Origin of the sequence: Streptomyces sp. ISL-12, assembly GCF_018614415.1 — a bacterium.
In the GTDB taxonomy this organism is placed as follows: domain Bacteria; phylum Actinomycetota; class Actinomycetes; order Streptomycetales; family Streptomycetaceae; genus Streptomyces.
On record NZ_JAGGOO010000023.1, the window covers coordinates 1 to 56523 of the forward strand.

General features: G+C 73.6%; 47 protein-coding genes, 1 tRNA gene and 1 pseudogene. 21 read left to right on the forward strand and 28 right to left on the reverse strand.

Translation table 11 applies throughout. From position 1 onward, the window contains the following. The 3 genes from J7I94_RS06665 to J7I94_RS06675 form a co-directional block, all read left to right on the forward strand. The coding region (locus J7I94_RS06665) for a PP2C family serine/threonine-protein phosphatase (protein WP_215165872.1) at positions 1-649 on the forward strand (649 nt) is incomplete at its 5' end. Positions 650-758: 109 nt separating this feature from the next. Further along, positions 759-2105 carry a VWA domain-containing protein gene (locus tag J7I94_RS06670; protein ID WP_215165874.1) on the forward strand — a complete coding sequence of 449 codons (1347 nt, stop codon included), beginning with the start codon at positions 759-761 and terminating at the stop codon, positions 2103-2105. Between the two features lie 119 nt (positions 2106-2224). Next, positions 2225-3727, forward strand: coding sequence for an FHA domain-containing protein (locus J7I94_RS06675; protein ID WP_215165876.1), 1503 nt, complete (start codon positions 2225-2227; stop codon positions 3725-3727). 12 nt (positions 3728-3739) lie between these two features. On the opposite strand, the gene J7I94_RS06680 is transcribed toward J7I94_RS06675, so the two are convergent. Next, the gene (locus tag J7I94_RS06680; RefSeq protein WP_215165878.1) at positions 3740-4717 is read right to left on the reverse strand and encodes a methyltransferase domain-containing protein; all 978 of its coding nucleotides are present in this window, start codon (positions 4715-4717) and stop codon (positions 3740-3742) included. Between the two features lie 97 nt (positions 4718-4814). Between J7I94_RS06680 and J7I94_RS06685 the strand changes: the two genes are divergently transcribed. Continuing rightward, on the forward strand, positions 4815-5228 hold the full coding sequence (locus J7I94_RS06685) for a globin (RefSeq protein ID WP_215165880.1): 414 nt from the start codon (positions 4815-4817) through the stop codon (positions 5226-5228). Here the strand turns inward: J7I94_RS06685 and J7I94_RS06690 are convergent. The 8 genes from J7I94_RS06690 to J7I94_RS06725 all read right to left on the reverse strand — a co-directional run bounded on the left by J7I94_RS06690 (position 5212) and on the right by J7I94_RS06725 (position 14720). Beyond that, positions 5212-5883: a hypothetical protein gene (locus tag J7I94_RS06690; protein ID WP_215165882.1), complete on the reverse strand. Its 672-nt coding sequence runs from the start codon at positions 5881-5883 to the stop codon at positions 5212-5214. The two genes, J7I94_RS06685 and J7I94_RS06690, sit on opposite strands and share 17 nt — an antisense overlap. Further along, positions 5880-6293: a thioesterase family protein gene (locus J7I94_RS06695; protein WP_215165883.1), complete on the reverse strand. Its 414-nt coding sequence runs from the start codon at positions 6291-6293 to the stop codon at positions 5880-5882. Before J7I94_RS06695 ends, J7I94_RS06690 begins: the two co-directional genes overlap by 4 nt. Before the next feature lie 6 nt (positions 6294-6299). After that, a complete protein-coding gene (ettA, locus tag J7I94_RS06700; RefSeq protein WP_215165884.1) occupies positions 6300-7964 on the reverse strand; it encodes an energy-dependent translational throttle protein EttA in 1665 nt (554 codons plus the stop codon). Between the two features lie 211 nt (positions 7965-8175). Next, positions 8176-8544 carry a hypothetical protein gene (locus tag J7I94_RS06705; RefSeq protein ID WP_215165885.1) on the reverse strand — a complete coding sequence of 123 codons (369 nt, stop codon included), beginning with the start codon at positions 8542-8544 and terminating at the stop codon, positions 8176-8178. Continuing rightward, positions 8541-9947 carry a TQXA domain-containing protein gene (locus J7I94_RS06710; RefSeq protein ID WP_308114506.1) on the reverse strand — a complete coding sequence of 469 codons (1407 nt, stop codon included), beginning with the start codon at positions 9945-9947 and terminating at the stop codon, positions 8541-8543. The genes J7I94_RS06705 and J7I94_RS06710 overlap by 4 nt, the downstream gene beginning before the upstream one ends. Before the next feature lie 248 nt (positions 9948-10195). Then, positions 10196-10663 (reverse strand): single-stranded DNA-binding protein, encoded by a 468-nt coding sequence (locus J7I94_RS06715; protein ID WP_215165886.1) that lies wholly within the window; start codon positions 10661-10663, stop codon positions 10196-10198. 190 nt (positions 10664-10853) lie between these two features. Next, entirely contained in the window at positions 10854-13109 is a 2256-nt protein-coding gene (locus tag J7I94_RS06720; RefSeq protein WP_215165887.1) for a YfjP family GTPase, read from the reverse strand. Between the two features lie 3 nt (positions 13110-13112). After that, a complete protein-coding gene (locus tag J7I94_RS06725) occupies positions 13113-14720 on the reverse strand; it encodes a dynamin family protein (RefSeq protein WP_215165888.1) in 1608 nt (535 codons plus the stop codon). Between the two features lie 323 nt (positions 14721-15043). Here J7I94_RS06725 and J7I94_RS06730 point away from each other — a divergent pair. Further along, positions 15044-15119, forward strand: a tRNA-Arg gene (locus tag J7I94_RS06730). Between the two features lie 304 nt (positions 15120-15423). Here the strand turns inward: J7I94_RS06730 and J7I94_RS06735 are convergent. Next, positions 15424-15717, reverse strand: a complete 294-nt coding sequence (locus J7I94_RS06735) for a hypothetical protein (protein WP_215165889.1) — start codon at positions 15715-15717, stop codon at positions 15424-15426. Positions 15718-16402: 685 nt separating this feature from the next. Here J7I94_RS06735 and J7I94_RS06740 point away from each other — a divergent pair. After that, a complete protein-coding gene (locus tag J7I94_RS06740) occupies positions 16403-16693 on the forward strand; it encodes a hypothetical protein (RefSeq protein WP_215165890.1) in 291 nt (96 codons plus the stop codon). 260 nt (positions 16694-16953) lie between these two features. Further along, positions 16954-17913 (forward strand): D-2-hydroxyacid dehydrogenase family protein, encoded by a 960-nt coding sequence (locus J7I94_RS06745; protein WP_215165892.1) that lies wholly within the window; start codon positions 16954-16956, stop codon positions 17911-17913. A 25-nt stretch (positions 17914-17938) separates the two neighbouring features. Here J7I94_RS06745 and J7I94_RS06750 read toward each other — a convergent pair whose 3' ends face one another. The 4 genes from J7I94_RS06750 to J7I94_RS06765 all read right to left on the reverse strand — a co-directional run bounded on the left by J7I94_RS06750 (position 17939) and on the right by J7I94_RS06765 (position 20761). Continuing rightward, complete coding sequence (locus J7I94_RS06750) at positions 17939-18805, reverse strand: tyrosinase family protein (RefSeq protein WP_215165894.1); 867 nt, start codon at positions 18803-18805, stop codon at positions 17939-17941. Further along, on the reverse strand, positions 18789-19352 hold the full coding sequence (locus tag J7I94_RS06755; RefSeq protein WP_215165895.1) for a tyrosinase cofactor: 564 nt from the start codon (positions 19350-19352) through the stop codon (positions 18789-18791). Before J7I94_RS06755 ends, J7I94_RS06750 begins: the two co-directional genes overlap by 17 nt. Positions 19353-19507: 155 nt before the next feature. After that, positions 19508-20200, reverse strand: a complete 693-nt coding sequence (locus J7I94_RS06760; protein ID WP_215165896.1) for a hypothetical protein — start codon at positions 20198-20200, stop codon at positions 19508-19510. Positions 20201-20521: 321 nt separating this feature from the next. After that, positions 20522-20761, reverse strand: a complete 240-nt coding sequence (locus J7I94_RS06765; protein ID WP_215165897.1) for a chaplin — start codon at positions 20759-20761, stop codon at positions 20522-20524. A gap of 347 nt (positions 20762-21108) precedes the next feature. On the opposite strand from J7I94_RS06765, the gene J7I94_RS06770 reads away from it, so the two are divergent. Genes J7I94_RS06770 through J7I94_RS06805 form a run of 8 tightly spaced genes read left to right on the forward strand, consistent with a single transcriptional unit; the run spans position 21109 to position 30636 of the window. Continuing rightward, positions 21109-22293, forward strand: coding sequence for a glycosyltransferase (locus J7I94_RS06770; protein ID WP_215165898.1), 1185 nt, complete (start codon positions 21109-21111; stop codon positions 22291-22293). After that, the gene (locus J7I94_RS06775) at positions 22290-23798 is read left to right on the forward strand and encodes a sugar transferase (RefSeq protein WP_215165899.1); all 1509 of its coding nucleotides are present in this window, start codon (positions 22290-22292) and stop codon (positions 23796-23798) included. Before J7I94_RS06770 ends, J7I94_RS06775 begins: the two co-directional genes overlap by 4 nt. 5 nt (positions 23799-23803) lie before the next feature. Next, the gene (locus J7I94_RS06780; protein WP_215165901.1) at positions 23804-25168 is read left to right on the forward strand and encodes an O-antigen ligase family protein; all 1365 of its coding nucleotides are present in this window, start codon (positions 23804-23806) and stop codon (positions 25166-25168) included. Continuing rightward, positions 25165-26856 (forward strand): lipid II flippase MurJ, encoded by a 1692-nt coding sequence (locus tag J7I94_RS06785; protein WP_215165902.1) that lies wholly within the window; start codon positions 25165-25167, stop codon positions 26854-26856. The genes J7I94_RS06780 and J7I94_RS06785 overlap by 4 nt, the downstream gene beginning before the upstream one ends. A gap of 49 nt (positions 26857-26905) precedes the next feature. Then, entirely contained in the window at positions 26906-27595 is a 690-nt protein-coding gene (locus J7I94_RS06790) for a polysaccharide deacetylase family protein (protein WP_306521868.1), read from the forward strand. 10 nt (positions 27596-27605) lie between these two features. Then, complete coding sequence (locus J7I94_RS06795) at positions 27606-28757, forward strand: glycosyltransferase (RefSeq protein ID WP_215165973.1); 1152 nt, start codon at positions 27606-27608, stop codon at positions 28755-28757. Then, positions 28754-29536 carry a lipopolysaccharide biosynthesis protein gene (locus J7I94_RS06800; RefSeq protein WP_251074773.1) on the forward strand — a complete coding sequence of 261 codons (783 nt, stop codon included), beginning with the start codon at positions 28754-28756 and terminating at the stop codon, positions 29534-29536. Before J7I94_RS06795 ends, J7I94_RS06800 begins: the two co-directional genes overlap by 4 nt. Further along, on the forward strand, positions 29533-30636 hold the full coding sequence (locus tag J7I94_RS06805) for a GNAT family N-acetyltransferase (protein ID WP_215165906.1): 1104 nt from the start codon (positions 29533-29535) through the stop codon (positions 30634-30636). Before J7I94_RS06800 ends, J7I94_RS06805 begins: the two co-directional genes overlap by 4 nt. Positions 30637-30661: 25 nt before the next feature. Here the strand turns inward: J7I94_RS06805 and J7I94_RS06810 are convergent, their stop codons facing one another. Further along, entirely contained in the window at positions 30662-31963 is a 1302-nt protein-coding gene (locus J7I94_RS06810) for a glycoside hydrolase family 26 protein (protein WP_215165908.1), read from the reverse strand. Positions 31964-32079: 116 nt separating this feature from the next. Here J7I94_RS06810 and J7I94_RS06815 point away from each other — a divergent pair, with 116 nt between their 5' ends. Continuing rightward, the gene (locus J7I94_RS06815) at positions 32080-33366 is read left to right on the forward strand and encodes an ATP-grasp domain-containing protein (protein ID WP_215165910.1); all 1287 of its coding nucleotides are present in this window, start codon (positions 32080-32082) and stop codon (positions 33364-33366) included. Between the two features lie 229 nt (positions 33367-33595). Here J7I94_RS06815 and J7I94_RS06820 read toward each other — a convergent pair whose 3' ends face one another. The 9 genes and pseudogenes from J7I94_RS06820 to iolC form a co-directional block, all read right to left on the reverse strand. Then, entirely contained in the window at positions 33596-34219 is a 624-nt protein-coding gene (locus tag J7I94_RS06820; protein WP_215165911.1) for an LPXTG cell wall anchor domain-containing protein, read from the reverse strand. A 268-nt stretch (positions 34220-34487) separates the two neighbouring features. Then, entirely contained in the window at positions 34488-34628 is a 141-nt protein-coding gene (locus J7I94_RS06825; RefSeq protein WP_215165912.1) for a hypothetical protein, read from the reverse strand. A gap of 126 nt (positions 34629-34754) precedes the next feature. Beyond that, a pseudogene (locus tag J7I94_RS38955) lies at positions 34755-36679 on the reverse strand (long-chain fatty acid--CoA ligase). Between the two features lie 72 nt (positions 36680-36751). Further along, positions 36752-38257 (reverse strand): von Willebrand factor type A domain-containing protein, encoded by a 1506-nt coding sequence (locus J7I94_RS06835; protein ID WP_215165913.1) that lies wholly within the window; start codon positions 38255-38257, stop codon positions 36752-36754. A gap of 45 nt (positions 38258-38302) precedes the next feature. Beyond that, complete coding sequence (locus J7I94_RS06840; protein WP_215165914.1) at positions 38303-39166, reverse strand: ABC transporter permease; 864 nt, start codon at positions 39164-39166, stop codon at positions 38303-38305. A gap of 3 nt (positions 39167-39169) precedes the next feature. Beyond that, positions 39170-41785, reverse strand: coding sequence for a CocE/NonD family hydrolase (locus tag J7I94_RS06845; RefSeq protein ID WP_215165916.1), 2616 nt, complete (start codon positions 41783-41785; stop codon positions 39170-39172). Between the two features lie 178 nt (positions 41786-41963). Then, the gene (locus tag J7I94_RS06850; RefSeq protein ID WP_215165918.1) at positions 41964-43379 is read right to left on the reverse strand and encodes an APC family permease; all 1416 of its coding nucleotides are present in this window, start codon (positions 43377-43379) and stop codon (positions 41964-41966) included. 295 nt (positions 43380-43674) lie between these two features. After that, the gene (gene mmsA, locus J7I94_RS06855; RefSeq protein ID WP_215165920.1) at positions 43675-45177 is read right to left on the reverse strand and encodes a CoA-acylating methylmalonate-semialdehyde dehydrogenase; all 1503 of its coding nucleotides are present in this window, start codon (positions 45175-45177) and stop codon (positions 43675-43677) included. 174 nt (positions 45178-45351) lie between these two features. Further along, a complete protein-coding gene (gene iolC / locus J7I94_RS06860) occupies positions 45352-46302 on the reverse strand; it encodes a 5-dehydro-2-deoxygluconokinase (protein ID WP_215165922.1) in 951 nt (316 codons plus the stop codon). Between the two features lie 299 nt (positions 46303-46601). On the opposite strand from iolC, the gene J7I94_RS06865 reads away from it, so the two are divergent. From J7I94_RS06865 to J7I94_RS06875, 3 genes are all read left to right on the forward strand, one after another. After that, a complete protein-coding gene (locus J7I94_RS06865; protein WP_215165924.1) occupies positions 46602-46802 on the forward strand; it encodes an AlpA family transcriptional regulator in 201 nt (66 codons plus the stop codon). A 117-nt stretch (positions 46803-46919) separates the two neighbouring features. Beyond that, positions 46920-47159: a heavy-metal-associated domain-containing protein gene (locus J7I94_RS06870; RefSeq protein ID WP_215165926.1), complete on the forward strand. Its 240-nt coding sequence runs from the start codon at positions 46920-46922 to the stop codon at positions 47157-47159. A gap of 127 nt (positions 47160-47286) precedes the next feature. After that, positions 47287-49590, forward strand: a complete 2304-nt coding sequence (locus J7I94_RS06875) for a cation-translocating P-type ATPase (RefSeq protein WP_215165927.1) — start codon at positions 47287-47289, stop codon at positions 49588-49590. 643 nt (positions 49591-50233) lie between these two features. On the opposite strand, the gene J7I94_RS06880 is transcribed toward J7I94_RS06875, so the two are convergent. Beyond that, positions 50234-51523 carry a citrate synthase gene (locus tag J7I94_RS06880; RefSeq protein WP_215165928.1) on the reverse strand — a complete coding sequence of 430 codons (1290 nt, stop codon included), beginning with the start codon at positions 51521-51523 and terminating at the stop codon, positions 50234-50236. A gap of 197 nt (positions 51524-51720) precedes the next feature. Then, positions 51721-53991, reverse strand: coding sequence for an ATP-dependent RecD-like DNA helicase (locus J7I94_RS06885; RefSeq protein WP_215165929.1), 2271 nt, complete (start codon positions 53989-53991; stop codon positions 51721-51723). Between the two features lie 68 nt (positions 53992-54059). On the opposite strand from J7I94_RS06885, the gene J7I94_RS06890 reads away from it, so the two are divergent. Beyond that, a complete protein-coding gene (locus J7I94_RS06890; RefSeq protein ID WP_215165930.1) occupies positions 54060-54638 on the forward strand; it encodes a Uma2 family endonuclease in 579 nt (192 codons plus the stop codon). 120 nt (positions 54639-54758) lie between these two features. Then, complete coding sequence (locus J7I94_RS06895) at positions 54759-55439, forward strand: hypothetical protein (RefSeq protein WP_215165931.1); 681 nt, start codon at positions 54759-54761, stop codon at positions 55437-55439. A 30-nt stretch (positions 55440-55469) separates the two neighbouring features. On the opposite strand, the gene J7I94_RS06900 is transcribed toward J7I94_RS06895, so the two are convergent. Both J7I94_RS06900 and J7I94_RS06905 read right to left on the reverse strand, forming a co-directional pair. Further along, a complete protein-coding gene (locus J7I94_RS06900) occupies positions 55470-55664 on the reverse strand; it encodes a DUF397 domain-containing protein (protein ID WP_215165932.1) in 195 nt (64 codons plus the stop codon). Between the two features lie 8 nt (positions 55665-55672). Continuing rightward, a complete protein-coding gene (locus tag J7I94_RS06905; RefSeq protein ID WP_215165933.1) occupies positions 55673-56476 on the reverse strand; it encodes a helix-turn-helix transcriptional regulator in 804 nt (267 codons plus the stop codon). Positions 56477-56523 lie beyond the last annotated feature (47 nt).

The following is a 56523-nucleotide window of genomic DNA, read 5'->3' on the forward strand; positions in this document are numbered from 1 at the left end:
CGCCGCGTCCCGCGCGGCCAGCGAGACGCTGCTCGCCGCCCTGCCGCGCGGCACCCACCCGCAGCAGGCGATGCACGACGCGATCGTCGCCGCCGCGCACGCGGTCGACTCCCTGGCCGGCGACCCCGCCGTCGCCCGGGAGCACTCCCCGCACCAGAACGCCCCGGCCTGCACCCTGGTCGGCACCGTCGTCACCGCCGGACTGCTGGTCGTCGGCTGGGTCGGCGACAGCCGCGTCTACTGGGTGCCGTCCGACCGTTCCGCGCCGGCCGCCCGGCTGACCGAGGACGACTCCTGGGCCGCCCAGATGGTCGCCGCGGGCCTGATGAGCGAGGCCGAGGCGTACGCCGACGAACGCGCCCACGCGATCACCGGCTGGCTCGGCGCGGACGCCTACGAACTGGAGCCGCACACCGCCTCGTTCAAGCCGGACCGCCCCGGCGTGGTCGTGGTCTGCACGGACGGCCTGTGGAACTACGCGGAGTCGGCCCAGGAGATGGCCGAGGTCGTCCCGCCGGACGCCGCCGCGCGCCCCCTGCACAGCGCCCGGGTTCTGGTCGGCCACGCCCTGGACGGCGGGGGCCACGACAACGTAACAGTGGCAGTGGTGCCGTTCCCCGCCCCGCCGCAGGGGGCAGGATCGGCCTGAGGCCGGACAAAGTACGCGCACGGGGGCCTCGCGGACCGCAGGGGGCGGTCCGCTCACCGTCACGTCCCCGCCCTCGGCGGGGGCGCTGTCGAGGGGGATGCGAACCGGCATGGCCAATTTCTCGAAGTCGAACGCACCGCGTTTCTCGGTGGACGTGTACCAGAACGAGTACCTGCCCGAGGGCGGACGCGAGGTCGACGCGATCGTCACGGTGACCGCGACCGGCGGCGGCACCGTCGGCGGCGCGGTCGCGGCGCCCCACCTGTACGCGCCCGGCCAGGGCCCGTCCGCGGCCGTGGCGGTCATGGTGGACTGCTCGGGTTCGATGGACTACCCGCCCACCAAGATGCGCAACGCCCGGGACGCCACGTCCGCCGCGATCGACACCCTGCGCGACGGCGTGCACTTCTGCGTGATCGGCGGCACGCACGTGGCCAAGGAGGTCTACCCGGGCGGCGGGCGCCTCGCGGTCGCCGACGCCACCACCCGGGAGCAGGCGAAGCTCGCCCTGCGCAAGCTCAGCGCGGGCGGCGGCACCGCCATCGGCACCTGGCTGCGACTGGCCGACCGGCTGCTGTCCTCGGCGGACGTCGCCATCCGGCACGGCATCCTGCTCACCGACGGACGCAACGAGCACGAGTCGCCCGAGGACCTGAAGGCGACGCTGGACGCCTGCGCCGGGCGGTTCACCTGCGACGCCCGGGGCGTGGGCACCGACTGGGAAGTGAAAGAACTCACAGCGGTCTCCTCCGCGCTGCTCGGCACCGCCGACATCGTCGCCGACCCGGCCGGTCTCGCCGCCGACTTCACGCGCATGATGGAGACGGCCATGGGCAAGGAGGTCGCGGACGTCGCCCTGCGGCTGTGGACCCCGGCCGGTTCCACGGTGAAGTTCGTCAAGCAGGTCGCCCCGGCCGTCGAGGACCTGACCGGCCGGCGCACCGAGGCGACCGCGCGGGCGGGCGACTATCCCACGGGTTCCTGGGGCGACGAGTCCCGCGACTACCACGTCTGCGTGGAGGTCTCCCCCGCCGGCCTGGGCCAGGAGATGCTGGCCGCCCGGGTGTCCCTGGTCGTCCCCCGGCCCGACGGCGGCGTCCGCGACCTGGGCGCCCAGGGTCTCGTACGGGCCGTGTGGACGGACGACCTGACCGCCTCCACCTCGATCAACCCCCAGGTCGCCCACTACACCGGGCAGGCGGAACTGGCCCAGGCCATCCAACAGGGGTTGGAACTGCGCAAAGCGGGAGATGTAGACGGAGCGACGGCCAAACTGGGCCGCGCGGTTCAGCTCGCGGGCTCCTCCGGGAACGCGGATACTGCGAAACTGCTTGCGAAGGTGGTGGACGTGGTCGACGCCGCGGCAGGTACTGTGCGACTGAAGGCGAAGGTCGAGGAGGCCGACGAGATGACTCTCGAGACCCGGTCCACAAAGACTGTTCGTGTAAAGAAGTGAAGAAGTAAGAAGTACCGAAGAAGTACCGAAGAAGCACTGAAGAAGTGCCGAAGAAGCACAGACACAGTGCCGTACGTACCGCTGTAGCGGGACCTGCGAGGAGAGGGGGACGCGCCGACATGCCGACCTGCCCGAACGGACACCAGTCGGGTTCCGACGACTGGTGCGAGGTCTGCGGTCACCGCATGGCCGGTGCCGTGCCGCCGCCTCCCCCGCCGCCGCCGGCGGGCGGCTACGGATTCCCGCCGGCGGCGCCCGGCGGCCCCGGAGCCGGCCCCGATTTGTGCCCGCAGTGCCGTACGCCCCGGGAGGGCGGCGCTCCGTTCTGCGAGGAGTGCCGGTGGAACTTCCTCACCAACACGGCCACCTCGTACACCCCGGCCGCCCCGCGCCCCTCCTCCGGCCCGCCGCCCCACTTCCAGCAGCAGCCGGGCCCGCCCCCTCCGCCCCCGTCCTACGGTGGCGGAGGCGACTCCTATCCGGGTGCGCGTCCGCCGGAGTACCACGGCTCCCGCCCGTCGCAGATCAACCGCCCCGCCGAGCCGATCCCGCAGAGCCCGCCCGGCTCCGACCCGTCCCGCCCGGTCCCGCCCCCACCGGGCCCGCCGCCCGGCGCGCCTGGAGGGCCGGGCGGCCCCGGCGGTGCGAGCGGGTCCGGCGGACCTGACGCTTCCGGCGGCCCTCGCGGCACGAACGACTTCGGCGGACCGGGCGGTACGAACAACGGCCCAGGCGGACCGAACGGCCCCGGCGGCCCCGGCCCCCAGGGCCCTGGCTCGCAGGGCCGGCCCGGCGCGGGCCCGCACGGCACCGGCCCCGGCGCCACGACCCCGGGCGGCCCCCCGGCCCCGTGGCAGCAGCAGGCCGGGCCGTCCGCCCCGCCCCCTCCCCCGCCGCCTGCTCCCGCGTTCCCGCAGGAGAGCAACCGGCAGCAGCCGAGCGGCCCGCCCCAGCAGGGCGGCCCGTCCTTCGGCGGCGGTGACGACGACTGGCGCATCGCCCCACCCGGCGGCGGCCAGAACGGCCCGGGCACCCAGGCAGGCCCTGGTGGCCCCGGCGGCCAGAACGGCTACGGCTACCCGCAGCCCGGCGGCCACCAGGCCCCGCCCCCACCGCCGCCCGGCTACGGCTACCCGCAGCAGCCGCAACAGGCTCAACAACCGCAGCAGACCCAACAGCCGCAACCGCCCCAGGCACCCCAGCCGCCCCAGTCACAGGGCCCCTGGACGGCGACCATCGGCCCGGACCGCGACTACTTCATGGCGATGATGCAGCGCTCCGGCCCCGAGGCCGCCGGCCTGAACCTGCCCGCGTACTCGCCCGAGCAGCAGCGCCCGCTGACCGGCAACCAGCTGACGATCGGCCGCCGCCGGCACTCCACCGGCGACACCCCCGACATCGACCTGTCGGTGCCGCCGGAGGACCCGGGCGTCTCGCACCAGCACGCGATCCTGGTGCAGCAGCCGGACGGCGGCTGGGCGGTGGTCGACCAGAACTCGACCAACGGCACGACGGTCAACGGCGGCGAGGAGCCCATCCAGCCGTACGTGCCGGTGCCGCTCCAGGACGGCGACCGGGTGCACGTGGGCGCCTGGACGACGATCACCATCCGCCGGGGCTGACGGGGGCCCGGATCAGGCCGGGAGGGGCCAGACGTACGGCCCCTCCGGATCGTCCAGCCACGCCCAGGAGTTGTCGCTGCCCACGGTGACGCCGTAGCGCTCCCGGGGCGGTGCGTCCTCCCGCTCCCACAGCGCGTACGCCTCCTGCGGGTCGAGGCCGCCCCGGGTCAGCGCCAGCAGGAAGCGGAACCGGTCGTCGTCCCGGGCCCGGCGCGGTATGCCGCTCAGGCCCGGCGCCGGCAGCTCCGCGGCCCGCTCGCCGCCGCGCAGCGGCACGAAGTAGGCGGGCGTGCTCAGGAACCGCCCCTCGGCGTGCCCGGCGTCCCGCACGGTGAGCGCCACCAGCCCGGTGGCCAGCGGCGTCAGGATGCGCCCCCCGGGCCGGCACTGCGCGACCCAGGCCCGCGGTACGGCGGGCAGCGCGCAGGTCGCGATGATCCGGTCGTAGGGAGCGCGCTCGGGCACGCCGCGCGCCCCGTCGCCGGTGACGACGGCCGGGTGGTACCCGGCGGTGTCCAGGTGCCGGCGGGCGGACTCGGTGATCTCCGGGTCCAGGTCGACGGTGGTGACCAGACTGTCGTCGCCGAGCCGGTGGCAGAGCAGGGCGGCGTTGTAACCGGTCCCGGCGCCGATCTCCAGCACCCGGTCGCCGTCCGCCACCCGCAGCTCGGCCAGCATCAGCGCCATCAGCGACGGCTGGCTGCTGGAGGACAGCAGCTCGCCGTCGCGCAGCCGGGTGGCCAGCGGGGTGTCGACGTAGGCACCGCGCAGCCAGCGCTCGCGCGCCGCCGGGTCGGGGTGCCCGTCCCAGCGGCGCTCGTAGCCGCCGACGGCGCCGACGTAGTAGTACGGCACGAAGAGATGGCGCGGTACCGCCTCGAAGGCCGCCCGCCACACCGGGTCGCCGGCCCAGGCGCCGCTCAGCTCGATCTCCCGCACCAGCGCGGCCCGCGCCGAGGCGGCGAGCTCGTCCATGCCGCCGCTGCCCATGTCTCCACAGTAGGTCTCTTCCCAGCAGGTCTCTCCACAGCAGGTCTCTCCACAGCAGGTCGTAGGACCCGAGTCCTGGTTCCGGCCGTCTGAGACCATGGGGGACGTGAATGAGATTCGGCGCGGCACGCTTCAGGAGCAGACCTTCTACGAGCAGGTCGGCGGGGAGGAGACCTTCCGCCGGCTGGTCCACCGCTTCTACGAGGGGGTGGCCGGCGACCCGCTGCTGCGGCCGATGTACCCCGAGGAGGACCTCGGCCCGGCCGAGGAGCGGCTGGCGCTGTTCCTGATGCAGTACTGGGGCGGCCCGACGACGTACAGCGACAACCGGGGCCACCCCCGGCTGCGGATGCGCCACGCCCCCTTCACCGTGGACCGCGCGGCGCACGACGCCTGGCTGAAGCACATGCGGGACGCCGTGGACGAGCTGGGCCTGTCGGAGGAGCACGAGCAGACCCTGTGGAAGTACCTGACGTACGCGGCGGCGTCGATGGTCAACGCGCCGGGCTGATCCCCAGGGTGCCGCTGCCCGCCCGCCGGACGGCGACGGATCCGTAGGGCGTGCGCAGCCGCAGCCACGCCCCCGAGGAGACCAGCGCGAGGCCGCCCTCGCCCCGCAGGAAGCCCAGCGACTGGGCGGCGTGCACGGCCCGGACCGGCAGCCGGGTGCCCGCGACCGTGCGGGACCAGATGTCCCCGCCGATCCGGTCGAACTCGGCCCGGGTACGCCGCTCCGCGCCGAGTTCGCCGGTCCGCGCCCGGAACTCCGCGATCCCGGCGGCGACGAGGGCCCGCAGGGCGTCCAGGGCCGGCAGCCCCGGCTCGGCCCGCCAGCCCCCGCGCGGCGGCAGCACCCCGGCCCACGGCGGCCCGGTCACCGCACGCGGCACGGCGGCCGTGGCGGCCTTGTCCTCCACCGCCTCCAGCAGCTCACCGGCCGAGACGGTCACGTCCAGCGCGTCGTCGAGCCCGTCCTCGTACGGCTTGGCCAGCCGCACCGCGCGGATCGCGAGCACCTCGAAGGACGGCGGCCGGCCGAAGACGGCGAGCGCGGTGCCGGACGCCTGGAGGCGCACGGCGGCACCGCGGTCGTAGTGGAGCAGCCGGGAGAGGAAGGCGGCGAGGTCCGCCGCCTCCCCCTCGTCGGCCAGATGGAGCACCGTCATGCGGCGACGGCCTCCTCCTTCTCGTCGTCCCGGTACTCCTCCAGGAACTCGCGTTCCTCGGCGGTGATCCGGCGGGGCCGCTGCGCCTCGAAGTCGAACGGCACTATGACCGTGGAAGCGCGGACGTAGACCTGGTCCCCGTCCTTCACCTCGTAGGCGATGGTGAAGGACGCGGCCCGGATCTGTGTGACCCACAGCTCGATGTCCACGGGGGCGTGCCGGTGGACGAGCTGGCGCTTGTAGTCGATCTCGTGGCGGGCCACCACCGACCCCTGCTTGAACTCCTTGTCCGGGCGGAACAGGAAGTCGATCCGGGCTTCCTCCAGGTAGCGCAGGAAGACCACGTTGTTGACGTGACCGTACGCGTCCATGTCCGCCCAGCGCAGCGGGCAGCGGTAGATGTGCCGCAAGATCGATCAGCCCCGGGTCAGCTTCTTGTAGGTGGCGCGGTGCGGACGCGCGGCGTCGGCACCCAGCCGCTCGATCTTGTTCTTCTCGTAGGACTCGAAGTTGCCCTCGAACCAGAACCACTTGGACTCGCCCTCGTAGGCGAGGATGTGCGTGGCGACCCGGTCCAGGAACCACCGGTCGTGGGAGACGACCACGGCGCACCCGGGGAACTCCAGCAGCGCGTTCTCCAGGCTGCTGAGCGTCTCGACGTCCAGGTCGTTGGTGGGCTCGTCGAGGAGCAGCAGGTTGCCGCCCTGCTTGAGGGTGAGCGCGAGGTTCAGCCGGTTGCGCTCACCACCGGAGAGCACGCCGGCCGGCTTCTGCTGGTCAGGGCCCTTGAAGCCGAAGGCGGACACATACGCCCGGCTCGGCATCTCGACCTGCCCGACGTTGATGTAGTCCAGCTCGTCGCTGACGACGGCCCACAGCGTCTTCTTCGGATCGATGTTCTCGCGGCTCTGGTCGACGTAGGAGATCTTGACGGTCTCGCCGACCTTGATGGAGCCGGAGTCCGGCTCCTCGAACCCCTGGATCATCTTGAACAGCGTCGTCTTACCGGCACCGTTGGGCCCGATGACCCCGACGATCCCGTTACGCGGCAGAGTGAAGGAGAGGTCGTCGATAAGAACCTTCTCCCCGAACGCCTTGCTGAGGTTGTTCACCTCGACGACGACGTTGCCGAGCCGCGGGCCCGGCGGGATCTGGATCTCCTCGAAGTCCAGCTTCCGCATCTTGTCGGCCTCGGCGGCCATCTCCTCGTACCGCGCCAGACGCGCCTTGGACTTGGCCTGCCGCCCCTTGGCGTTGGAGCGCACCCACTCCAGCTCGTCCTTGAGGCGCTTCTGCCGCTTGGCGTCCTTCTGGCCCTCGACCTTGAGGCGGGTGGCCTTGGTCTCCAGGTACTTGGAGTAGTTGCCCTCGTAGCCGTGCAGCCGGCCGCGGTCGACCTCGCAGATCCAGCCGGCCACGTTGTCCAGGAAGTACCGGTCGTGGGTCACGGCCACGACGGTGCCCTCGTACTTGGCGAGGTGCTGCTCCAGCCAGTTGACCGACTCGGCGTCGAGGTGGTTGGTGGGCTCGTCGAGCAGCAGCAGGTCGGGCGCCTCCAGCAGCAGCTTGCACAGCGCCACGCGTCGCTTCTCACCACCGGAGAGGTTGCTCACGGGCCAGTCCCCGGGCGGGCACCCGAGCGCGTCCATGGCCTGCTCCAGCTGGGCGTCGAGGTCCCACGCGTTGGCGTGGTCCAGCTCCTCCTGGAGCTTGCCCATCTCCTCGAGCAGCGCGTCCGAGTAGTCGGTCGCCATCTGCTCGGCGATCTCGTTGAACCGGTCCAGCTTGCCCTTGACCTCGGCGACACCCTCCTGGACGTTCTCCAGGACGGTCTTCTCCTCGTTGAGCGGCGGCTCCTGCAGCAGGATGCCGACCGTGTACCCCGGCGACAGGAACGCGTCCCCGTTCGACGGCTGCTCCAACCCCGCCATGATCTTCAGCACGGTCGACTTACCGGCCCCGTTCGGGCCGACGACACCGATCTTCGCCCCCGGCAGGAAGCTGAGGGTGACATCGTCGAGGATCACCTTGTCGCCGTGCGCTTTGCGCGCCTTGCGCATGGTGTAAATGTACTCAGCCAAGAGAAACCGTCCGGCAGCTTAATCAGGCAGTGGGCAGATACACCCCATCTTGCCGCACGGCTAGCCCTGGGCGGAAACGTGTATCGGGCGGGGGCTGTGACCTGGCCTTTCGCGAGCGACGCCGGAGGCCCTACTGCCGCTGTGGGTCGCCGTGGGCGCCGCCGGGCATGCGGGGGTCCTCGTCCTGGACGGCTTCACCAGCCGTCTCATCTCATCCGGCGCCAGGCTGATCCGCGGCCAGGTACTCGTCGAGGAAGGTGAAGAACAGGCCCATCGCGGGCACCCCGGTCGCCTCCGCCTCTCGTTCGATCTCCGTCGCCCAGGTGAGGGAGCTGTTCCGGTCGAGGCGGGTGTGCAGCCAGGTGGTGAACGGGGCTTCGGTGCCGGTGGAGGGCCAGAAGGGGCTGGGTTCCGTGATGTCGTGGGTCTCCAGTGCTGTCCGGTAGCCGGTCAGCATGGAGTGCAGGTGCTGGAGGGAACCGCCGGGCACCCACATGGCCGGGCGGCGCCGCACCTCGTGGAGGAAGTCGTGGACGTTGGTGAAGTCCGCGGGCCGTGCCGGGCGGTCCGGCGCTGTCATGCGTCCGTGTTCTTCCGGCGGATGACGAAGAGGGTCACGCCGCCGATCGCCACCAGGGCGAGGGCCATGCCGCCGATCAGGGGGGTGACCTCGGAGCCGCCGGTGTCGGCGAGGTTGACGTCGGGGGTGGCGACGTCCGTCGTGGCGGGGCTGGGCTCGGTCAGGGTCTGGGTGGAGTCGCCGGCCGTGGTGGTCTGGTTCTGGCAGTCCAGGACGCCGGTGAAGCGGTGTTCCAGGCCGCCGGGCACGGTGATGGTGAAGTCGTAGGGCTGGTCCTCCCGGAGCGGGACGGTGACCGTGCGGGTCTCGCCGGGGGCGATGGTGTACTCGCTGTCCAGCAGCTCGAAGGTGAACGCCCCGTCGCCCTCGTTGACCGTCGTGACGTCCAGGCCGTCCACCGTGCAGTTCTCCACCGCGGACAGTGCGGGTACGGCGCCTTGCTCCGCCCAGTTCGCCGTCGCCGTCGCCGTGACCGTCGACTCGCTGGAGCCCGCCAGGATCTGGGTCTGGCTGCGGCTCTCGGAGGCGAAGGCGCGGCCCACCGGCACGGTGGTCGAGGCGTGCACGGTCAACTCGGCCGTACCGGCCGCCGCGTCGTCGGGCACGTCGAAGTAGACCTCGGCGCCGTCGGTGACGGTGGTGACCGGTGCGCCGTCACCGTCCACGATCCGTACGCCGGTGGTGGCGGCGTCGGCGGGCGGTGTCACCGTCGCGCCGCCCGCGTCGGTGTGCACCGTGACCGGGCCGAGCAGCTCGCCGGGCCGGCCCGAGACGGCGGGCGGGTCGACCGTGAGGGACGCCGTGGGTTCGGCCACGTCGCGGGCGTTCTTCTCCAGGTAGTCCGCGAGCCGCTCGGCCTCGGGGTCGACGGCCTCCACGTCCGCCTGGTCCGAGTACCGCCAGATGGCCACCTGGGTCCCGGCCGCCGCGTCCTCCTCGGTGAGACCGCTCCGGACGCCCGCCTTCTTCGCGAGCGCCGTCAGGTCGTTGACCTGCGGATAGGAGTTCTGCAGGATCCAGCGGACGCGGCCCGCGTCCTTGTTGGTGCCCAGCGAGGTACCGCTCCAGGGCGTCTCCTGGTACTTGGCGTCCTTCTGCGTCGGGTTGAGGAGGTCGACGCAGTAGGTCTGCAGCATGCCGCCGCCCTCGACGGACATCTCGAACAGGCCGGCCGAGACCTCCTGGTCTCCCGCCTCGTCGTGGATCACGGCGCTGCCGTACGTCTTCAGGCCGTCCATGGTCGCCGTCGCGCCGCCCTGTCCCCGTGCCGTCTCCTGAGCGGCGGCTTGGCCGGAGCCCGTCACCACGGTGGTGGCGGCGGCGAGCGCGGACATCAGCGCCGAGGCGGCCAGGCGTACCGCACCTCGCCGGTGCGCGGACAGGTCAGTGAGCGAAGCAAGCACCAAATTCCCCTTCGAGCGGGACCGGTTGGCGTGGGGGCACGGTCCCACCAGCAGAATCAGCGGCCCCACAGGGCCCGTTCGGCATCCTAAAGATCTGGCGCACCGCGCCTCCCGGTGAGGCCGTCCGATCACCGATCCGACTCGGAATCGTTATCGCCACACCACCGGTGAGCAGGGCTTATCGACAAATCCACCCCGGTTCGACCGGCATGCATCCGCCGATAAGCCGCCAACCGCCCCCATGCCCGTCATGTCACCGCCGCGGGTTCCGGGCGCCGTGCGCTGTCCTGGTCCTCGGACGCGCCCGCCGGTGTCTCCCAGTCGGGCTCGGGACGCGTCGCGGAGGCCGCCGTCTCCGGCCTGGTCACCCGCCGGAAGGCCGATGTCCCGCGTGCCATGTCGTGGCCGATGGCCACCGCGTCGATGTCCGCCGAGGTCCAGCTCTGTCCCTCGCGCACGTCGGTCCGTACCTTCAGCCTGCCGTGCACGATGACCGGTTCCCCCACCTCCAGCGAGCCCGACACGTTGGTGGCGAGCTGGCGGTTGGCCCACACCGTGAAGAAGTTGGTGTGGCCGTCCGTCCACGTGTTCTTCTCGCGGTCCCAGTAGCGGGAGGTGACCGCCAGCCGGAACCGTGCCGACGGGCCGTTCGCCAGCTCCCGGAAGACCGGCCGGGTCGCCACGTTGCCCACCACGCAGACCATCGTCTCGTTCATCTTGCCAACCCCTCCCTGCCGACGGGGCTGTCCCGTACGGCCGGGGCGATCGCGTCCGTCGCGATCGCCGCACGGCCAGACTGCCCGGGCCGGGCCGGGTCCGCCGGGCCCTGTGGACCACCCCTCGGCTGTGGAAAACTCCGCCACCCGCACGGGTGAACCCACCGGCCCGCCGAGACCCCCGCCCCCGCTACCGGCCCACCGAGACCCCCGCCCCCGTCACCCGCCCGTACTGCTCCCGTACCTCCCGGTACCGCAGCAGCTCCGCCGCCACCGGATCCAGTACCCGTGCCCGGCCGCACCCGGCGGCCGTCTCCCGCAGCCGCCGTTCCGCCTCCTGGCCGTACCGTCTGGCCGGGCCGCGGGCCGCCATGCGGCAGCTCCACTCGATGAGGGGGCCGCCGATGACCCCGGACAGCATCAGCAGCACCGGCACTCCCAGGTTGGGGGACATGACGCCGGCGATCTGTCCCAGCAGCCACAGGCCGCCCACCACTTGCAGCAGCGTCATGGCGGCCTGGGACAGGACGGCCATCGGCCACCAGCCCGGCCGGGGCGGCCGTCCCGGCGGCAGTCCCGAACGGGCGGCCAACTCGTCGAGCGCCTCCGGCAGCCCCTGCGCACCGCGCACCGCCGCCTCGCGCACCGCCTGCGCCCAGGGCGCGGGCAGCCCGGTGGACGCCCGGTCGGCCACCGTACGCACCGCCTGTTCGACACGCTGGCGGGCCGTGGCCTCCTCGTCGGCCTGGGCGCGCAGCGGGAGCCGGCCGGTGGGAGGTTCGCGCCGGTCGTGGTACCAGCGCCACAGCCGCAGCCAGGGCGTGCCGCACGCGCGGTTGGCGTTGCGCAGCCAGGCCCGTTCGGCCGCCTCCCCCGCCGCCGTGGCGCCCACCGCGTCGGCGAGCCGGTCGGCGAACTCCTCCCGCGCCTCCTCGCTCAGCCCCGTGCGCCGCCCGGTGACGTAGACGGACCGCAACCGGCGCGCGGCGGCGTCCACGTCGGCGGAGATACGGCGGGCCGGCGCCTCCCGCCCCGCGACGAACTGGCCGAGCAGTTCGCGCAGTTCTCCGACGCCGTCCCCGGTGAGCGCGGACAGGGCCAGCACGGTCGCGCCCGGCTCGCCGTACTCCCCCAGCGCGATGCCGTCCTCGTCGAGCAGCCGCCGCAGATCGTCGAGGACCTGCTCGGCGGCCTCGCCGGGCAGCCGGTCGATCTGGTTGAGGACGACGAAGGTGACCTCCGCGTGGCCCGCCAGCGGGCGCAGATAGCGCTCGTGGAGGACCGCGTCGGCGTACTTCTCCGGGTCGACGACCCAGATGACGGCGTCGACCAGCGCCAGGACGCGGTCGACCTGTTCGCGGTGCTGTACGGCGGCGGAGTCGTGGTCGGGCAGGTCCACCAGGACGAGACCGCGCAGCTGCTCGTCGACGCCCGGCTGCTGCACGGGCCGCCTGCGCAGCCGGCCCGGGATGCCGAGCCGGTCCAGGAGGGTGGCCGCGCCGTCGCTCCAGCTGCACGCGATGGGCGCGGAGGTGGTCGGGCGGCGCACCCCCGTCTCCGAGATGTTCACCCCGGCGAGCGTGTTGAACAGCTGTGACTTGCCGCTTCCGGTCGCGCCCGCGAGGGCGACGACGGTGTGCTGTCCGGAGAGCCGGCGCCGCGCGGCGGCCTCGTCGAGGACCCGGCCGGCCTCGGCGAGGGTTCTGCTGTCCAGGCGGGCGCGCGACAGCCCGACCAGCTCGCGCAGCGCGTCGAGCCGCGAGCGGAGCGGACCGTCGTAGGCGAGCGGGGTCACGGCGGGGGCGCCGCCGGAGGCCCGGCTCTCGGTGACAGAGCCGGCGGAGGTGACGGAACCGACGGCGAAGGGGTCGGCGGAGAAGAGGTCGACGGCGCCGGTGGACTCGTTCACCCGCCGCGCGATCAGTCCGTCGTCCCAGGCGCCCTCGCCGTCCTCCGCGCCACCCGCGCGCGCGGGGCCGTCCCGGCGGGCCTTGCCGGGGGCCCCGGACGCCGGGCGGCCGCCATCGGCGCGGCGTCGCGCCCGTTCGGCACCCGGCCCGTCCCGTCCGTCCCGGCTCTCCTCCTCCCTCCGCTGCTGTCGCTGATCCCGCTGCTCCCGTTCCCCCCGCTCCTCCGTACGCCGTGCGGTGGCGGCCCGGCTCCTGGTGCCGCCACCACCGGAGCCCTCCCTGCGCAGCAGGCCCCGCAGCCCCCTCCGGTCCTCGCGGCCCTCGCGGGCGCCGTCGTCGCCGTCGTGGGTGTCTGGGGAGCCGTCCGGCTCCCCGGGGGTCCCGGACGGCTCCCCGGCGGACGCGGTCTCCCCCGTCCGCCCGGCTGCCCCCGCGCGTCCGGCGCCCTTCCCTCTCGGGCCGGCCTCTGCCCGGGGGTGCGCGCCCCCCGTGTGGTCGGTGTGCTCGGTGGGGTCCTGGTCAGTGACGGCGGTCACCGGTCACCTCTCCTTCTGCAGTAGGGACAGCGCGGCGATGAGTTCGGCCTGCGGCTCGGGATGGACGTCCAGCGCGTCCAGCGGGGCGAGCCGGCGCTCGCGTTCCATGTGCATGATCCGGTCCACGTGTTCGGTGAGCAGGCTCCCGCCCCGGTCCCGCAGCCGCAGCGCGCCGTGGACGCCGATCCGCTCGGCGAGCGACTCCCCGGCGGTCCGCCCCCGGCGCCCGCCGAGCAGCACGGTGGCGACCAGGGCGGCGACCACCTCGGGGTCCGGTGCGAGGCTCCGGTCGAGTTCGCGGACCTCGTCCTCGGCGTACTCCTCCAGCTCGCGCCGCCACCGCCGTACGGCCAGCCCGATACGGTGCTCGGCGCTGTCCGGCGCGGGGGCGCCGGCCGTCAGGGCGGGGGCGGCGGCGGCCGGTTCGCGCCGCCACGCCTCGTCGACCCGCTCGTCGGCGGCGGTGACGGCGCACAACAGGAGCGCGCTCAGACTCTCCACCAGGGAGTCGAGCAGCTCCCCCGGTGCGCAGTCGAGGGGAAAGGCCCGCCAGCGCTTCAGCGCGTCCCCGGCGAGCACGGCACCGGACTGCAGACGGCCCCGTACGCGCGCGTGCTCGCTGTCGTACGACGTGTCGACGGCGGAGGTGAGCCGCAGGGCGGCGGCGTACTGGGCGGCGGCGGCACCGGCCAGTTCCGGCATCCGGGACTTCAGGGAGTTCAGGAGCCCGTACGCCGTCCGGCCCATCACGTGCTGCCGGGCGGCGGGGTCCTGCGCCCGGTGCACGAGCCAGGTGCGCAGCGCGGCCACGGCGGTGGCGGGCAGCAGTCCGCCGCCCCACGCGGACTCGGGCAGCTCGGGCACCGTGAACCGGGGTACGTCGCCGAGGCCGGCCTTGGTGAGCAGGGCCGCGTACTGCCGGGACACCTCGGAGACCACCTGGTGCGGCACCCGGTCCAGGACGGTGACCAGGGTGGCGTCGTACTCCTTGGCGGTGCGCAGCAGGTGCCAGGGGACGGCGTCGGCGTAGCGGGCGGCCGTGGTGACCATCACCCAGATGTCGGCGGCGCAGATCAGCTCGGCGGCCAGGGTGCGGTTGTCGGCGACCAGGGAGTCGATGTCGGGCGCGTCCAGGAGGGCCAGGCCGGGCGGCAGGGTGTCGGCGGTCTCGATGCGCAGGACGCGCGCGGGGTTCTCGCCGGGGAGCAGCAGGTCGTCGCCGGGGTCCTGGTGGGGCACCCACACGCGGGTGAGGTCGGGCAGCACGCGCATGCCGCTGAACCAGTGGTGGTCCTCCGGATGGCAGACCAGGACCGGGGTGCGTGTCGTCGGCCGGAGCACGCCGGCCTCGCTGACCCGTCTGCCCACGAGCGAGTTCACCAGGGTGGACTTTCCCGCCCCGGTGGAGCCTCCCACGACGGCCAGCAGCGGTGATTCGGGGTCTCTGAGCCGGGGCACCAAGTAGTCGTCGAGCTGGGCGAGGAGTTCGTCGCGGTTGGCACGCGCGCGTGGCGCCCCCGCCAGGGGCAGCGGGAAGCGTGCGGCCGCGACACGGTCGCGCAGGGCGGAGAGTGCGTCGAGCAGCTGAGGCCGTACGTCCAAGGTCACCACATGGGAAGAATGCCCAATTTTAGGGGAATTCTGAAGCATATGAGTATGTCTGCGCGCCGACCTGACACTTGGGGCGGAAGGGGCGAGTGGGGCGAGAACACAGTCCAGGCATAACGAGTGCACAACACCCGATGCGTGAGACGCCGAAAGCGATGCACGATTCGCACTCGCCTGCGATTATCGGTGCTGCTTCACCGAACCTCCACATCGAGCCACGGAGGGGAAGCATCAGGGACGAGGAGCCGGGAGCCCTATCCTTGTCCCCGGCAACGTCTTGAATCGGTCCGCTCGGCGGGCTCCACGACGTCAGGCCACCACACCAGGCCCCCGTAGCTCAGTGGATAGAGCAGGCGCCTTCTAAGCGCTTGGCCGCAGGTTCGAGTCCTGCCGGGGGCGCCACCGGTCCATCGCCGGTTCGGGCCGGCTCGTCATCGGCGTCCTGGAGATGCCGGTGTGCGGCTCAGGGGCGAGCACCGGCATCCGCCCCGGAAGTCGGCCGCCGACAGGCCCGGCGCCCGGCCGAAATCCTCACCGCCGCACTCGACGAGCGGACGCCCCCCTCCCGGCACCCTCGCGGCCGAGGTGATCGTGGCCGGCCTCGGCCGGACATGCGGAAGCGGCCCCCGAAACAGCACCGGGAGCCGCTAGGAAAAGAAAAGGCGAACGGCTGGTCAGGAAACCTGCGCCAACCCCCGACCGCAGGTCAGCGGTACTCGTGCTTCTTGAGGAAGATGTTCGCCTGGGCGGCGTTGTCGCCCTCGTCCACGATGTGGACCTCCTTCTTCTCCTCCTCCTTGTTGTTCTTCGAGCAGTCCATGTTGTTGTTGGCCGAGGACAGGATCGGGATGTCGATGACCTCGATGGTGTCGCAGCTCAGGATCTGCGAGTTGTTCTCGAACTTCACCGAGTCGTCGTCGGCGGCGACGGCCGTGGAGGCAGCGCCACCGGCCATGGCCAGCGCGGTGAAGGTGCAGGCGAGAGCCTTCTTGAGAGCCATTGGGTTCTCCTCCGTGTTGGGAGTGTTGGGGAGCCGCAGCAACGCGACTACTCCAAGAACGAAGCCCCATCCGGGGGGTTTTGCTCCGACGGAGTGAAGTGCGCCTCCGATTACGGATCCGGCCCGCTCTCCCGATCAGCACACTTACCGTTCCAGTGAATCCCGGACGGCGGCTCAGGAAAAGGACGCGTTATACGACCGAACCGGCCGTACGCCCCATACTGTTTACGCCGTTCGCGGGGTGCCGTGCCGTAGCGCCCCGCCCGACCGAGACAGGACAGATTGGTATGCCGAGCGCTCGTATTGCCGCCATCTCGCTGTGTGCGGCGTCCATGGCTGCTCTACCTGGCGGAACCGTTCACGCTCAGGAGGGAGCCCCGAGCTTCGAGAACAACACCCAGATCCTTTCCTGTGTGAACATCGAAGTGCTCGACCTCCCGATCGCGTCAGTGTCGCAGACCAGCATCGACTGTTCCGATAATCGTGGAGAGCGAGAAACGACCACGTCCGTGCTCCACCGGTAGCGACTTCACCCGGTGGGAGCAATACCCGCCGTACCGCGGGTTCGTTTCAATGACTGGTCGCGCTGGAAACACAGCCGAATATTGCTACCGAGCGAGGGCGAACCCTCCGGGAATTCACCCGAGCTCGACTGCGACACATTCCAACCCATAGGAGACTCCGAATGGCTCTCAAGAAGGCTCTCGCCTGCACCTTCACCGCGCTGGCCATGGCCGGTGGCGCTGCCTCCACGGCCGTCGCCGCCGACGACGACAGCGCGAAGTTCGAGAACAACTCGCAGGTCCTGAGCTGCGACGTCATCGAGGTCATCGACATCCCGATCCTGTCCTCGGCCAACAACAACCTCGACTGCTCGAAGAACAACAAGGAAGAGGAGGAGAAGGAAGTTCACATCGTGGACGACAGGGACACCGCCTCCCAGGCCAACTTCCTCCTCAAGAAGCACGGCAAGTAACACCGCCGTGAGCAGCGCCGGCCCGCCGGCTCCCCGAGCGGTCCTGGCTCCCACCACGGGGTCACCAGGACAACGCGGACCGGCTGTTCACTGACGGACCGAGCGGCCCCGGGTTTTCACACCCGGGGCCGCTTCCGTGCGTCGCGGCCCGGGCCCGCGTCCCCGTGCGCCGGCCGTGCCAGGATGGCGAGGGCGGCCGGGCGAGGAAGCTCTCACCGGGGCGCCGCCGTCCGTTCGGCGAAGAGGAAGGACCGACCGAGGTGCGCCTGCGCTGTGCCGTCCTGGACGATTTCCAGCGGGTGGCGACCGAGGTCGCCGACTGGTCGCCGGTCCACGACGACGTCGAGGTCGTCGTCTTCGACACCCACATCGACGGCGAGGACGCCCTCGCCGCGGCGCTCGCCGACATCGACATCGTGGTCACCCTGCGCGAACGCGTGCCCTTCCCCGGCTCCCTGATCGCCCGTCTGCCCCGGCTGAAGCTGATCGTCGCCTCCGGGATGCGCAACAGCGTCATCGACTACGCCGCGGCCGAGGCGCACGGCGTCACCGTGTGCGGTACGGCCTCCTCGTCCACGCCGCCCGTCGAGCTGACCTGGGCCCTGCTGCTGGGTCTGGCCCGGGGCGTCGTCGAGGAGAGCGAAGGGCTGCGCGCGGGCGGCCCCTGGCAGCGGACCGTCGGCGCCGACCTGCACGGCCGCCGCCTCGGGCTGCTCGGCCTCGGGAAGACCGGCAGCCGGGTCGCCCGGGTCGGCCTCGCCTTCGGCATGCGGGTCAGCGCGTGGAGCCAGAACCTCACCCGGGACCGCGCCGACGAGGTGGGCGTCGACCTCGCCCCCTCCAAGGAAGCGCTGCTCGCGGAGAGCGACTTCGTCTCGGTGCACCTGGCGCTCGGCGACCGCACCCGGGGTCTGCTCGGCGCGGCCGAACTCGCGCTGCTGAAGCCGACCGCGTACCTGGTCAACACCTCGCGCTCGGCCATCGTCGACCAGGACGCCCTGCTCGCCGCCCTGCGCGAGGGCCGGATCGCGGGCGCGGGTGTCGACGTCTTCGACATCGAGCCGCTGCCCGCCGGCCACCCGATGCGCACCGCGCCGCGGCTGCTGGCGACGCCCCACCTCGGCTATGTCACCCGCGCCAACTACGCCACCTACTACGGCCAGGCCGTCGAGGCCGTCCGGGCCTACCTCGACGGCTCCCCCGTACGCCGCCTGCCCTGACGTACGGCCTCCTGCCCCGAGGCCGTCAGGCGTACCGGTAGATCGCGCCGAGGTCCTCCAGCTGGTCCGGCGTCACGTCCCACGGCGGCAGTTTCTCGTGGCGGGCGACGACCCGGCCGTGCTGGGCGCTGCCTCGGCCGGGCGGTTTCGCGGGCTGGTAGCGGGCGCCGCGGTGGCGTCGCCGCCAGCGGTCCCACTGGAGGTCGAGGAAGGCGTGCACCAGCCAGAACACCGGGTCGTTGACGGAGGCGCCGCCGAGCATCGCCCCGCCGACCCAGCGGTGCACCCGGTTGTGGTTGCGCCAGGAGACGCTGCCGCGGCCGGATCCCCAGCCTTCCAGCTTGTTGCGGAACCCCTTGCCCACCGTGGAGTCCCAGGGCGCGGTGTCGTAGACCGGGTCCTTCAGGGCCCACTCCAGGTCGCCGGCGGTCGGCAACTCGATCGGGGCGCGGCGGCGGCCCAGGTCCCGGGTGAGGAAGTCGGTGTCGGTGACGTTCTCCCGCAGCGTCCAGTTGCCCTCCGCGTGGGCGAACGGTCCGGTGACGACCCGCTGGTCGGAGGCGCGGCCGGTGCCGCCGAGGAGGTCGGCGGTCCAGGGCGCGGAGGTGGCGGAGCGGTCCTTCGTCCAGTCCCAGTACGGCACCGTCACCGACGCGTCCACCCGGCGCAGCGCCCGTTCCAGCTCCAGCACGAACTTGCGGTGCCAGGGCAGGAAAGAGGGCGCCATGTGGGCCGTACGCAGGCGGTTCTCGCCGTCGGAGACGTAGAAGTCGATGTGGAGGCGCACGAACTCGTCGTACTCCCCGCGGCGTTTCAGTTCCAGCAGCGCCTTGACGAACCGCTGCCGCTCGGACCGGGTGAGGGTGCTGACGTCCTTACGCGTGTACGCCATGACCGCTCCCCGTGTGGTGGTGGCCCGTCTCGCGCAGGTGGCGGCCGGGGCCGAGTTCGTCGACCGCGGCGCGGGCCGCGTCCAGGGGGGTCGGGTACGAGCGGTAGTGGTCGACCATGGTGAGCCAGGTGCCGTCGGCGCGGCGCATGAGGTGCAGGGGGCGACCGTCCACGGTCACGTGCCAGGTGTCCGCGTCGGCGGCCGCGTGGTCCTCGGGGGCGGTCTCATGGCCGCGGACGTCGCGGAAGCCCCGGAAACCCTGGATACGGCGGTCCCGGTAGGTCTCGTCGAAGGCGAGGCCGTCCAAGCCGTGGGCGGGGCGGGCGGTTCCGGCTCGGGAGGGCGACGACGCAGTGGTCACGGACACGGCCGCCACCGCCGCGGGGGTGAGTGTCACGGCGAGTGCGGCCGGGGCGAGCAGTCCGCGTACGACGTTCCGGCGGGTGGCGGGGGCGGCCCCGTCGTCCGGTGGGGCCGCCCCCGCGGTCGCTCGCCGCTCCGGGTCTCCCGGGGCTCCGTTCGGCACTTCGGGTGCGGTGACGGCCATGGGTCGCTCCTCGTCCGGTCCGGTGATCCGTTCCGATAACCGGCCGAGGGGCCTCGTGGTCACCGCGTGGCGGGCGGGGCGGGTCCGGGGCCCGGCCGAAAGCCGTTGTGCCGGCCAGGAAGGGCCGGCACAACGGGGCGGGACGCGGACGTGGGTCACGGCCTGGCGGCGGCACCCTCCGTCGCCGGACGCGCGACGCTCTGCTGTGCCTCGCCCGGGGCCTTCGGCGTGGCCTGCAGGCCGGCCAGGTCCGGGGCGGGCATCCGGCCGCCGGACAGCGTGGCGGTGAGGATGTTGACCACGCCGGTCACCACGTTGTCGGCGGCCGGGCGGACCTGCTCGCTGCCAGCCTTGGTGACCGCCTCGACCAGGGTGTCGACCCGCTTCTGCAGGTCCTTGAGCGCGTGGGTGGTGAGGTCGGCCTCCGGGGCCTGCGGGTCGGCGGCGGAACCGGCCGGCAGCGTGACCGGGTCGGCGGCGCTGTTCTGGGTGGTGCCGGCCGACGCGTTGGTGCCCGGCGTGGTGGTGCGGGCCGCCTCCGCCTGGGCGAGGGCCTCCCTGACCGCGTTGGCGTGCTTGTCCGCCTCGGCCTGGGTGAGCCGGCCGTCGTCGGCCTTGAGTACGGCGTTCAGCAGACCGGCGACGGGGCTGAGGGTGTCGCCCAGGAGGCCGATGTCGCCGGCCTGGGCGCGCAGGGTTTCCATGTTGGGGAGGGGCGCGCGAGGCGCCGTCCGGGCGTGCTCCCGGGCCGATTCGCCTTCGGCCGCCATCGCCGCCGGGCCGGTGAGGCCCAGCAGGAAGGTGGCGCAGAGCGCGGAGGTGGCGATTCGTCGAGCGGGCAGACGCATGGGGGTTCCTTTCGGTGTGCGTCGGATGTTGTGCCCACCGTGGAATCGCCCATGGCGCGCTGCAACCGGGCACCTACGCCACGTGCCCGGCCGATCCCGGGAGGTATGGCATCGTCCCTGGTCGGCCCGCGTGTCGGGGACCGCCGCCGGGCCGGGTGACGCACCCCCCATTCGAGGCAGCGCTCCGCCGCACGCGGGACGACGGCGACGCCGCGAAGCGCCGACTGCTCGCGGCTCGCGACCCGCGGGAAAAGCGAACCGGCCGCCCGCACGCGGAGGAGGAACCGCGTGCGGACGGCCGGGGCGGCGTCGGGACCGGCGTCAGCCGTTCTTGCACTTGTTGCCGAACGACGGGCTCAGCACCCCGACGACGTCGATGGTGTTGCCGCAGATGTTGACCGGCGCGTAGATCGGGACCTGGACGACGTCGCCCGACGACCCGCCGTGGGAGTGCGAGGCGGTGCCGTGCGCGCCGGCGTCGGCGGCGGCGACACCGGTACCGCCCGCCACCGAGGCGGCGGCGACGGAGGTCAGGGCCAGGCCCTTCGCGATACGCGACATGGAGAGGTGCTCCTTGATGTGACACACGTGCGTCCGGGCGGGTGCCCCGTGCAGTGTCAACGCGCGATCCGTGCCCGGGGTGTGCGGCCGATGGGGTGATCTCCCCCGATCACCCCCTTCATACCTTCCGACACCTATGACCGGTTTCATCGGATTCGTACGGATAACGACTAGAGTCCACGCCGTCCGACGCACCGGCGGCCGGACCCGGTCGGTGGTCAGCGGGTCTCCGGGCCCGCCGGCCGGCCTGACACGGCGTACGCCGAAGCGGGCGTCCAGACCGGCGCACCGAGGTGCGGCACGTTCGCGCCCGTCCTGAGCGCCATCCGTGAGCGAGGAAGCCGCGCATGCACCAGTCACCGACCGTCCCTCGGCCGCGGGTCCTCCATCTCGTCCAGCCCGTGGACGGCGGCGTCGCCCGCGCGCTGACCGACCTGACCCGCGCTCAGCTCGCCGCCGGCCTGGAGGTCGTGGCCGCCTGCCCGGACGGTCCGCTGGCGGCCGCTCTCGGGGCGCTCGGCGCGGACGTACGGCACTGGCCGGCGACGCGGGCGCCGGGTGCGTCGCTCGGGCCGGAGGTGCGGCGGGTGGCGCGGACGGTCGCCGAGGTGCGGCCGGACCTGGTGCACGCGCACAGCGCGAAGGCGGGGCTGGCCGGGCGGCTGGCCGTGCGGGGGCGGATCCCGACCGTGTTCCAGCCGCACGCCTGGTCGTTCGAGGCGGTCGACGGCGGCGCGGCGGCCCTGGCCCGCGGCTGGGAGCGGTGGGGGGCGCGCTGGGCGGCGCGGGTGGTGTGCGTGAGCGAGGCGGAACGGCTGCGCGGGGTGCGGGCCGGGGTCCGCGCACGCTGGGCGGTCATCCCCAACGGCGTCGACACCGACCGTTTCCGGCCCGCGCCCGCCGCCGCCGTACGGCCCCGGCTGCTGCCCGGCGTCCCCGCCGACGCGCCACTGGTGGTGTGCGTGGGGCGGCTGTGCCGGCAGAAGGGGCAGGACGTGCTGCTGGCGGCATGGCGGCGGGTCCTGGCACGGGTGCCCGGCGCCCGGCTCGTCCTGGTCGGCGACGGACCGGACCGGGCCCGGCTGGCCGCCTCGGCGCCCGCCTCCGTGCTGTTCGCGGGCGGTGTGCCGGACGCGGCGCCCTGGTACCGGGCCGCCGATCTGGTCGTCCTGCCGTCCCGCTGGGAGGGCATGGCGCTGGCGCCGCTGGAGGCGATGGCCTGTGCGCGGCCGGTGGTGGTGACGGACGTCGACGGCGCCCGGGAGGGCCTGCCGCCCGCGCTCGTACCGCACTGCCTGGTGCCGCCGGAGGACCCCGCCGCGCTGGCCGACGCCGTGGCCGCGCTGCTGCCGGACCCGGCGGTGCGCGCCCGGCTGGGCCTGCGGGGCCGCGCGCACGTGGTCTCCGCCCACGACGTCCGCCGTACCGCCGCGGCCCACGCGGCGGTGTACCGGGCGCTCCTCGGCGGCTCACCGGCAGCCGTCCGGCCGGTCGCCGAGCCCACCGAGCACAGGGAGTCCGTCCACTCGTGACCGCGGAAAGCACCGTCCCCGTCCCCGCCGGCGAGCCGCGGGACCTCGGCAGGTCCCCCGTCCCGCTCCTGCCGCCGCGCCCCGGCGCCCTGGGCCCCCGGCTGCCCGCCGGAGGCCCGGCGGCCCGGCCCGGCCCGGCGCTGCCGCTGCTCCTCGCGGACGGCGCGGCGGCGCTGGTGGGCGCGCTCACCCTCACCGGCGTCCCCGTGCGGGCGCCGCTCGCGGCCCTGCTGGTCGCCACCGCCCTGCTGCTGCGTCCGCCGCCGCCCCGGCGGCTGCCGGGCGTCCTGGACGAACTGCCCGCCGTGTGCGCCCGGATCGCGACGGCCTGGCTGGCGTCGGCCGCGCTGATCGCGGCGTACGCGCCGGGGCACGCGCTGTCCGCCGGCGCCCTGCTGCTGGGCTGCGCGGCGCAGTCGGCGGCGAGCTGCGCGGGCCGGGGCCTGGTGCACCGGTGGCGGCGCCGCGCGCTGCGCCGGCGTCCGCACGCGGCGCTCGTCGTCGGGCCCGCCGCGACCGCCCGCCGGGTGGCCGCCGCCGTGCTGCGCGACGCGCGGTGCGGGGTGCGGCCGGTCGGCGTGGTGGCCGACGGCCCGGACGGCGGCGGTCCCGGGCTGCCCGTGCCGGCCACCGGCGAGGAGGCGCACGGGGCGGTGGGGCGCGGCGGCGTCCGGGACGTGCCGGACGGCGGCTCCGGGCTGCCCGTGCTGACCACCGGCGAGGAGGCGCACCGGGCGGTCGTGCAGAACGGCGTCCGGGACGTGCTGGTCGTCGACCCCGCCGCCCGGACCCGGCAGGACGCGCTGCTGCGGGCGCTGGCCGAGGCGGGGTGCGCGGTGTGGGAGGTCGACGCCGGCCGCCCGGCGGGCGCCGGCCGGGAGGAGATCGCCGGGTTCCCCTGCCGGCGGCTCCTGACCGGGCCCGCCCGGCCGGGGCGCGGCAAGCGGGCGCTGGACGTGGTGGTGTCCGGGGCGCTGCTGCTGCTGGCCGGCCCGGTGCTGCTGGCGTGCGCGGCGGCGCTGCGGGTCAGCGGCGGGCCGGGGGTGGTGTTCCGGCAGCAGCGGGTCGGACAGGGCGGCCGGCCCTTCACGCTGCTGAAGTTCCGCACCCACCGCCCGGTGGACGAGCACGAGTCGGCGACCCGGTGGAGCGTGGCCGACGAACGCCGGATGCCGTGGTTCTGCCGCTTCCTGCGGCGGACCTCGCTGGACGAGCTGCTCCAGCTGTGGAACGTCTTCCGGGGCGACATGAGCCTGGTCGGCCCGCGCCCCGAACGGCCCTACTTCGTCGACCGGTTCAGCCAGACCTACCCGGGCTACGCCGCCCGCCACCGGATGCCGGCCGGGATCACCGGCCTCGCGCAGGTGCACGGGCTGCGCGGGGACACCTCCATCGAGGACCGGGCCCGCTACGACAACGCGTACATCGACACCTGGTCGCTGTGGCAGGACGTCTGCATCCTGCTGCGCACGGCCGTGGCGCTGCTGCGCCCCACGGGGAGCTGACCGACGTGAGCCTCGCCCTGCCCCGGTCCGCGACGGCCCGCGTACGGCACCTGCCGCCGGCGACGGCCGTGGCCGCCGTGATCGCGCTGCTGGCCCTGCCCCTGGACGCGGGCGAGGGCGGCGCGCACCCGGCCGACGTCCTCTCCGCGCTGGTGGTGCTGTACTGCGCGGTCCGCCTGCTGCGGGAGCGGCGGCGCCCCCTGTCCCGTACGGCGGCCGTGGTGCTGGGGCTGCCGGTGCCGGCGCTGGCGCTCGCCGCGGTGTGCGCCACCGGGGCGCCGGAGGACCAGCTCGCGGGGCTCGGGCGCTGCCTCCAGGTCTTCGTGCTCGTGCCGGCCGCCGTGCTGCTGCTGGTCCGGGGCCGGGGCGACGTACGGCTGCTCGCCTGGACGGTGGTGGGGCTCGCGCTGTGGCAGGGGTCGGTCGGCACGCACCAGTACGTCACCGGGACCGGGGCCTCGTACCAGGGCGAACAGGTCCGGGCGGTGGGGACGTTCGGGGCGCAGGACGTGATGGGGATGGCGACCGTGGTGTCGCTGGGACTGGTGTGCGCGACGGGGCTGGCGCTGGGCCGCAGCGGCCCGGTGCGGCACCGGGTGCTGGCCGCCGGGTGCGCGGTGGCGCTGCTGCTGCCGCTCGCGCTGTCCTTCAGCCGGGGGGCGTGGATCGCCACGGCGGTGACCTGCGCGGCGCAGGCGCTGCTGGCCGGGGCGCGGCGGGCGGTGGCGCTGGGCGCGGCCGTCGCCGCGGCGGGCGTGGTGCTGGTCGGCGGGTTCGGGGTCGGTACGGCGATGCTCCAGGAGCGGGTCGGCAGCATCACCCGGGTCGCCGACGCGCCCGACCAGTCGGTGACCGACCGGTACACCATGTGGGCGGCGGCCGTGGACATGTGGCGCGAGCGGCCGCTGACCGGCGTCGGCCTCAAGGGCTTCCCCGAGCACCGGGACACGCACGCCTCGCTGGCGCTGTCCTCGGGCAGCGAGACCGGCGGCGCGGGCGCCGGATACGTCCGGCAGCCGTTGCTGTCCCCGCACAACATGTACCTCCTCGTCCTCGCCGAACAGGGCCTCATCGGACTGGTCGCGCTGGCCGGGAGCTGGCTGGCGCTCCTCGTCCTGGGCCTGCGCCGGCTGCGCGCGGTGCGGCGTGCCGGGCGGGCGGGGCGGACGAGGGCTGCGGGGCGGGCAGGGGGTGCGGGCCCGGCGGGGCTCGACTGCGGGCTGATCGGCTGCGGGCTGCTGGTGTGGCAGCTCACCGACTTCGTGTACGCCGACATCGGCGGCCCGTCGACGGTGCTGACGGCGGTGTGCCTGGGCCTCGCGGCCCACTGGGCGCTGGCCGCGCGCGCCGGGGAGGGGTCCGGGCGATGACGTCCACGCCGGTGCGGGGCGCGGGGACGGTGGCGGGTGGTGCGGCACCCGAGGCACCACCAGGGGCAGACGGTGCGGCTGGGGCCGGGCGGGGGTCGCGGGGGTTCCTCGCGCGGGCCGCCGCCGTGACCGCCGTGCTGTCGGTGGCCGGGTCGGTGCTCGGGCTGGCCCGGGACCAGGCGCTGGCCCGGCTGTTCGGGGCGGGCAGCGGGACCGACGCGTTCCTGGTGGCGTGGACCGTACCGGAGTTCGCGGCGACGCTGCTCATCGAGGACGGGCTCGCCTTCGCGCTGGTCCCGATGTTCAGCCTGGCCCTGGCCCGGCGCGCGCGGGGTGCCTCCGGCGACCCGGTCCGGGCGCTCGTCGCCGCGACCCTGCCCCGGCTGGCGCTGGCCTTCGCCGCGGCCGGCGCGCTGGTCGCCGTAGCCGCTCCCGCGCTGGTCCGGGTCCTGGCACCCGGCCTGTCCGACCCCGCCCTGGCCGTCGACTGCACCCGCCTGACCGCGACCTGTGTCCTGAGCTTCGGCCTGGCCGGCTACTGCAGCGCGGCCCTGCGGGCGCACCGGCGGTTCCTGGTCCCGGCGGCGATCTACGTCGCCTACAACACCGGCATCATCGCCACGATGTTCCTGCTCGGCGGGGCCTGGGGGGTGCGGTCGGCGGCGGCCGGGGTGGCGGTGGGCGGCTGCCTGATGGTGGCGGCGCAGGTGCCCTCGCTGGTGCGGCGGCTGCGGGAGCGCGACGGGGAGCCGCCCCGGCCGGCGTCCGGCGCCGCCGACGGCGTACGGCCGCTGGTCACGGCGCTGTTCGCCACCGTCCTGCTGTTCGCGCTGTGCCGGCAGTCGCAGGTGCTCATCGAACGGTTCCTCGCCTCCGGCCTGTCCGCCGGGGCGATCTCGCACCTGAACTACGCGCAGAAGGTGGCGCAGATCCCGATGACCCTGTCGCTGATGCTGTGCACGGTCACCTTCCCGGTGGTGGCGCGGGCGCTGGCCGACGGTGACGTCGTACGGGCCCGGGACCGGGTGGAGCGGGACGTGGCCGTGGCCGCCGCGCTGGTGCTGCTCGGCGCGGCGACGGTGGTGGCCTGCGCCCCGCAGATCGTGCAACTGCTGTTCCAGCGCGGCGTGTTCACCGCCGGGGACACGGCGGCGACCGCGGGCGTGATGCGGGTGTACGCCCTCGGGCTGCTCGGCCAGACCGTGGTGGGCGCGCTGGCCCGCTCCTACTTCGGGGCCGGCCGCGCCAGCTGGTACCCGCTGGGCGCGATGGCCGTGGGCGTCGCCGCCACCGCCGTCATCGGCGCGGCCGGCGTCGCCGCCTGGGGCGTACGCGGCATCGCCGCCGCCAACGCCGCCGGGATCACCGTCACCGCCGCCCTGCTGCTCGCCGGAACGGGCTCGCGCGGCGTCCCCGTCCGCGTCCGGCGGGTCCTGGCCGACCTGGCCCGTCCGGCGCTGGCGGCCGGGGCGGCGACCGTCGCGGGCATGTCCGCCGCGGCCCGCTGCGACCGTCCCGGGCCCGCTCTCGCCGCCGGCGTGCTGGCCGTCGCCGGCACGTATCTGCTGCTCGGCCGGGCCCTGGGCGTCCAGGGCGTCGCCCCCGCCACCGCCACCGTCCGTTCCGTTTCCCGCTCCCTCCTCCGAAGGCTGCGTCATGGCTGCTTCCGCTTCCGTAGGTTCCGTTGACGTCCCCGCCCGCGCGGGTGCCCGGACCGGTCCCGTGCCGTGGGTGGCGATGTACCACTCGGTCGGCGACCCCTCGGACGACCCGTACCGCATCACGGTCACCCCTGCCCGCCTCGACGCGCAGCTCGGCTGGCTGCGGCGGCGCGGGCTGCGCGGCGTGTCCGTGGCCGACCTGCTGGCCGCGCGGGCGCGGGGCGCGGCCCGCGGCCTGATCGCGCTGACCTTCGACGACGGGTACGCCGACTTCACCGAGCACGCCCTGCCGTGTCTGCGCCGCTGGGGCTGCGGCGCCACCCTGTTCGTGCTGCCGGGACGGCTCGGCGGCGACAACGCCTGGGATCCGCTGGGCCCCCGCAAGCCGCTGCTGGACGCCGACGGCATCCGCCGCGCCGCCGCCGAGGGCGTGGAGATCGGCTCGCACGGCCTCACCCACGTCGACCTCACCGCGGCCGACGACGCCACGCTGGCGGCCGAGACCGCCGGCAGCAGGGCGCGGCTCACTGAGCTGACCGGCACGGCGGTGACCGGCTTCTGCTACCCGTACGGCACCGTCGACGCCCGTGCCGTCGAGGCCGTCCGCGCCGCCGGGTACGGCTACGCCTGCGCCATCGACCCCGGCCCGCTGACCGGGCCGTACGCCCTGCCCCGGGTGCACGTCGGGCAGCGCGACACGGCCGTACGGATGCTGCTGAAGACCCGGCTGCACCGGTTGCGGCGGCGCCCCGTGGCGGGGGTGTGACATGTCCGGCATCAAGGTGCTGCACATCATCACCGGCCTCGGCGTGGGCGGCGCCGAACAGCAGCTGCGGCTGCTGCTGCGTCACCTCACGCCGCGCTGCGACGTCGTGACCCTCACCGACCCGGGCCCGGTCGCCGACGGGCTGACGGCCGACGGCGTGCGCGTCGTCCACCTCGGCATGACCGGCAACCGTGACCTGAGCGCGCTGCCCCGGCTGACCCGCCTGATCCGCGCCGGCGGGTACGACCTGGTCCACACCCACCTGTACCGCGCCTGCCTCTACGGCCGGCTGGCCGCGCGCCTGGCCGGCGTCCGGGCGGTCGTGGCCACCGAACACTCCCTCGGGGACACCCTGATGGAGGGCCGCCGGCTCACCCCCGGGGTGCGCGCCCTGTACCTGGCCGGTGAGCGCCTCGGCAGCACCACGGTCGCCGTCTCCGCCACCGTCGCCGGCCGGCTGCGCCGCTGGGGCGTGCCCCCGTCCCGCATCGAGATCGTGCCCAACGGCATCGACTTGGAGCGCTTCCGCTTCGACCCCGTCGCCCGGCACCGCACCCGCCGCCGCCTCGGCCTGCCGGATGGGGCGTACGTCGTCGGCGGCATCGGCCGGCTGACGCCGGGCAAGCGGTTCGACGTACTGGTGCGGGCGCTGGCCCTGCTGCCGGAGGACTGCTGGCTGCTGCTGGTCGGCGGCGGCCCCGAGGAGCACGTGCTGCGCCGCGTCGCCCACGAGGCGGGCGTCGCCGACCGCGTCCTGCTGACCGGCGAACGCCCCTGCGTCCCCGACGGCTCCCCGGGCCCCGACCTGCCCTCGCTCACCTCCGCGATGGACGTGCTGGCCTCGCCGTCCCCGGAGGAGGCGTTCGGCCTCGCGGTCGTGGAGGGCCTGGCGTCGGGGCTGCCGGTGCGGTACGCCTCCTGCCCCGCGCTGGAGGACCTGCCCCCGCACACCGCCCCCGGGGCCCGCCGGGTGCCGGGCGGCGTCGCGGAGTTCGCCGCCGCCCTCGCCGGGGCCCGCGAGGCCGGCCCCGGCCCCCGCACCGCCCCGGAGGCCGCCCGGCACTACTGCGTCGGCCGCAGCGCCGCCCGGCTGATGGACGTGTACGCCGGCGTGCTCACGCACCCGTTGTCCCCGGTACCCGAGGGAGTCACCGCCGTATGACCGAAACCGTGCCCGAGACCGAGACCGAGACCGAGACCGAGACCGAGACCGAGACCGAAGCCCAGACCAAGACCGAGACCGAGACCGAAGCCCAGACCAAGACCGAGACCGAGACCGGAGCCCAGACCGCGAAGAGGACCAGGACCACGAACAGACCCCCTCTCCTCACCCGCGCCCGCGCCCTGCCCCCCTGGTCCCTCCTCGCCGCCGGTGTCCTCCTCGGGGGACTGGCGGGCGGCGGATACGGGCTGGCGCGGACGCCGCAGTACACGGCGACCAGTTACGTCGTCGCCGTCCCCGCCGAGGGGTCGGACCCGGCGGCGGCGCTGGGCTTCGCGCAGGCGTACGGCCGGGTCGCCACGCAGCTCGCGGTGCTCGGGGACGCCCAGGTGTGGGCGGGCGTGCCGGTGGCGACGCTCAAGAACGGCGTGCGGACGGCCACCTCGCCGGACGCCCCGATGGTCTCCGTCAGCGCCACCGCCGACCGCCCCGGCCGGGCCGTCGACATGGCCGACGCCGTCGCCCGCGCCCTGACCCGGCACGCGGGCACCGCCGCGGACGCCACCCACGTGACCCTCCGCCAGCTCGCCCGGGCCACCGCGCCCACCGCGCCCTCCACGGCCTCCCCCGCCCTGACCGGCCTGGTCGGCGCGAGCGCGGGCGGGCTGCTGGGCGGGCTGGCGCTGCTGGTCCGGCCCCGCCGGGACGCGGCGGCGGCGGAACCGGCCGCCTCGGTGCCCGGCCCCGCCCCCGCCGCCGACGTCCGCACCCCGCTGTGACGTACACGACCGAGCTGGTCACCGACGAGCGGGACTTCGCCGCCCTGGCCGCCGACTGGACGCGGCTGTACCGGCGGTGTGCGGCGGCGACCCCGTTCCAGAGCCACGCCTGGCTGCACTCCTGGTGGCTGTCGTACGGCCGGCCCGGCCGGCTGCGGCTGGTGCTGGCCCGCGACGGCCGGGACCTGGTCGGCGCCGCACCGCTGATGCGGGTACGGGGTCCGGTCCCGGCGCTGGTGCCGCTCGGCGGGGCGATCTCGGACTACGGTGACGTCCTCCTGGACGACGGACACGGCCCCTGGGCGGCGTCCGCGCTCGCCGAGGGGCTGTCCGCGGCGGCGGGCACCGCACTGGTCGACCTGCGCGAGGTACGGCCCGGCGGCGCCGCCGAACGGGTCTACGAGCGCTGGCGCGGCCCCCGCCGCCGCGTCGACGACTCGCTCTGTCTGGAGCTGCCCGCCCTGCCGCTGGCCGGACTGACCGCCCGGCTGCCCTCGGCCAAGGCCCAGCAGCGGGTCCGCGCCAAGCTGCGCAGGCTCGACGCGCTCGGCGTCAAGAGCCGGACCGTCCTCCCCGAGGAGGCGGAGACCGCCCTGCGCCGGCTGCTGGAGCTGCACCGGCTGCAGTGGCAGGGCCGGCAGGTGACGGGCGAGCACCTGCGGGCCCGGTTCCGGGACCATCTGGTGCGGTCGGTGGGGCCGATGGTGCGGGCCGGGGACGCGGTGGTCACCGAGTTCCGGCTCGACGACGAGGTGGTGGCCGTCGACGTCACCCTGCTGGGGCGGCGGCTGACGGGCGGCTACCTGTACGGCGCCCACCCCCGGCTGCGGGAGCGGAAGGCGGACGTGGCGGTGATGCTGCTGGACGCGTGCACCGGCCACCTGCCGCCCGGGCCGGAGGGCGCGCTGAGCCTGCTGCGCGGCAACGAGCCGTACAAGCACCACTGGCGTCCACGGCCGGTGGCCAACCAGCGGCTGCTGCTGGCCCGGTGGCGCACCGCCCCGCTGCTGGCGGCGACGCTGGGCGACGTCGCCGCGCGGCGGCGGGGCAGGGAGTTGCGGCGGCGCTGGAAGGAGCGCGACGGTGGCGGCGGGACCTGACCGGGCCCGCCGCCGGCGCGGGGCGCTACCGGGAGCGCGCGGACCAGTCCAGGCGCATGCAGAGCCTGCCGCCGAGCCAGTACTCGACCCAGTCGCCGAGGTCCAGCGGCGCACAGTCGTCCGAGGGCCGCGGGGTGGGCCGAGGAGTGGGCTCGGGAGTGGGTACGGGGGCGGTCGGGTCCGGCGTCGGGTCCGGTGTGGGGTCCGGTGTGGGGTCCGGTGTCGGCCCGGTGTCCGGGCCCTCGCCGCGGCCGAAGAGCACGGACCGGTAGACCGCGGCCGACCGGGGGTTGTCGTCGCAGGTCCACACGCCGTGCGGGCAGTAGTCGGTGAGCGTGCTGTAGAGCGGCTCGTGCTCGTCCATCCAGGCGAGCATGCCCTTCATGTACGCGGCGTTGTCGCCGTTGCGGAACAGCCCCCACTCGGGGTACGAGACCGGCTTGCCGTGCGCCTTCGCGAAGTCCACGTGCGCCTGGAGTCCGTAGGGCTCCCGCACCTGTTCCTCGAAGGGCATGCCGCGCGGCTGGTCGTAGGCGTCCATGCCGATGACGTCGACGGTCCCGTCCCCCGGGTAGCACTCCGTCCACGGCACGGCGTCCCGGCCCCGGCTCGGGGTGAAGTCGAAGCGGAACTCCTGCCCCGGCACCGCGCGCATGGCAGTGACGATCCGGTTCCAGTACGCCTTCCAGGCCTCGGGGTCCGGGCCGCAGCGGTGGGTGTACGTGGTGCCGTTCATCTCCCAGCCGAGCACCAGGACGGTGTCCGGCACGCCCAGCCGCACCAGCCGTTCGGCCAGCGCCCGGAAGTGGTGGTCGAACCGGCCGGCCGCGCCCTGCCGCAGCAGGTCCCGCACCTCGTCGTCGTCGAGGCCCTCCTCGTTGCGCTCCAGCATCGGCACGTTGAGGACGAGCATCCGGTCGTCCCGCTCGGTCCGCCAGCGCGCCCAGACGTCGAGGAAGCCGGGGGCGCCCTCGATGTTGCTCCAGCGGTCGCCGGGCAGGTAGGTGTGGCCGACGCGCAGGTCGGCCCCGCCCAGCCACTGGCTCAGCTCCGCCATCCGGGTCACGCCGCGGGGACCGTAGTCGAGGTAGGCGCCGAAGGCGAAGCCGGGCACCTCCTCCTCGGACGGCTCCCCGGACGGCTCACCCGACGCCGGTGCCGTGGGCGTCGGTACGGGGACGGTGGCGGGGGCCGGGGCGGGGACGGGATCGGGCGGGTCGCCGACGGCGGCTCCCGGGCCCGCGGCCAGCGCGACCGATGCCATGACGGCCGCCGCGACACACGCCTGCCGCCGCCCGGACCGGACCCTCGACTGCTGTCGGGCCATGCCGGCTCCCTTCTCCGCGGTTGTGTTCGTCCACTGACACTCAGTCATATGAGAAGGACCCTCGCCACCGCCGCTACGGCTTCCGGGTGTTTCTCCGATCCGAAGGAAACAAGTCCGTGTCGATGCTCGACATCCGCGTCCCCGCCGTACTGCTGCGGACCGACCGGAACCCCTTCCACCACGGAACGCTCGGTGCCGTGCGCTCGCTCGGCCGGGCGGGCGTCGAGGTGCACGTCGTGGCCGACTGCGCGGACAGCCCCGTCCGGGCGTCCCGGTACCTGGGCGGGGTCCACGCCCCGCCGCCGCCCGGCGCGTCCCCGGCCGACCTCGCGGCGGCGCTGGGGCGGGTGGCCGTCCGCCTCGCGCGTCCCGCCGTACTGATCCCGATGGACGACGCGGGCGCCGTCGCGGTGGGCCGGCTGCGCGAGGAGCTGGCGCCCGCCTTCCTGCTGCCCGAGCCGCGCGGGGCGGTGGCCGAGCGGGTGGCGGACAAGGCGGAACTGGCCGAGGTGTGCGCGGCGTTGGGCGTGCCGCATCCACGCACGCTGGTGGCGGACGGGCCGGACGACGCCGTCCGGGCGGCCGGGCGGCTGGGGCTGCCGGCGGTGGCGAAGTGGAGCCGGCCCTGGCTGCTGCCGCCCGGCAGCGGGCTGCGCAGCACGGTGCTGGTGCGTTCGGTCCGGCAGGCGCGGGAGCTGGCGCTGCGGGCCGAGGAGGCGGGCAGCCGGTTGCTGTTCCAGGCGTTCCTGCCGCCGGGCCGGGACCGGGACTGGTTCTGTCACGGGTACGCCGACCGGTCCGGGGTGCTGCGCGCGGGCGGCACCGGACGCAAGACGCGGTCCCGGCCGCGCGGCGCGGGGCTCACGGCGGCGGGCCGCTGGACGCCGAATCCGCGGGTACGGGCGCTGGCGGAGCGGCTGGTCGGGGAGCTGGGCTACCGCGGCATCCTCGACCTGGACTTCCGGCGCTGCGGCGCGACGGGCGCCTATCACCTGCTCGACTTCAACCCGCGCCCGGGCGCCCAGTTCCGGCTGTTCGCCGACACCGCCGGCCTGGACGTCGTACGCGCCCTGCACCTGGATCTGACGCACCGGCCGCTGCCGGAGGGGGCGCCGGTGCCGGGGCGGGCGTTCGTGGTGGAGAACTACGCGCCGCTGACCGCGCTGTGGCCGGTGCGCGGCGGGCGGGAACTGGCCTGGCACGCGCGCGACGACCGGGGGCCGGGGCGGGCGCTGTGGGGCCTGTGGGGGAGACATGTGGCGGACCGGCTGGGCCGGCGGCTGCGCCGGGCGGACGGGGGCCCGCGGGACGCCGGGCCCGCGCGGGTGGCGCGGGTGCCGGCGCAGGCGGCGCCCGCCGATCCGACGGGCCTGGCCGACGACGAACGGGCGGGCAGCCGCTGAGGGGGACGGGCGGGAGGGGGAACGGACGCGAGGCGGAACGGACGCGAGGCGGAACGGACGCGAGGCGGAACGGACGCGAGGCGGAACGGACGCGAGGCGGAACGGACGCGAGGCGGAACGGACGCGAGGCGGAACGGACGCGAGGCGGAACGGACGCGAGGCGGAACGGACGCGAGGGGACATGCGTCGGGTGCCGGACGGCGACGTCCGGCACCCGGGGTGTGTGTCGCTACGGGCGGGACGCGGCCCGGGACCGGCGGTACAGGAGGGTGCCACCGGCGATCAGGGCGACGGAACCGGCCGCGGCGCCCAGGGCGGTCGTGGCGTCGCCGCCGGTCTCCGCCAGGACGGGAGCCGGTTCGGCGGGCGGGGCCGCCTCCTCGTGACCGCCCTGCGGCTCGGGCTGCTCGACGGCCGGGGTGTCGGCCGGCGGGGTGTGGTGCTCCACCGGCGGGGTCGTGGTCGACGGCGTGTCGTCGTCGCCGTAGCCCGGGTGGTGGCCGCCCTTCTCGGACTCCTCCTCCACGCAGATGTTGACGGAGGCGTAGTTGTCCACCCCGGCCAGGTTGTCCGTGGCGCCGCAGATGTCCAGCGGCAGGCCGGACGACGCCTGCTCGTCCTCGTCGCCGTAGCCGCCCTGGCTCTTGGCCTCCGCGGCGTCCGTGCCGTGGGAGCAGGCTTCGCCGAACGCCCGGTTCAGGGCGGCGGAACCGCCGACGGTCTCGTCGCACACGTGCGCCGGGGCGTCGGACGGGGCCTGCGCGTCCACCGCGGGCCCGTCCGTCCACGATTCGGCGAGGGCGGGGCTGCCGCACAGGGACAGCACACTCGTCGCGGCGGCTGCCACGACCATTCCCCTACTCAAGGTCTGTCGCACTCTCGTTGTCTTCCTGCTGGGAGGAGTGGGAGAAGCCGCCCCCGGACCGACTGGTCGGCCGGGGCCGGCGATGACGCAGCCGGACGGCTGGTACGGGCGGACGCGCTCCGGCGCCCCGGGAGGCAGGACGGTCGTGCGTCCGGACCGGGCGTGCGCGCCGCTGGGCCGGTCGGCGAACGGCCGGCCCGTGCGGGGCCGGACGACCCGTGGGGAAGCAGTGGGCCGCCCGGCCGGGCGGGGCGGCTCAGTCCTCGGCGTTCGCCGGCGGGACCGGAGCGTCCTGGACGGCGGGCGCGTGGGGAGCGGCGGCCACCGGCGTGCCGGTGGCCGGAGCGACTGCCGCCGCAGCGACTGCCGCCGGGGCGAGCACTGCCTTCTTGAGCACTTCGCGTTCCTTTCCTCACGGCGACCGCGTGCCAGAGGCGCAGCGGCGCGTGTCCTACGGCCTCATCAACCGGGTGGCGGACAAATGGTTTCGGAGGTTCACCCGGTCGGCCCGCACGGGGGCCGGTCAGCGGCCCTGGGCGTACAGCGCCTCGATCTCGTCGGCGTACGCCGTCACCGCCGCGTGCCGCTTCACCTTCAGGGAGGGGGTGAGCAGCCCGTTCTCCTCGGTGAACTCGCCCTCGACCAGCCGGAAGGCGCGGATGGACTCGGCGCGGGAGACGGCCTGGTTGGCCCAGTCCACGGCCCGCTGGACGTCGGCGCGCAGCCGCTCGTCGCGGACCAGCTCGGACAGCGGGGTACCGGCGGGCATTCCGCGTACGGCGAGCCAGTGGGCGACGGCGTCGGGGTCCAGGGTGACCAGGGCGGCGACGTAGGGCCGGTTGTCGCCGACGACCAGGCACTGGCCGACCGGGGGACGGCTGCGCAGGCGGTCCTCCAGGACGGCCGGGGAGACGTTCTTGCCTCCGGAGGTGACCAGCAGGTCCTTCTTGCGGCCGGTGATGGTGAGGTAGCCGTCGGCGTCCAGGGCGCCGAGGTCTCCGGTGGCGAACCAGCCGTCGGTGCGGGCCTTCGCGGTGGCCGCCGGGTCGCCCCGGTACTCGGCGAAGACGATGTCGCCCCTGATCCGCACCTCGCCGTCGTCGGCGACGCGGACCGAGGTGCCGGGGACCGGCCTGCCCACCGTGCCGGGGCGGGGCTCCAGGGGCGGGACGACGGTGGCGGCGGCGGTGGTCTCGGTCAGGCCGTAGCCTCGTAGATCATGATGCCGGCGGCGTAGAAGAAGAGGTTGAGGTCGCGGTCGAGCGGGGAGCCGCCGCTGATGGCGTAGCGGGTGCGCCCGCCCAGTTCCTTGCGGACCCGGCGGTAGACCAGCAGGTCGTACAGGGCCCAGGCGGCCCACAGGCCGGGGCCGGGGCCCTTGCCCCGGCCGAGGAACCGGTCCAGGTGGGCCGCGCCGAAGCGGACGGCGACGCGGTGGGCGCGGTTGAAGGAGGCGCCGCGGCCGAGTTTCTCGGCGGTGGCGCGGCCGGTGTCGTGGATCTTCTCGAAGAGGTACGGGACGCCGACCAGGAAGGTCGGGCGGAAGGACTTGAGGGCGGGGCGGAGTTCGGCCGGCTTGATGCTCGGGAAGTGGCCGATCTCGATGCGGGCCAGCAGGCAGGCGATCTGGATGGTGCGGCCCAGGATGTGGGCGAGGGGGAGGAAGAGCAGGGTGGAGGCCGCCCGGCCGGTGGCCGCCTTGAAGATCGGGTGGAGCAGTTCGACCGTGTTGGCGGCCTCGGCGTGCAGGTTGGCGTGGGTGAGGACGCAGCCCTTGGGGCGGCCGGTGGTGCCGGAGGTGTAGCAGAGGGTCGCCACGGTGCCGGGGGTCAGGGCGGTGCGGCGCTTGGTGACCTCCTCGTCGGGGACGGACGCGCCGAGGGCGGTGAGATCGGGGAGGACGCCGGCGTCCAGTTCCCACACGCGCGGGGGCTCGGGGTGGTCGGCGGTGGCGGTGCGGACCGTGGCGGTGTGCTCGGCGGTCTCGGTGACGACGTGCCGGGCGCCGGAGTCGCGGACGATCCACTCGACCTGGTCGGCGGAGGAGGTGGGGTAGACGGGGACGGTCTGGCCGCCGGCCGCCCAGACCGCGAAGTCCAGCACCGTCCACTCGTAGCGGGTGCGGGCCATCACGGCGACCCGGCCGCCGGGTTCCAGGCCGCCCGCGATCAGGCCCTTGGCCACGGCGGTCACCTCACCGGCGAAGGCCGCCGCGGTCACCGGCCGCCACTCCCCGTCCACCTGGCGGCGCAGGACGACCGCGTCGGGGGCCTCGGCGGCGTTGGTGAACGGGATGTCGGCGGTGGAGCCGGTGGCCGGGGGTGTCACCAGCGGCGCGGTGCGGACCTCGCGCACCGCGCCGGAGCCGTCCCTGACCAGCTCGGGCCGGGCGCGGGCGGCCAGGTCGGTGCGGCGCGCGGCCCGTTTCAGATCCTTGCGTACGCCCATGACGGCTCCTGCTCGTGGCGGTCGCTTACTTACCAACGAGTCAACTTACTCGCGCGTAAGAAAGTCAAGGGGTCAGGCCGGTTCGGGTCGCGCCTGGTCAGGGCGGAGCAGCCGGGCCGCCGCCTCGATCGCCTCGGCGAGTTCCCGTACGTCCTCGTCCTCGGTGCGGGCCGCCAGGTCCCCGGCGCGCTCGGAGAGTTCGCCGAGGCCCGGGGCGCCGGGCAGGGAGGGGTCCCGCTGCCCGGAGCGCAGGGCGTCGGCGAGGTAGGCGGCGGTCGCGGCGGTGCGCAGGCCGCGGTCCGCGGTCCACACCGAGCCGTCGAGGGCGTCGGCGCCCACCTCGCCGGACGCCTCGTGCGGGGCGCGGGTGTCCGGGTCGAGCCAGCGGACGGTGGCGGTGGCGAGGTGCCCCTCGGCGCCGGGCGCGGTGCGTACGGCGTACAGGGCGGTGACCGTGTGGCCGGGGCCGGTCTCGCCGCCGTCCACGCGGTCGTCGCGGAAGTCGTCGTCGGCGACGCGGCGGTTCTCGTAGCCGACGAGGCGGTACTCCTCGACCGTCTCGGGGTCGAAGGCGACCTGGGCCTTGGCGTCGCGGGCGGTCAGGCCGAGGTGGCGGGGCAGTTGCTCGCTGAAGACCTCGCGGGCCTCCGCCTCGCTCGACACGTAGGCGGTGTGGCCGTCGCCCCGGTCGGCGAGGCGTTCCATCAGGGCGTCGCCGTAGTCGCCGCCGACGCCGACGCCGAAGAGGGTGACGCCGTGCTCGCGGCGCTCGTGCGCGACGCGTTCGAGGATGGTGCCGACGTCGGTGTCGCCGTCGTTGGCGAGGGCGTCGGAGACCAGGACGACCCGGTTCGTGGCGCCCTCGCGCAACCCCTCGACGGCCGTCTCGTAGCCGGCCTCGACGCCCGCGCCGAGGTCGGTGGAGTCGGTCGGCGCCAGGTCCTCGATCGCGTCGTGGACCTCGTCGCGGCCCTCGCCCAGGCGGGTCATCGGCAGGACGGTCTCGGCCTCGTCGCTGAAGGCGACGATCGCCACCGAGTCGTCGTCGCGCAGCCGGTCCGTCATGACGCCTAGGGAGTGCCGGGCGAGGTCGAGGCGGCCGGGTTCGGCCATGGAGCCGGAGACGTCGACGACGAAGGTGAGGGCGGCGGGCGGGCGGTCCGCTTCCTGGCCGGCGGCGCGGGTGGCCAGGCCTACCCGGACCAGGGACCAGTCCGCGTCGTCGGTGCGGGCGCCGTCGACGGTGACCGTGAAGCCGTGGCCGCCGGGGCGGTCGTAGTCCTGGCGGAAGCTGTTGACGAACTCCTCCGGGCGGACCGTCGACGGGTCGGGAAGCCGGCCCTCGGCGAGGGTGCGGCGGGCGAAGTCCCAGGAGGCGGTGTCGACGTCCAGGGCGAAGGTGGAGAGGTGGTCGTGGTCGTCGGGGGACGGCAGGGGGGCCGGGGTGGCGGAGGCGCGGCTCACGGCCGGTCCGTCGGCGGCCCGGTAGCCGCCGTCGGTCCCGCCCACGGTGCAGCCGGTGAGCAGCAGGCCGGCCGCCGGAATCAGCAGGAACAGACTCTGGTGTCGTCGTCGCATGTGACGGTGACGCCGGGGCGGCGCGGAACGTGCGGACCGGTCAGGTCACGAAACGACATCCTTGCGGGCGAAGCCCCGGAAGGCCAGGGCGAACAGGACCAGGGCGTACGTCACCGACAGCGAGGTGCCCTGGATCATGCGGGTGAGGTCCAGTTGCGGCTGGACGGCGTCCAGCCAGGCGTACTGCCAGTGCGCGGGCAGGAAGGAGCGCCAGTCACCGAGCGCCGTCACCTCGTCCAGGACGTTGCCGATGATGGTCAGGCCCACCGCGCCGCCGACCGCGCCGAGCGGGGCGTCGGTCCTGGTGGAGAGCCAGAACGCCAGGGCTGCGGTGACCAGCTGGGAGACGAAGACGTACGCCGCCGTCAGGGCGAGGCGGGCCGCGGCGGTGTCCGTGGGCAGGGTGCCGCCGGTGGGCAGCTCCAGCGGGCCCCAGCCGTAGGCGGCCGTGCCGACGGCGAGGGCGACCAGGGGCAGCAGCACGATCGCGGCGAGGGAGAGGGCGAGGCCCACGGTCAGCTTGGACAGCAGCAGCCGGGCGCGCGGGACGGGCGCCGCCAGCAGATAGCGCAGGGAGGACCAGCTCGCCTCCGAGGCGACCGTGTCGCCGCAGAACAGGGCGACGGGGACGACCAGCAGGAAGCCCGCGGACGCGAACAGGGTGACGGCGGCGAAGTTGGCACCGGACGCGGTGGCCGAGTCCATCAGGGAGACCTGGCCGGCCCGGCCCTCCGGTTCGCCCCCGACCGCGAAGGCGATCAGCAGCACGAAGGGCAGGGCGAACAGGATGCCGCCCATCACCATCGTGCGGCGCCGCTTGAGCTGGCGGACCAGTTCGACCCGGACGGGCAGGGTGCGGCCCGGGCGGTAGCCCTCGGCGACCTCGGCCCGCTCCATCAGCGTGGGCATGCGTCAGTCTCCGATCAGGGTGAGGAAGGCGTCTTCGAGGCGGCGGTGCGGGCCGACCGACGCGACGGGGACGTCCAGGCGCACCAGGTCGGCGACGAGCCGGCGGGCGGTGGCGCCGGAGTCCAGGCGGACCAGCAGGCCGTCGTCCGTGGGCACGGCGGAGGCCACGCCGGGCAGGGCGGCGACCTTCTCGACGACCAGGGCGTCCAGGGGCTCGTCGGTGCCGACCAGCAGGGTGTCGCCGGAGCCGATGATCTCCTTGACCGGGCCCGCCTGGACGAGGCGGCCGTGGTCCATCACCACCAGGTGGGTGCAGGACTGTTCGACCTCGGCGAGGAGATGGCTGGAGACGATGACCGTGCGGCCGGCCGCCGCGTAGCGGATCATCACCTCGCGCATCTCGCGGATCTGCGGCGGGTCCAGGCCGTTGGTCGGCTCGTCCAGGATGAGCAGGTCCGGCAGGCCCAGCATGGCCTGGGCGATGGCCAGGCGCTGGCGCATGCCCTGGGAGTACGTGCGCACCGCGCGGGCGAGTGCCTCGCCGAGGCCGGCGATCTCCAGGGCCTCGTCCAGGTGGGCGTCCTCGGGTGGGCGGCCGGTGGCCTTCCAGTACAGCTCCAGGTTCTCCCGCCCGGACAGGTGCGGCAGGAAGCCCGCGCCCTCGACGAACGCGCCGACCCGGGAGAGGACGGAGGCGCCGGGCGCGATGGCGTGCCCGAAGACCCGGATCTCGCCGCCGTCCGGGGTGATCAGGCCCATCAGCATGCGCAGGGTGGTGGTCTTGCCGGCGCCGTTGGGGCCGAGCAGGCCGAGGACCTGGCCCTTCTCGACGCGGAAGGAGAGGTCGCGGACGGCGTACCGGTCGCTGTTCCTGGCGTACTTCTTGGTGAGGTCCGTGATCTGGAGGGGGACCTCGGCGAGGGCGGGGTCGGGCGGCGGGGCCGCGGTGCGGCGGCGGGCGGTCAGCAGCAGCGCGGCGGCGACGGCCGCTCCGGCGAGCGGCGCCCACCAGACCCAGGCGGGCAGCCCGGCCGCCTGGCCGGTGGCTCCGAGGGCGGTCGGCACCTTCAGGGCGCTCTTGACGGAGACCGTGTACGTGGCGGGGGACGCCGGGGAGGCGTAGCCGAGGTCGGTGGAGGAGAACACCACCCGCAGGCGGTGGCCGTCGGCCAGGTCGTGGTCGATCGCCGGGAGGGTGACCGTGACGTCCTCGCCGTCCTCGGCCGTCAGCGGGGTGACCAGTTGGGAGGGGAGGACCTGCGAGCCGCCGCCGGGGGCGACGTCGTACATCTTGGCGAAGAGGACGGCCTCGTCGGAGGTGGACTCGACGTGCACGGTCAGGGTCGGCGAGCCGGTGATCTGGAGGTCGCCGCGCACCGGCTCGGACTCGAACGCCGCGTACTGGCCGGGGAAGTCCAGGGAGATGCCGATGCCGAGGGAGGAGAGCTGGGAGAGGCCGCCGGCGGCGCCGAGGCCGGGGAGGGCGGAGACGGAGGGCGGGCTGGCGCCCGCCGGGTTCTCGAAGCTCTGCTCCCGGCCGGAGAGTTCGATGGAGCGGAGGTCGGCGGTCAGGCCGGGGTAGGTGTCGGAGCCGACGCCGCTGAGGCGGGGTTCGCCGTCGCCGCTGCCGGTGCCGACGGTGCGGGTGACGCGGAAGGCGGGGCCGGTTGAGGCGCTCTCGTCGTCCTTCAGGTAGCGGTCGAACCACGCCTTCGTACGGGCCTGGAGGCGGTCCCCCTCCAGGTCGCCGCCGTCGTGTCCGCCGGAGATCCAGTCGACGTCGACGGGGGCGCCGTTCGCCTCGATCGCCTCGGCGGCGGCGTCGGCCTGGCCGAGCGGGAAGAGCGAGTCGGTCTGGCCCTGCATGAGGAGGGTGGGGACGTCGATGCGGTCGCCGACCGCCTGCGGGCTGCGCTCTTCGAGCAGCTTCTCGGCGGCGGCGTCGGGCTGTCCGGACTCGGCGACGCGCTCGTACATCGCGCAGAGGGTGTCCTCGAAACGGGCGCAGCCGCCGCCGGAGTTGACGAAGATGCCGGCCCACAGCTTCTTGAAGACGCCGTTCGGGAACAGGGCGTCCGCGAGGTTCCAGTAGGTGATGGCGGGGGCGATCGCGTCGACGCGGTCGTCGTGCCCGGCGGTCAGCAGGGCGATGGCGCCGCCGTAGGAGGCGCCGGCCATGCCGACGCGGGGGTCGCCCGCCTTGTCCAGCTGGACCTGGGGCTGCTTCGCGAGCCAGTCGATGAGCTTGGAGACGTCGGCGACCTCGGCGTCGGGGGCGTTGAGGGCGATCTTGCCGGTGGACTCGCCGAAGCCGCGGGCGGACCAGGTGAGGACCGCGTAGCCGTCCCGGGCCAGCTTCTCGGCCTGGTCGCGGACGTCGTCCTTGGAGCCGCCGAAGCCGTGGCCCAGGAGGACGGCGGGGCGGTCGCCGTCGGCATCCGCGGTGAAGTACGAGGTGTCGATACGGATGCCGGGGGCGGTGGTGAGGGTTCTGTCGGTGCGGGTCACCCGCGGTGGGTCGTCGTCGGCCGCGGCGGTCCAGGTGCCGGCGGCGGCCAGCACCGCCACGGTGGCCGCGGCGGCCAGCCAGCGGCGTTTGCCGGGCAGTCGAAGATCCATGCGGTAACGGTACGGGGTGAAGCTGTCGGGTTGTTATCGACCGGGGGGTGAGAAAGGCCCCCTCCGCTGGGGGTACGCGGAGGGGGGTGGGTACTGCGGGTGGGGTAGGCGGGCGCGGGTTGTGTGTGGCTGGTCGCGCCCACGCGGCGGAGCCGCGGATCCGTACGGCCCCGCGCCCCTAACCGTTGGTCTCCGCGTCCTCGGGAATCGAGACCAGCCAGCGGGTCTCGCGTCGCGGGCGGAGGTAGAAGGCCCAGTAGAGAGTTGCCGCCGCCGCGATGCCGCCCGTCCACAGGAGGTACTCCGTCTCCTGCTGGGTCAGGATGTACGCGAGTACGGCGATCAGCAGGACCGGGACGGCCGGCCACAGGGGCATGCGCCAGGCGGAGGCGTGGTGGTGGTTGCCGCGGCGGGCCAGCAGGGCGGCGATGGCGACCAGCAGGTACATGCCGGTGACCGACACGCCCGTCACGCCGTACAGGGTGTCCAGGTTGACGAAGCACAGGGCCGCGCCGGGGATGCCGACGGCGAGGGTGGCGACCCAGGGGGAGCCGAAGCGGCCGAGCTTGGCGAAGACGGTGTTGACCGGGCCGGGCCACGCCTTGTCGCGGGCGGAGGCGAACAGGACGCGGGAGTTCTGGATGACCATCACGATGCCGGCGTTGATGATCGCGAGGGCGACGCAGAGGCTGACGAAGGTACCGGTGGCGGAGTTGGACCAGGCGGTGACCATGGCGCCGAGGTCGCCGCCGGTCAGCTCGGCCAGGTCGGCGGCGCCCAGGGTGATGGCGACGACCGGGACCAGGATGATCGCGGTGGAGATGGCGAGGGTGGCCAGGACCGTACGGGCGACGTTGCGGCGCGGGTTCTCCAGTTCCTCGGAGAGGTAGACGGCCGTGGAGAAGCCCTGGGTGACGAAGAGGGCGATGGCGAGGCCGGAGACGACCAGCATGGCGGTGACGGTGTCCGCGTGGCCGTCCGCGCCGGCCACCTCCATCGAGGCGAGGCTGCCGGGGCCGCGCTCGGCGTGGGCGAAGCCGAGCACCGCGACCAGGGCCGCCGCGATGACCTCCAGGACCAGGAAGACGCCGGTGATCCAGGCGTTGGCGCGCAGGTCGAGCAGGCCGGCCAGGGTGGCGAGCAGCATGACGCCGGCGCCCGCGACCGACGGGTCGAGGTCGGCGACGGGGGCGAGGTAGTCGGCGGTGCCCATCGCGATGACCGGCGGGACGATCACGACGACCAGCAGGGAGAGGACGAACACCAGCCAGCCGGCCAGCCGTCCGGCCATCGTCGAGACCATGGCGTACTCGCCGCCCGCGCTGGGGACGAGGGTGCCCAGCTCGCAGTAGCAGAACGCCACGGCGATACAGAGCAGTGAGCCGATGGCGATGGTGAGGGCGGTGGCGGTGCCCAGGGAGCCGAACAGGTCGGGGACGACGACGAAGAGGGTGGAGGCGGGGGTCACGCAGGAGAGCGTCAGCAGGGTGCCGCCGACGACGCCTATGGAGCGCTTCAGGGTCCGGGGGCTGCCGGTGCCGGCATCCGGTGCCGGGGGGACGAGGGGTTCGGCAGGGCGGAGCGTGTCGGTCATGCGGCGGTCCGATCGACTCGTACGGCAGAGGGTGACGGACGGGAGCGCTATCGCCTCCGGCGGCTCAGGTGGTACTCCTCGTGGTCCGCTCCCGGTTGCGCAGCATTAACCCCGACGAAAAGCGTGCCGTCAATGGGTGATCGCCTACGGAATTCGCAGCTCAGAGGGGTGTCGGATGGCCATCAGGACACAACAGGGCCGTGGGGAGCGCGCATTGCCGTACTGCGGGAACCGCAGCGGCCGGGCGTAAAAAAACGGGCCCGTCCGCGGTGCGGACGGGCCCTGGGGCGTGCTGTCAGTGGTGGCGCGGGAAGCCCAGGTCGACGCCGGACGGGGCTTCGGACGGGTCCGGCCAGCGGGTGGTGACGACCTTGCCGCGGGTGTAGAAGCGGGTGCCGTCGTTGCCGTAGACGTGGTGGTCGCCGAAGAGGGAGTCCTTCCAGCCGCCGAAGGAGTGGTAGCCGACGGGGACCGGGATCGGCACGTTGACGCCGACCATGCCGGCCTCCGCCTCCAGCTGGAAGCGGCGGGCGGCGCCGCCGTCCCGGGTGAAGATCGCGGTGCCGTTGCCGAACGGGGAGGCGTTGATGAGGGCCACGCCCTCCTCGTACGTCTCCGCGCGCAGGACGCACAGCACCGGGCCGAAGATCTCGTCCTGGTACGCCTTCGCCGAGGTGGGCACCTTGTCGAGCAGGGAGATGCCGATCCAGTGGCCGTCCTCGTGGCCGTCGACGGTGAAGCCGGTGCCGTCGAGGACGACCTCGCAGCCCTCGGCCGCCGCGCCCGCGACGTAGGAGGCGACCTTGTCGCGGTGGGCCCTGGTGATCAGCGGGCCCATCTCGCTCGCCGGGTCGTCGCCGGGGCCGATCCTGATCTTCTCGGCGCGTTCGCGGATCTTGTCGACGAGTACGTCACCGGTGGCGCCGACGGCGACGACCGCGGAGACGGCCATGCAGCGCTCACCGGCGGAGCCGTAGGCGGCGCTCACGGCCGCGTCGGCCGCCGCGTCCAGGTCGGCGTCGGGCAGCACGAGCATGTGGTTCTTGGCGCCGCCGAGCGCCTGCACGCGCTTGCCGTGGGCGGAGGCGGTGGTGTGGATGTGGCGGGCGATGGGCGTCGAGCCGACGAAGGACACCGCCTTGACGTCGGGGTGCTCCAGCAGGCGGTCGACGGCCGTGCGGTCGCCGTGGACGACGTTGAAGACGCCGTCGGGCAGGCCGGCCTCGGTGAGCAGTTCGGCGAGCTTGAGCGAGGCCGAGGGGTCCTTCTCGCTCGGCTTGAGCACGAAGGTGTTGCCGCAGGCGATCGCGACCGGGAACATCCACATCGGCACCATCGCCGGGAAGTTGAACGGCGTGATGCCCGCGACCACGCCCAGCGGCTGCCGGATGGCGGCCACGTCGACGCGGGTGGCGACCTGCGTCGACAGCTCGCCCTTCAGCTGCACGGTGATCCCGCAGGCCAGGTCGACGATCTCCAGGCCGCGGGCGACCTCGCCGAGGGCGTCGGAGTGCACCTTGCCGTGCTCGGCGGTGATCAGCGCGGCCAGTTCGTCGCGGTGGGCGTCGAGCAGGGCGCGGAAGCGGAAGAGGATCTCCGTGCGCCGGGCGAGCGAGGACTGGCCCCAGGTCGCGTACGCCTCCTGGGCGGCGGCGACCGCGGCGTCCACCTCCTCGGCCGAGGCGAAGGCGACGTGGGCGGTGACCGCGCCGGTGGCCGGGTTCGTCACCGGGCCGGACCTGCCCGAGGCGCCTTCGACGGTCCTGCCGCCGATCCAGTGGTTGACGATGTCCGTCATGGCCGTGAACTCCTTCGCAGACCGGGGGGCGGGGTCAGGGGTCGGTACGGAGGACATCCCATCAGGCGGGGACCCGGCACCGGGCCCGACACAGTGTCTGCGGTTGCGGACCCCGCGTAGACAGGTGCGGGGGTGCCGCCGCGCCGGAGGCGTTCCCGGGCCGGCGCGGCACGGTCACCGTACGGCCCCCGCCGCGAGCGCCGCCGCCACCTCGTCGGCGGTCGGCATGGCGGAGGAGCACTCCAGGCGGGAGGCGACGATGGCGCCCGCGGCGTTGGCGTACCGCATGGTCCGCTCCAGCTCCCAGCCGGCCAGCAGGCCGTGGCAGAGGGAGCCGCCGAAGGCGTCGCCCGCGCCGAGGCCGTTGAGGACGTCGACCGGCAGCGGCGGGACCCGGACACTGGCGCCCCGGTCGTCGGCGGCGAGGACGCCCTCGGGGCCCTGTTTGACGACCGCGAGCCGCACGCCCGCGTCGAGGAGGGCGCGGGCGGCGGCGTGCGGTTCGCGGACGCCGGTGGCGACCTCCACCTCGTCGAGGTTGCCGACGGCGACGGTGGCGTGCCGCAGGGCCTCCCGGTAGAAGGGGCGGGCCGCGTCCGGCGCGTCCCAGAACATGGGACGCCAGTCCAGGTCGAAGACGGTCGTGCCGGTCCCGGCGCGGTGCGCGAGGGCGGCGAGGGTCGCCGTACGGCTGGGTTCCGCGCACAGGCCGGTGCCGGTGACCCAGAAGACGCGGGCGTCGCGGACGGCGTCCAGGTCGAGGTCGTGGGCGTCCAGCTCCAGGTCGGGGGCCTTGGGCTGCCGGTAGAAGTAGAGCGGGAAGTGGTCCGGCGGGAAGACCTCGCAGAAGGTGACGGGGGTGGGCAGTCCGGGCACCGGGGTGACCCAGCGGTCGTCGACGCCGAAGTCGCGCAGGGCCTGGTGGAGGTAGGCGCCGAAGGGGTCGTCGCCGGTCCGGGTGATCACCGCCGTACGGCGGCCGAGGCGGGCGGCGGCGACCGCGACGTTGGTGGCCGAGCCGCCGAGGAACTTCCCGAAGGACGTGACCCGCGCCAGCGGGACGCCCGTCTGCAACGGGTAGAGGTCGACCCCGATCCGCCCCATGGTGATCACGTCGTACGCCATACGCGGCCCCTCGGTGTCGGTCGGTCCCGGCTCTGCCGTACCTGAACCCTTCCCCCGGCGTCAACGCACCACGCCCGCCGCCCGGCCCACTCCCGTGCGGCACTTCTGTCACGAACACCTCGGCCGTGTCACGGCTGTCGCGGGTACGCCGGTCTTCCGTCACACCCGCGTACGCCACCCGCCCCCTCCTCACGCTCGGTCGTTGAACGGTCACAGGTTGATGATCGCCAGCGCGGCGCCCGGCTCCCCCGACGGCCGTTCCCGGCCGCCCCCGAGGCGCGCGCGGGGAGGTGTGACGCATGACCGACCGAACCCTCTGGTCCTACAAGGACATCGCGGCCCACATCAGGGTGCAGCCGGACACCGTACGGTCCTACCGCAAGCACGGCCTGCTGCCCCCGCCCGACCATGTGGAGGCCGGCAAGCCCTACTGGTACGCCGACACGGTCCGCGCGTGGGTGGCGTCCCGGCCGGGCAGAGGGGGGCGCCGGGAGCGCTGATCCGGGGCGGCCGGTACCCGATGCGCGACACCCGTACCCCCTAGGGGTATGGTGGAGGTAGGTGATCCCACCATGGGTCACGGGTACCCCACCCACACGCCCCGACGAGGAGTAGACATGACCGCCCCTACCGGCACCTCGGATTCCGTCACCACCGTCTACAAGGTCAGCGGGATGAGCTGCGGACACTGCGAGGGCGCCGTCTCCGGCGAGATCGGCGAGATTCCCGGCGTCAGCTCCGTGAAGGCCGTCGCCTCCACCGGCGAGGTCACCGTCGTCTCCGAGGCGGCACTGGACGAGGAAGCGGTGCGCGCCGCCGTGGACGAGGCGGGCTTCGAGCTCGTCGGCCGCGCCTGAGCGGCCCGCCCGCCCCTCGTACCCACGCGCGCTTCCGCGCACGTCCGCGCACCGTCCGCACACGGAGCCCATCCCTCGCGACCGGGCCGCGTCGCATGCCGCCCGGTCGGCCGTCTGGAGCCGGAGCATGACCACCACCACCGCCCGCACCCCGTCCGCGCCGCCCCCGTCCGCGTCACCCCCTTCCGCGCCGCCCCCGGGGGACGACGCGCCCGGCCGCTCGCGGACCGAACTGCGCATCGGGGGCATGACCTGTGCCTCCTGCGCGGCCCGCGTCGAGAAGAAGCTCAACCGCATGGACGGCGTCACCGCCACGGTGAACTACGCGACCGAGAAGGCCCGGATCTCCTACCCGCCGGGCATCGGCATCGCCGACCTGATCGCCACCGTGGAGCGCACCGGGTACACGGCGGAGGAACCGCCCCCGCCCGAGCCCGCGCCGGACTCCGAAGGCGAGAAGGCCCGGCCGGCGGACGACGACCCGGAGCTCTCCGCCCTGGGCCGCCGCCTGTCCGTCTCCGCGCTGCTCGCTCTCCCCGTCGTGCTGCTGGCCATGATCCCGGCCGCGCAGTTCGACAACTGGCAGTGGCTCTCGCTCACCCTGGCCGCACCCGTCGTCGTCTGGGGCGGCCTCCCCTTCCACCGCGCCACCTGGACCAACCTGCGGCACGGCGCCGCCACCATGGACACCCTGGTGACGCTCGGCACCCTCGCGGCGTTCGGCTGGTCGCTGTGGGCCCTGTTCTTCGGCGACGCCGGCATGCCGGGCATGCGCCACCCCTTCGACCTGACCGCCTCCCCCGCCGACGGTTCCTCGGCGATCTACCTGGAGGTGGCCGCGGGCGTCACCGTCTTCCTGCTCCTCGGCCGCTATCTGGAGGCCCGCTCCAAGCGGCGCGCGGGCGCCGCGCTCAAGGCGCTGATGGAACTGGGCGCCAAGGACGTCACCGTCCTGCGCGACGGCCGCGAGGTGCGCGTCCCGGCGGACCGGCTGGCGGTCGGCGACCTGTTCGTCGTACGCCCCGGCGAGAAGATCGCCACCGACGGCACCGTCGTCGAGGGCACCTCGGCGGTGGACGCCTCGCTGCTGACCGGCGAGTCCGTGCCGGTCGACGTCACGCCCGGGGACACCGTCACCGGAGCCACGGTCAACGCCGGCGGCCGGCTGGTGATCGAGGCCACCCGGGTCGGCGCCGACACCCGGCTCGCCCGGATGGCCCGCATGGTGGAGGACGCCCAGAACGGCAAGGCCCGCGTCCAGCGCCTCGCCGACCGGGTCTCCGGGATATTCGTGCCCGTGGTGCTGCTGATCGCGGTGGGCACCTTCGGGGGCTGGCTGGGCGCCACCGGTGACACGGTGGCCGCGTTCACGGCGGCCGTCGCGGTCCTGATCATCGCCTGCCCCTGCGCGCTGGGCCTGGCCACCCCCACCGCCCTCCTGGTCGGCACCGGGCGCGGCGCCCAGCTCGGCATCCTCATCAAGGGCCCCGAGGTCCTGGAGTCCACCCGCCGCGTCGACACCGTCGTCCTCGACAAGACCGGCACCGTCACCACCGGCCGCATGACCCTGCACACCGTGTACGCCGCCCAGGGCACCGACGAGCGGGAGCTGCTGCGCCTCGCCGGTGCCGTCGAGCACGCCTCCGAGCACCCCGTCGGCCGGGCGGTCGCCGCGGGCGCCGCGGAGCGCGTCGGCACGCTGCCCCCCGTCGAGGGCTTCACGAACGTGCCGGGACGGGGCGTACGCGGGCGCGTGGAGGGTCGCGAGGTCACCGTGGGGCGCCTCTTCGAGCAGGTCCCGGACGAGATCGCGGGGGCCGCCGAGGAGGCCGAGCGGGAGGGACGTACGGCCGTCCTGGTCGGCTGGGACGGCGCGGTGCGCGGGATGGTCGCCGTGGCCGACGCGGTGAAGGAGACCAGCGCCGAAGCGGTCGCCCGGCTGCGGGCGCTCGGGCTGCGTCCGGTCCTGCTCACCGGCGACAACCGCACCGTCGCCGAGTCCGTCGCCCGCCAGGTCGGCATCGACGAGGTGATCGCCGACGTGCTGCCCGAGGACAAGGTCGCCGTCGTCGAACGCCTCCGCACCGAGGGCCGTACGGTCGCCATGGTCGGCGACGGGGTCAACGACGCCGCCGCGCTCGCCACCGCCGACCTGGGCCTGGCGATGGGGACCGGCACCGATGTGGCCATCGAGGCGAGCGACCTGACCCTGGTCCGGGGCGACCTGCGGGTCGCCGCCGACGCCATCCGGCTCTCCCGCCGCACCCTCGCGACGATCAAGGGGAACCTCGTCTGGGCCTTCGGCTACAACGTCGCCGCCCTCCCCCTGGCCGCCGCCGGACTGCTCAACCCGATGATCGCGGGCGCGGCGATGGCCTTCTCCTCCGTCTTCGTCGTCACCAACAGCCTCCGGCTCCGCACATTTCACTGAGGTCTCGAACCCCCGGTGCCCCTGGAGTCCGGCACCTCTCTCCCATAAGCTCTTCACAAGGCTCGCGCATCTTCCTTACGCTGGGGTCTCGTTCGGCATACCGGTCACTCGCCCACCTGACGGACAGGAGCGGGAGACGCAGCTCACAGTGATCCGAACGTAACCATCGGAGGGATTCGAAGGTCTAAGTTGACAATGTCAGGGAGCGTCTTGGGGGGCGCGAACTGGCATCCGGGGATGTCTTGGGGGACTTGCCCGGATGGGGGTACCTCCCTGCTCGAACGTAGTTGAGAGCTTGGGGGAGCGTTGCCGGGGCAGTACGTACACCGGGAAGCTTTGAGCGGCCCTCCCGGAGGTGCACTGTCCCGGCAGACCGCAGCAGTACGCCAGACGGCACAGCAGTACAGCGATTCAGGCGCTGTTCTCTCAGACGCCCGGCCGGATCCCGTGGGGGGAATCCGCACCGGGACATGGGAAGGCGCCCTGGTCGTCGGCCCGTGGGGGGACCGGCGCCGGGGCGCCTTTCACTTGTTCCCGCTCTCGTCACCGTACGAACCTCGGCACCGTACGAACCTCGGCACCGTACGAAGAAGTCCCGCACCGCCAGGCGGTACGGGACTCTCTGCGAACCGTCGGGTGGCGCTCAGCGCTCCTCGACGGGGACGAAGTCGCGCTCGACCACGCCGGTGTAGATCTGGCGCGGGCGGCCGATGCGGGAACCCGGCTCCTTGATCATCTCGTGCCACTGGGCGATCCAGCCCGGCAGCCGGCCCAGGGCGAACAGGACCGTGAACATCTCGGTCGGGAAGCCCATGGCCCGGTAGATCAGGCCGGTGTAGAAGTCGACGTTCGGGTAGAGGCTGCGCGAGACGAAGTAGTCGTCGGAGAGCGCGTGCTCCTCCAGCTTCAGGGCGATGTCCAGCAGCTCGTCGGACTTGCCGAGGGCGGAGAGGACGTCGTGCGCGGCGGCCTTGATGATCTTGGCGCGGGGGTCGAAGTTCTTGTAGACCCGGTGGCCGAAGCCCATCAGGCGGACGCCGTCCTCCTTGTTCTTCACCTTGCGGATGAAGGAGTCGACGTCACCGCCGGCGTCGCGGATGCCTTCCAGCATCTCCAGCACCGACTGGTTGGCGCCGCCGTGCAGCGGGCCCCACAGCGCGTTGATGCCGGCCGAGATCGACGCGAACATGTTGGCCTGGGACGAACCCACCAGGCGGACCGTGGAGGTCGAACAGTTCTGCTCGTGGTCCGCGTGCAGGATCAGCAGCTTGTCCAGGGCCGCGACGACCGTCGGGTCCAGGTCGTACTCCTGGGCCGGCACCGAGAACGTCATGCGCAGGAAGTTCTCGACGTAGCCGAGGTCGTTGCGCGGGTAGACGAACGGGTGGCCGACCGACTTCTTGTACGCGTACGCCGCGATCGTCGGGAGCTTGGCGAGCAGGCGGATCGTGGAGAGGTTGCGCTGCTGCTCGTCGAACGGGTTGTGGCTGTCCTGGTAGAACGTCGACAGCGCCGAGACCACCGACGACAGCATGGCCATCGGGTGGGCGTCGCGCGGGAAGCCCTTGTAGAAGTTCTTGACGTCCTCGTGCAGCAGGGTGTGCTGCGTGATCTCGTTCTGGAACGCCGTGAGCTCGTCGACCGTCGGCAGCTCGCCGTTGATCAGCAGGTAGGCGACCTCCAGGAAGGTGGAGCGCTCGGCCAACTGCTCGATCGGGTAGCCGCGGTAGCGGAGGATGCCGGCTTCGCCGTCCAGATAGGTGATGGCGGATTTGTAGGCGGCGGTGTTGCCGTAACCGCTGTCCAGCGTGACCAGACCGGTCTGGGCGCGGAGCTTCCCGATGTCGAAGCCCTTGTCGCCGACGGTGCTGTCGATCACCGGGTAGGTGTACTCGCCGTCGCCGTACCGCAGTACTACTGAGTTGTCGCTCACGTCTTCCCTCACCGACGTAGTGCCTCATCTTCGAGGTGCCCTGACTGTCTCTACCATCCCCCACTTGGCTCAGGAGAGTGCACTCGGGGTCGACCATCGGGCCTATCGGCGGCACTGAGTGCCGCCAACTTGCTCATACTGCCCCCTCCGCTCCCCTTCGGGAAGTGGTCTGTGACCTTCGCGACTCATTTGATCGATCATTTGTTACGTGCGTCCGGAGCGCCGAGCCGGAAGTCCAGCGCCGTGCACCGGCGCCCGGCGGACACCGTGCGCACCGCCTGCCCGATCGCCTTGCGCGATCCGACGAGGACGACCAGCTTCTTCGCCCGGGTGACCGCCGTATACAGCAGGTTGCGCTGGAGCATCATCCAGGCGCCCGTGGTCACCGGGATCACCACCGCCGGGTACTCGCTCCCCTGCGAGCGGTGGATGGTCACCGCGTAGGCGTGCGCCAGCTCGTCCAGTTCGTCGAAGTCGTACGGGACCTCCTCGTCCTCGTCGGTCAGTACGGTGAGCCGCTGCTCCACCGGGTCGAGGGAGGTGACGACACCCACCGTGCCGTTGAAGACTCCGTTCTCCCCTTTCTCGTAGTTGTTCCTGATCTGGGTGACCTTGTCGCCGACTCTGAAAACGCGTCCGCCGAACCGCTTCTCGGGAACGTCGGGGCGGCCCGGGGTGACGGCCTGCTGGAGGAGGCCGTTCAGCGTGCCCGCGCCGGCCGGTCCCCGGTGCATCGGCGCCAGCACCTGCACGTCCCGGCGCGGGTCGAGCCCGAAGCGGGCCGGGATGCGCCGCGCCGCCACGTCGACCGTGAGCCGGCCCGCCTCCTCGGTGTCGTCCTCGACGAAGAGGAAGAAGTCCTTCATGCCGTCGGTGACCGGGTGCTGACCGGAGTTGATCCGGTGCGCGTTGGTCACCACGCCCGACTGCTGGGCCTGGCGGAAGACCCGGGTGAGGCGGACGGCGGGGACGGGACTGCCGTCGGCGAGGAGGTCACGCAGCACCTCACCGGCGCCTACGGACGGCAGCTGGTCCACGTCCCCGACGAACAGCAGGTGCGCCCCCGGCGGAACGGCCTTCACCAGCTTGTTGGCGAGCAGCAGGTCCAGCATCGACGCCTCGTCGACCACCACCAGGTCGGCGTCGAGCGGCCGGTCCCGGTCGTAGGCGGCGTCGCCCCCCGGCTTCAGCTCAAGGAGCCGGTGGACGGTGGACGCCTCGGCGCCGGTCAGCTCCGCCAGCCGCTTGGCGGCCCGCCCGGTCGGCGCGGCGAGCACGACCTTGGCCTTCTTCGCGCGGGCCAGCTCCACCACCGACCGCACCGTGAACGACTTGCCGCATCCCGGCCCGCCGGTGAGCACGGCGACCTTCTCGGTGAGCGCCAGCTTCACGGCGGCCTCCTGCTCGGGCGCCAGCTCGGTCCCCGTGCGCCCCTTCAGCCACCCGAGCGCCTTGTCCCACGGGACGTCCTGGAAGCCGGGCATCCGGTCCTCGTCGGCCCGCAGCAGCCGCCGCAACTGCCCCGCCAGCGACAGCTCGGCCCGGTGGAAGGGCACCAGATACACGGCGGTGACGGGCTCCCCGCCCTCCGGGTCGGGCACCTTCTCCCGTACGACGCCGGGATCCGCGCCGTCCTCCTCCGGCTCGGCGGCCAGCTCGGCGAGGCACTCGATGACCAGCCCGGTGTCGACCTGGAGCAGCTTGACCGCGTCGGCGATCAGCTTCTCCTCGGGGAGATAGCAGTGCCCCTGGTCGGTGGCCTGGCTCAGCGCGTACTGGAGCCCGGCCTTCACCCGGTCCGGGCTGTCGTGCGGGATGCCGACGGACTGGGCGATCTTGTCGGCGGTGAGGAACCCGATGCCCCAGACGTCGGCGGCGAGCCGGTACGGCTGGTTCTTGACGACGGAGATCGAGGCGTCGCCGTACTTCTTGTAGATGCGGACGGCGATGGAGGTGGACACCTCGACGGTCTGGAGGAAGAGCATGACCTCCTTGATCGCCTTCTGCTCCTCCCAGGCGTCGGCGATCTTCTTGGTGCGTTTGGGGCCCAGGCCCGGGACCTCGATCAGCCGCTTGGGCTCCTCCTCGATGACGGTGAGGGTGTCGAGGCCGAAGTGCTGGGTGATGCGGTCGGCGAAGACCGGCCCGATGCCCTTGACCAGACCGGAACCGAGGTAGCGCCGGATGCCCTGGACGGTGGCGGGCAGGACGGTGGTGTAGTTCTCGACGTGGAACTGCTTGCCGTACTGGGGGTGGCTCCCCCAGCGGCCCTCCATCCGCAGTGACTCCCCCACCTGCGCGCCGAGCAGCGCGCCGACCACCGTGAGCAGGTCACCGGCGCCTCTGCCGGTGTCGACGCGGGCGACCGTGTAGCCGTTCTCCTCATTGGCGTACGTGATGCGCTCCAGGACGCCTTCGAGCACGGCGAGCCGCCGTTCGCCGGGGGCCGCTGCGGACTGGTCGGTCATGATCCGACGGTACCGGGGGGCTGTGACAGCGGGCGGTCCGGCAGGGAGTCGCTCAGTAGTCTTGACACATGGACTACGCCAAGATGCGCGCCATCGCCGCGGACCTCGGGGCCTACGCCGAGCAGCTCGAAGGAGCTTGGAGCGTGGAGATCGGGCCGTCCGGTCCGATACTGGCCATGATGTGTCCCTCGAAGCGGCACGAGGGCACGGTCCGACGCATCCGCAATCAGCTCAACACGCAGCTTCCTGCCACCCACCCGGGCCACGTCTGCGAGAACGGCCCCGAGATCGAGCACCCGGCGCTGGGCCGTATGCGCCGGCCCGACGCCGTGGTCATTCCCGAGACCGCCCTGGACGAAGAGGGTCTCGCCGTCGACGCTACGCAGGTGCTGGCCGCCATCGAGATCGTCTCCCCGTCCAACCCGAGCAACGACTACGACGCGAAGCTCGCGGACTATCCCGCCATGGGCATCCCGCTCTACCTGATCGTCGACCCGCGCACCGGCACGATCGAGGTCCACTCCGAGCCCTGCAAGGGCCGTTACAGCAACAAGGAGCCGTACATCTTCGGCGACTCGGTGCCGTTCGGGCCGTGGACCGTGGAGACGTCGGAGTTCCGGCGGTACGGGAAGGACGGCAGGTCTTAGGGAGGCCCCGGGGACGGGGTGCGGGGCGGCTGTTACACGGATGTCGATCTTCGAGGTAACCGTTCGGGCCTGTTGATCGTCTTGTCCTGCACCAACAGTCTCCCGGAACGGTGTGCCCTGATGAGATCCGCGCGTCCCGCCCTGTTCGACCGTCTGCCCGGCCGGCCCATCGCCGCGGTCCTGGCCGCCGCCGGGGTGCTCGCCGGGGTGATGGTCGGCCAGGGCGGTCTGGACACCGTGGTCGGGTGCGGTATCCCGCAGGACGCGTACGCGTCGCAGAGCGCGTCGGACTGGGTCACCAACGCCGACCACGTCGTCGTGGCGACGCCCACCGCGGAGAAGGAGATCAACCGGGAGGACTACACCGAGGGTTCGGTGAAGTACACGGCGGACCGGGACGTGACCTTCCGTGCGGACGACGTCCTGTGGTCCGCCGGGTCGCCCCGGCAGGAACTGGGCGACAGCTTCGACATGGTCGCCCCCGGGTGGCGGGTCTACGAGAGCGGTACGCGCATCAAGCGGACGGCCGCGGCGGCGCCCCGGCTGGAGACCGGGCACACCTATCTGCTCGCGCTGCGCTGGGTCGACGACGCGTGGGTCGTGCTCGGGGAGGGCGCGGCCGTACCGTTCGACGACCATGTCGCCGGGCAGGGCGAGTGGTGCGGGCGGGTGCTGAGCAAGGAGGACGTGTCGCTCGGGGAGCGGTTCTCCCGGGAGGACGACAAGAGCCTGGAGAAGGCGGTCTTCGGCCGGAACGAGGAGGCGGTCAGCGCGGCGCTGCGGAAGGCGCGGAAGTCGTGAGCGCTCCGGCGGGGGCGGCGCCGGGAGTGCCTACGCCTCCGTTTCGCTCGCCGTCCGCTTGAGGGACTCGACGAACGCGGTGAAGGAGGACGCCGGGAAGGTGAGGGTGGGCGCGTGGGGGGTCTTCGAGTCGCGGACGGCTATGCGGGTGGGTGAGGTCGCCACTTCCACGCAATCGTTGCCGTCGTCCGGGCCTGAGTAGGACGACTTGCGCCAGTTGTCCATGGGGTGCCTCACAACTCTTTTGCCAGCCGGTCGATGAAGTCGCGCGACTGTTCGGGGTCCAGCGACGCTGCCTCCACCTTACGGAAGCGCGTTCGGAACACACTGAGTTGCGCGTGAGCATCGATGAATGCCGAGCCGTGCGGTACGTCACGTACGACGGTGTCCAGCTTGGCGACGGGTCCGCCCACGTACCTCATCGAACTGGCGGCCGTGGCGAACCCGTCCAGGTCGAAGGGGATCACCCGGACGGTGATGTTGTCCTCACCGGAGAGCTCCAGAATCTTCGCGAGTTGCGTCTTGGACGTGCTGCGGTCACTGACCCTGATGCGCAGGGCGGCCTCGTGGATCACCACCTCGTACGGAACTGTGATCTGTTGGCGCTGCGTTCGATGCCGAACCCGCAGTTCCAGTTCGTCGCCCGTGAGTTCGGGGACCCTGGCCGAGAAAACCGCCCGAGCGTACTCCTCGGTCTGCAACAAGCCCGGCACGTAGAGGATCGCCACCTCACGCAGGAACGTGGCGTGGTGGTCCAGTTCGGCGAGGTCGAGGAACGACGTCGGCAGCAGGCCCCGGTACTCCTCCCACCAGCCACGCGTCCGGTCGGTGGCCATGGCGACCAAAGCGTCGACGAACTCTTGGTCCTCACAGGCGTAATGAGAGGCCAGTCGGCGCAGTCGCTTCTCGCTCACACCCGCAAGGGCCGACTCGATGTGGGTGATCTGGGCGGGGCTCACTCCCAGCAGCCCGGCCGCCTCGCGTGAGGTGAGGCCCGCCGCTTCGCGGAGCCTGCGCAGCTCGGTGGCCAGCCGCATCTGTCGTGCCGTTGGTTTGCGCCTCAAAGCTTCGTTCGCCCCCTGAC

What these genes read in the sequence shown, in the direction of transcription:
- J7I94_RS06670 (WP_215165874.1), top strand. Translation starts at nt 759, where the DNA reads ATGGCCAATTTCTCGAAGTCGAACGCACCGCGTTTCTCGGTGGACGTG.
- J7I94_RS06675 (WP_215165876.1), top strand. Translation starts at nt 2,225, where the DNA reads ATGCCGACCTGCCCGAACGGACACCAGTCGGGTTCCGACGACTGGTGC.
- J7I94_RS06680 (WP_215165878.1), bottom strand. Translation starts at nt 4,717, where the DNA reads ATGGGCAGCGGCGGCATGGACGAGCTCGCCGCCTCGGCGCGGGCCGCG.
- J7I94_RS06685 (WP_215165880.1), top strand. Translation starts at nt 4,815, where the DNA reads ATGGGGGACGTGAATGAGATTCGGCGCGGCACGCTTCAGGAGCAGACC.
- J7I94_RS06690 (WP_215165882.1), bottom strand. Translation starts at nt 5,883, where the DNA reads ATGACGGTGCTCCATCTGGCCGACGAGGGGGAGGCGGCGGACCTCGCC.
- J7I94_RS06705 (WP_215165885.1), bottom strand. Translation starts at nt 8,544, where the DNA reads ATGACAGCGCCGGACCGCCCGGCACGGCCCGCGGACTTCACCAACGTC.
- J7I94_RS06715 (WP_215165886.1), bottom strand. Translation starts at nt 10,663, where the DNA reads ATGAACGAGACGATGGTCTGCGTGGTGGGCAACGTGGCGACCCGGCCG.
- J7I94_RS06735 (WP_215165889.1), bottom strand. Translation starts at nt 15,717, where the DNA reads ATGGCTCTCAAGAAGGCTCTCGCCTGCACCTTCACCGCGCTGGCCATG.
- J7I94_RS06740 (WP_215165890.1), top strand. Translation starts at nt 16,403, where the DNA reads ATGGCTCTCAAGAAGGCTCTCGCCTGCACCTTCACCGCGCTGGCCATG.
- J7I94_RS06750 (WP_215165894.1), bottom strand. Translation starts at nt 18,805, where the DNA reads ATGGCGTACACGCGTAAGGACGTCAGCACCCTCACCCGGTCCGAGCGG.
- J7I94_RS06755 (WP_215165895.1), bottom strand. Translation starts at nt 19,352, where the DNA reads ATGGCCGTCACCGCACCCGAAGTGCCGAACGGAGCCCCGGGAGACCCG.
- J7I94_RS06760 (WP_215165896.1), bottom strand. Translation starts at nt 20,200, where the DNA reads ATGCGTCTGCCCGCTCGACGAATCGCCACCTCCGCGCTCTGCGCCACC.
- J7I94_RS06765 (WP_215165897.1), bottom strand. Translation starts at nt 20,761, where the DNA reads ATGTCGCGTATCGCGAAGGGCCTGGCCCTGACCTCCGTCGCCGCCGCC.
- J7I94_RS06770 (WP_215165898.1), top strand. Translation starts at nt 21,109, where the DNA reads ATGCACCAGTCACCGACCGTCCCTCGGCCGCGGGTCCTCCATCTCGTC.
- J7I94_RS06785 (WP_215165902.1), top strand. Translation starts at nt 25,165, where the DNA reads ATGACGTCCACGCCGGTGCGGGGCGCGGGGACGGTGGCGGGTGGTGCG.
- J7I94_RS06790 (WP_306521868.1), top strand. Translation starts at nt 26,906, where the DNA reads ATGTACCACTCGGTCGGCGACCCCTCGGACGACCCGTACCGCATCACG.
- J7I94_RS06800 (WP_251074773.1), top strand. Translation starts at nt 28,754, where the DNA reads ATGACCGAAACCGTGCCCGAGACCGAGACCGAGACCGAGACCGAGACC.
- J7I94_RS06810 (WP_215165908.1), bottom strand. Translation starts at nt 31,963, where the DNA reads ATGGCCCGACAGCAGTCGAGGGTCCGGTCCGGGCGGCGGCAGGCGTGT.
- J7I94_RS06820 (WP_215165911.1), bottom strand. Translation starts at nt 34,219, where the DNA reads ATGGTCGTGGCAGCCGCCGCGACGAGTGTGCTGTCCCTGTGCGGCAGC.
- J7I94_RS06835 (WP_215165913.1), bottom strand. Translation starts at nt 38,257, where the DNA reads ATGCGACGACGACACCAGAGTCTGTTCCTGCTGATTCCGGCGGCCGGC.
- J7I94_RS06840 (WP_215165914.1), bottom strand. Translation starts at nt 39,166, where the DNA reads ATGCCCACGCTGATGGAGCGGGCCGAGGTCGCCGAGGGCTACCGCCCG.
- J7I94_RS06845 (WP_215165916.1), bottom strand. Translation starts at nt 41,785, where the DNA reads ATGGATCTTCGACTGCCCGGCAAACGCCGCTGGCTGGCCGCCGCGGCC.
- J7I94_RS06850 (WP_215165918.1), bottom strand. Translation starts at nt 43,379, where the DNA reads ATGACCGACACGCTCCGCCCTGCCGAACCCCTCGTCCCCCCGGCACCG.
- mmsA (WP_215165920.1), bottom strand. Translation starts at nt 45,177, where the DNA reads ATGACGGACATCGTCAACCACTGGATCGGCGGCAGGACCGTCGAAGGC.
- iolC (WP_215165922.1), bottom strand. Translation starts at nt 46,302, where the DNA reads ATGGCGTACGACGTGATCACCATGGGGCGGATCGGGGTCGACCTCTAC.
- J7I94_RS06865 (WP_215165924.1), top strand. Translation starts at nt 46,602, where the DNA reads ATGACCGACCGAACCCTCTGGTCCTACAAGGACATCGCGGCCCACATC.
- J7I94_RS06870 (WP_215165926.1), top strand. Translation starts at nt 46,920, where the DNA reads ATGACCGCCCCTACCGGCACCTCGGATTCCGTCACCACCGTCTACAAG.
- J7I94_RS06875 (WP_215165927.1), top strand. Translation starts at nt 47,287, where the DNA reads ATGACCACCACCACCGCCCGCACCCCGTCCGCGCCGCCCCCGTCCGCG.
- J7I94_RS06885 (WP_215165929.1), bottom strand. Translation starts at nt 53,991, where the DNA reads ATGACCGACCAGTCCGCAGCGGCCCCCGGCGAACGGCGGCTCGCCGTG.
- J7I94_RS06890 (WP_215165930.1), top strand. Translation starts at nt 54,060, where the DNA reads ATGGACTACGCCAAGATGCGCGCCATCGCCGCGGACCTCGGGGCCTAC.
- J7I94_RS06895 (WP_215165931.1), top strand. Translation starts at nt 54,759, where the DNA reads ATGAGATCCGCGCGTCCCGCCCTGTTCGACCGTCTGCCCGGCCGGCCC.
- J7I94_RS06900 (WP_215165932.1), bottom strand. Translation starts at nt 55,664, where the DNA reads ATGGACAACTGGCGCAAGTCGTCCTACTCAGGCCCGGACGACGGCAAC.
- J7I94_RS06905 (WP_215165933.1), bottom strand. Translation starts at nt 56,476, where the DNA reads ATGCGGCTGGCCACCGAGCTGCGCAGGCTCCGCGAAGCGGCGGGCCTC.